Origin of the sequence: Ihuprevotella massiliensis (genome assembly GCA_900095835.1) — a bacterium.
GTDB lineage: Bacteria > Bacteroidota > Bacteroidia > Bacteroidales > Bacteroidaceae > Alloprevotella > Alloprevotella massiliensis.
The window spans coordinates 896,489-954,159 of record LT608321.1 but is presented as its reverse complement, the minus strand read 5'-3'; the positions used below and the strand labels follow the sequence as shown (position 1 = coordinate 954,159).

The 57,671-nt window shown below is 49.2% G+C and carries 35 protein-coding genes and 1 riboswitch; of the genes, 12 read left to right on the top strand and 23 right to left on the bottom strand.

Annotated elements, in window-relative coordinates; genetic code table 11:
• Positions 1 to 106: 106 nt before the first annotated feature.
• Both BQ2633_RS03970 and pepT read right to left on the bottom strand, forming a co-directional pair.
• On the bottom strand, positions 107 to 403 hold the full coding sequence (locus tag BQ2633_RS03970; protein WP_075565261.1) for a DUF6804 family protein: 297 nt from the start codon (positions 401 to 403) through the stop codon (positions 107 to 109).
• A gap of 42 nt (positions 404 to 445) precedes the next feature.
• Positions 446 to 1,672: a peptidase T gene (pepT, locus tag BQ2633_RS03965; RefSeq protein ID WP_075565260.1), complete on the bottom strand. Its 1,227-nt coding sequence runs from the start codon at positions 1,670 to 1,672 to the stop codon at positions 446 to 448.
• Between the two features lie 189 nt (positions 1,673 to 1,861).
• Here pepT and BQ2633_RS03960 point away from each other — a divergent pair, with 189 nt between their 5' ends.
• Both BQ2633_RS03960 and BQ2633_RS03955 read left to right on the top strand, forming a co-directional pair.
• Positions 1,862 to 4,102 (top strand): beta-N-acetylglucosaminidase domain-containing protein, encoded by a 2,241-nt coding sequence (locus BQ2633_RS03960; RefSeq protein WP_075565258.1) that lies wholly within the window; start codon positions 1,862 to 1,864, stop codon positions 4,100 to 4,102.
• 111 nt (positions 4,103 to 4,213) lie between these two features.
• A complete protein-coding gene (locus BQ2633_RS03955) occupies positions 4,214 to 4,657 on the top strand; it encodes a DUF5606 family protein (protein ID WP_075565256.1) in 444 nt (147 codons plus the stop codon).
• Between the two features lie 425 nt (positions 4,658 to 5,082).
• Here the strand turns inward: BQ2633_RS03955 and BQ2633_RS03950 are convergent, their stop codons facing one another.
• The 7 genes from BQ2633_RS03950 to BQ2633_RS03920 form a co-directional block, all read right to left on the bottom strand.
• Positions 5,083 to 7,050, bottom strand: a complete 1,968-nt coding sequence (locus BQ2633_RS03950; RefSeq protein WP_075565254.1) for an acyltransferase family protein — start codon at positions 7,048 to 7,050, stop codon at positions 5,083 to 5,085.
• A 103-nt stretch (positions 7,051 to 7,153) separates the two neighbouring features.
• Positions 7,154 to 9,097: an acyltransferase family protein gene (locus tag BQ2633_RS03945; RefSeq protein ID WP_075565251.1), complete on the bottom strand. Its 1,944-nt coding sequence runs from the start codon at positions 9,095 to 9,097 to the stop codon at positions 7,154 to 7,156.
• A gap of 123 nt (positions 9,098 to 9,220) precedes the next feature.
• Positions 9,221 to 9,586: a fluoride efflux transporter CrcB gene (gene crcB / locus BQ2633_RS03940; RefSeq protein WP_075565250.1), complete on the bottom strand. Its 366-nt coding sequence runs from the start codon at positions 9,584 to 9,586 to the stop codon at positions 9,221 to 9,223.
• A 183-nt stretch (positions 9,587 to 9,769) separates the two neighbouring features.
• Positions 9,770 to 10,477, bottom strand: a complete 708-nt coding sequence (locus BQ2633_RS03935; RefSeq protein ID WP_075565249.1) for an SAM-dependent methyltransferase — start codon at positions 10,475 to 10,477, stop codon at positions 9,770 to 9,772.
• A gap of 188 nt (positions 10,478 to 10,665) precedes the next feature.
• Entirely contained in the window at positions 10,666 to 11,703 is a 1,038-nt protein-coding gene (locus tag BQ2633_RS03930; RefSeq protein WP_075565248.1) for a glycosyltransferase family 2 protein, read from the bottom strand.
• A 119-nt stretch (positions 11,704 to 11,822) separates the two neighbouring features.
• Entirely contained in the window at positions 11,823 to 13,268 is a 1,446-nt protein-coding gene (gene mtaB, locus BQ2633_RS03925; protein ID WP_346048117.1) for a tRNA (N(6)-L-threonylcarbamoyladenosine(37)-C(2))-methylthiotransferase MtaB, read from the bottom strand.
• An 88-nt stretch (positions 13,269 to 13,356) separates the two neighbouring features.
• Positions 13,357 to 13,755, bottom strand: coding sequence for a (deoxy)nucleoside triphosphate pyrophosphohydrolase (locus BQ2633_RS03920; protein ID WP_075565247.1), 399 nt, complete (start codon positions 13,753 to 13,755; stop codon positions 13,357 to 13,359).
• A 304-nt stretch (positions 13,756 to 14,059) separates the two neighbouring features.
• Between BQ2633_RS03920 and BQ2633_RS03915 the strand changes: the two genes are divergently transcribed.
• The gene (locus BQ2633_RS03915) at positions 14,060 to 15,019 is read left to right on the top strand and encodes a hypothetical protein (RefSeq protein WP_075565245.1); all 960 of its coding nucleotides are present in this window, start codon (positions 14,060 to 14,062) and stop codon (positions 15,017 to 15,019) included.
• Positions 15,020 to 15,241: 222 nt separating this feature from the next.
• On the opposite strand, the gene mnmE is transcribed toward BQ2633_RS03915, so the two are convergent.
• From mnmE to htpG, 3 genes are all read right to left on the bottom strand, one after another.
• Positions 15,242 to 16,741 (bottom strand): tRNA uridine-5-carboxymethylaminomethyl(34) synthesis GTPase MnmE, encoded by a 1,500-nt coding sequence (mnmE, locus tag BQ2633_RS03910; RefSeq protein WP_075565243.1) that lies wholly within the window; start codon positions 16,739 to 16,741, stop codon positions 15,242 to 15,244.
• 102 nt (positions 16,742 to 16,843) lie between these two features.
• Positions 16,844 to 17,764, bottom strand: a complete 921-nt coding sequence (locus tag BQ2633_RS03905) for an N-acetylmuramoyl-L-alanine amidase-like domain-containing protein (protein ID WP_141700128.1) — start codon at positions 17,762 to 17,764, stop codon at positions 16,844 to 16,846.
• Between the two features lie 91 nt (positions 17,765 to 17,855).
• On the bottom strand, positions 17,856 to 19,916 hold the full coding sequence (htpG, locus tag BQ2633_RS03900) for a molecular chaperone HtpG (protein WP_075565241.1): 2,061 nt from the start codon (positions 19,914 to 19,916) through the stop codon (positions 17,856 to 17,858).
• Between the two features lie 746 nt (positions 19,917 to 20,662).
• Here htpG and BQ2633_RS03895 point away from each other — a divergent pair.
• Entirely contained in the window at positions 20,663 to 20,848 is a 186-nt protein-coding gene (locus BQ2633_RS03895) for a PG1828 family lipoprotein (RefSeq protein ID WP_075565239.1), read from the top strand.
• Between the two features lie 379 nt (positions 20,849 to 21,227).
• On the opposite strand, the gene BQ2633_RS03890 is transcribed toward BQ2633_RS03895, so the two are convergent.
• Positions 21,228 to 22,406 carry a glycosyltransferase gene (locus tag BQ2633_RS03890; RefSeq protein ID WP_075565238.1) on the bottom strand — a complete coding sequence of 393 codons (1,179 nt, stop codon included), beginning with the start codon at positions 22,404 to 22,406 and terminating at the stop codon, positions 21,228 to 21,230.
• 93 nt (positions 22,407 to 22,499) lie between these two features.
• Positions 22,500 to 23,273, bottom strand: a complete 774-nt coding sequence (locus BQ2633_RS03885; protein WP_075565237.1) for an RNA methyltransferase — start codon at positions 23,271 to 23,273, stop codon at positions 22,500 to 22,502.
• Between the two features lie 182 nt (positions 23,274 to 23,455).
• Here BQ2633_RS03885 and tamL point away from each other — a divergent pair, with 182 nt between their 5' ends.
• The 5 genes from tamL (at position 23,456) to BQ2633_RS03855 (ending at position 34,790) form a co-directional block, all read left to right on the top strand.
• Positions 23,456 to 25,705, top strand: a complete 2,250-nt coding sequence (tamL, locus tag BQ2633_RS03880; RefSeq protein ID WP_346048112.1) for a translocation and assembly module lipoprotein TamL — start codon at positions 23,456 to 23,458, stop codon at positions 25,703 to 25,705.
• A gap of 188 nt (positions 25,706 to 25,893) precedes the next feature.
• The gene (locus BQ2633_RS03875) at positions 25,894 to 26,895 is read left to right on the top strand and encodes an MBL fold metallo-hydrolase (RefSeq protein ID WP_083233935.1); all 1,002 of its coding nucleotides are present in this window, start codon (positions 25,894 to 25,896) and stop codon (positions 26,893 to 26,895) included.
• A 204-nt stretch (positions 26,896 to 27,099) separates the two neighbouring features.
• A complete protein-coding gene (locus BQ2633_RS03870; protein ID WP_075565235.1) occupies positions 27,100 to 29,268 on the top strand; it encodes a peptidylprolyl isomerase in 2,169 nt (722 codons plus the stop codon).
• A 294-nt stretch (positions 29,269 to 29,562) separates the two neighbouring features.
• Positions 29,563 to 33,108 (top strand): transcription-repair coupling factor, encoded by a 3,546-nt coding sequence (gene mfd / locus BQ2633_RS03860; protein WP_075565234.1) that lies wholly within the window; start codon positions 29,563 to 29,565, stop codon positions 33,106 to 33,108.
• A gap of 173 nt (positions 33,109 to 33,281) precedes the next feature.
• Complete coding sequence (locus BQ2633_RS03855; RefSeq protein WP_075565232.1) at positions 33,282 to 34,790, top strand: glutamine synthetase family protein; 1,509 nt, start codon at positions 33,282 to 33,284, stop codon at positions 34,788 to 34,790.
• A 196-nt stretch (positions 34,791 to 34,986) separates the two neighbouring features.
• Here the strand turns inward: BQ2633_RS03855 and BQ2633_RS03850 are convergent, their stop codons facing one another.
• The 4 genes from BQ2633_RS03850 to BQ2633_RS03835 form a co-directional block, all read right to left on the bottom strand.
• Entirely contained in the window at positions 34,987 to 38,157 is a 3,171-nt protein-coding gene (locus BQ2633_RS03850) for a M60 family metallopeptidase (protein WP_075565230.1), read from the bottom strand.
• Positions 38,158 to 38,599: 442 nt separating this feature from the next.
• Positions 38,600 to 39,307 carry a response regulator transcription factor RprY gene (rprY, locus tag BQ2633_RS03845; protein WP_075567176.1) on the bottom strand — a complete coding sequence of 236 codons (708 nt, stop codon included), beginning with the start codon at positions 39,305 to 39,307 and terminating at the stop codon, positions 38,600 to 38,602.
• Positions 39,308 to 39,477: 170 nt separating this feature from the next.
• Positions 39,478 to 40,980 carry a sensor histidine kinase gene (locus BQ2633_RS03840; protein WP_075565228.1) on the bottom strand — a complete coding sequence of 501 codons (1,503 nt, stop codon included), beginning with the start codon at positions 40,978 to 40,980 and terminating at the stop codon, positions 39,478 to 39,480.
• Positions 40,981 to 41,922: 942 nt separating this feature from the next.
• Positions 41,923 to 42,699: a ComEA family DNA-binding protein gene (locus tag BQ2633_RS03835; RefSeq protein WP_075565226.1), complete on the bottom strand. Its 777-nt coding sequence runs from the start codon at positions 42,697 to 42,699 to the stop codon at positions 41,923 to 41,925.
• A 416-nt stretch (positions 42,700 to 43,115) separates the two neighbouring features.
• Positions 43,116 to 43,214, top strand: a riboswitch (TPP riboswitch).
• Between BQ2633_RS03835 and BQ2633_RS03830 the strand changes: the two genes are divergently transcribed.
• From BQ2633_RS03830 to BQ2633_RS03820, 3 genes are all read left to right on the top strand, one after another.
• Positions 43,213 to 45,390, top strand: coding sequence for a TonB-dependent receptor (locus BQ2633_RS03830; protein WP_075565224.1), 2,178 nt, complete (start codon positions 43,213 to 43,215; stop codon positions 45,388 to 45,390). (Overlaps the previous riboswitch by 2 nt.)
• Positions 45,391 to 45,533: 143 nt before the next feature.
• Positions 45,534 to 46,196: a nicotinamide riboside transporter PnuC gene (gene pnuC / locus BQ2633_RS03825; RefSeq protein WP_075565223.1), complete on the top strand. Its 663-nt coding sequence runs from the start codon at positions 45,534 to 45,536 to the stop codon at positions 46,194 to 46,196.
• 61 nt (positions 46,197 to 46,257) lie between these two features.
• Positions 46,258 to 46,866, top strand: coding sequence for a thiamine diphosphokinase (locus tag BQ2633_RS03820; protein WP_075565222.1), 609 nt, complete (start codon positions 46,258 to 46,260; stop codon positions 46,864 to 46,866).
• A 647-nt stretch (positions 46,867 to 47,513) separates the two neighbouring features.
• On the opposite strand, the gene ppdK is transcribed toward BQ2633_RS03820, so the two are convergent.
• The 5 genes from ppdK to BQ2633_RS03790 form a co-directional block, all read right to left on the bottom strand.
• On the bottom strand, positions 47,514 to 50,240 hold the full coding sequence (ppdK, locus tag BQ2633_RS03815; RefSeq protein ID WP_075565221.1) for a pyruvate, phosphate dikinase: 2,727 nt from the start codon (positions 50,238 to 50,240) through the stop codon (positions 47,514 to 47,516).
• Between the two features lie 456 nt (positions 50,241 to 50,696).
• Complete coding sequence (locus tag BQ2633_RS03805) at positions 50,697 to 52,712, bottom strand: RelA/SpoT family protein (protein ID WP_075565219.1); 2,016 nt, start codon at positions 52,710 to 52,712, stop codon at positions 50,697 to 50,699.
• 139 nt (positions 52,713 to 52,851) lie between these two features.
• Positions 52,852 to 54,504, bottom strand: a complete 1,653-nt coding sequence (locus tag BQ2633_RS03800) for a dipeptidase (protein ID WP_075565217.1) — start codon at positions 54,502 to 54,504, stop codon at positions 52,852 to 52,854.
• Positions 54,505 to 55,717: 1,213 nt separating this feature from the next.
• Positions 55,718 to 56,599: a glycoside hydrolase family 25 protein gene (locus tag BQ2633_RS03795; RefSeq protein ID WP_075565215.1), complete on the bottom strand. Its 882-nt coding sequence runs from the start codon at positions 56,597 to 56,599 to the stop codon at positions 55,718 to 55,720.
• An 80-nt stretch (positions 56,600 to 56,679) separates the two neighbouring features.
• On the bottom strand, positions 56,680 to 57,671 hold a 992-nt coding region (locus tag BQ2633_RS03790; protein ID WP_141700216.1), incomplete at its 5' end, for a diphosphate--fructose-6-phosphate 1-phosphotransferase.

The following is a 57,671-nucleotide window of genomic DNA, read 5'->3' as shown; positions in this document are numbered from 1 at the left end:
GTGGGGCTATTTCTAAAAATGTTGAGAGCATTGCAATCTAGTGTTGCAATGCTCTCAATGTTTTATGGCATTTGGGCGAACGTTTTGTAGGATGTTTGTCGAAAAATCAGTGCTTCTCTTTATAATCTCCCTTTAACCATAGTGCTAGTAGTCCCACGGCGACAACGACATCTACAAAGTTCCACATAGCTCTGCCCAGTGCAATTTTGACAAAGGGCTGAAAGAGTAGGGAAAGTGCACCAAAAACGATTGCCAATGTGGGTTGCTCTTTTTGCCATTTTTCATAGGCAAATAGTGCAAATAGTATCATGGCTACGAAGCGAACTAAGACGTAGTAGCCATAGGGCATAGCAGCCAAACAAAGCAAAAGCAATGCAGCCAATACGGGATACCAGGATTTCATAAGAAAGGTGTAATAAATGAAGCTGTTCTCTCGATGAACGTCTTAACGCTCAGCGGTGATTTTCACGATGTTCACCACCACTTCGCTCGCCTTTTCGAGGTTGGGAATGGGGAGAAATTCGTGCGCTCCGTGGAAGTTCAAGCCACCAGCAAAGACGTTGGGGCAGGGGAGTCCCATGAAAGAAAGTTGCGCTCCGTCTGTGCCACCGCGAATGGCTTTGATCTCGGGAGTCACCTCCGCCATTTCCATGGCTTCTTTCGCAATGTCGATGATGTGCATCATGGGTTCCACCTTCTCACGCATATTATAATAGGTGTCGCTGAGGGTGAGTTGAAGAGCGTCGTAGCCATATTTGGCGTTCATGCCTTGCACCAATCCGCGCAACATAGCCTTGCGGGCTTCAAAACGCTCGCGGTCGTGGTCGCGAATGATGAAGCTCAACTGCGCGCGCTCCACCGTTCCGGAGAGGTGGGTGAGATGGAAGAAACCTTCGTAGCCCGTGGTGTGTTCGGGTGTTTCAAATTCGGGCATCTTCTGCACGAGTTCGGTGGCTAGGCGTGCGGCATTGACCATCTTGTCTTTGGCATAGCCAGGATGCACACTCACACCGGTGATGTCAATCTTGGCAGAAGCCGCGTTGAAGTTCTCAAACTCCAGTTCGCCGCGCTCACTTCCATCCATGGTGTACGCCCATTCGCAACCAAATTTTTCCACGTCAAACTTGTGCGCACCGAGTCCGATTTCTTCGTCGGGATTGAAACCCACACGCACCTTGCCGTGCTTGATTTCGGGATGCGCCAAGAGATATTCCATGGCAGAAACGATTTCGGCAATACCTGCTTTGTCGTCTGCACCAAGAAGGGTGTGTCCGTCTGTTACGATGATGTCTTCGCCCACGTGACGAAGGAGTTCGGGAAATTTTTCCACACTTGTCACGATGCCTGCTTCTGCATCCAGCACGATGTCCGTGCCGTCGTAATTCTTCACAATGCGTGGACGCACGTTCTCGCCCGAAGCATCAGGACTCGTGTCCATGTGAGCGATGAAACCAATGGTGGGAACAGCTTTGTCCGTATTGGCAGGAAGTGTGGCATAGACATAGCCCAATTCGTCCATTTCCACCTCAGCCATACCGATGGATTTCAATTCTTCCACGAGGTATTCTGCCAAGCGAAATTGCTTTTCGGTGCTAGGCGTGGTGTTGGTGCTGTCGTCGCTTTGTGTGTCGAAACTCACGTATTTGAGAAAACGGTCTACAATATTCGTCATTTGTTGTTGTTCTTTGAGGTAAGTACCATGCTAATGCGCCCTTTTATCGTAGCTTTCCCCTAGATAGCAAGCTATCACTAGTGAATAAGCCCTATAAAGTGGCGTCGTTCCTACAAAAGTAACTACTTTTTTTGGAACTTCGCTCGTTTTGTACTATATTTGCGCAGTTAAGTTCACAAAAATCACATAATGAAAGCCTTTTTACTCTCTCTCACGATATGTTCGGGTATTGCCATGGGGGCAAAAGCTCAAGTGGAATTGGTGAATCCTGTGCCACACAGTATCACTTCGACTCGTCATCTTTTCACCGCTCCCAAAGCGTGGTCTGTTACTGCCGACCGTCAGCGACAATCTTCTTATGCCGTCTCTGCACTTGCTGAGATTGGCGTAGAACAACTAGCCAAAGCGGGCAACTTCCGCGTCACCCTCGGTGTTGTGGGCGATCGTAGCGTCAGCAAGTTTAAGAAACTCGTACCTCAACAACAGGAAGGCTACTACATGGCGGTTGGTCCGAAGGGTGTTGTCATTGCCGGTCGCGATGAGCGCGGACTTTATTATGGTGTGCAAACCTTGCGCGACATGATTTCCAAAGGACAGCTCGAGACCTGCACCATCCAAGACTGGCCCGATGTGAAATTCCGCGGCGCCATCGAAGGTTTCTATGGTCGTCCTTGGAGTCACGAACACCGCTTGCGCCAGATAGACTTCTATGGTCGCAACAAGATGAATGTCTACATCTATGGTCCGAAAGATGATCCCTATCACCGTCAGCATTGGCGCGAGGCATATCCTGAGAATGAAGCAAAATTGCTCCAAGAACTCAATGTCCGTGCGCACCAACGTGGGGTAAACTTCTATTGGGCAATCCACCCTGGACTCGATATCAAATGGACGAATGAAGATCGCGACAATCTTGTGAACAAACTTGAGAAGATGTATGGTCTTGGCATCCGCTCTTTTGCTGTCTTCTTCGACGATATCTCGGGTGAAGGTTCGCGCGGTGAGAAACAAGCTGAGCTCCTCAACTATGTAGACTCTGTCTTTGTGCGCAAACATGGCGATGTGTCGCCTCTCTTGCTCTGTCCCACCATCTACAATCGTGCGTGGAGCGGAAAGGGCGATGTTTATCTCCACACCCTTGGCAAGCATCTGCGCCCTGGCATCGAGGTGATGTGGACGGGCAATAGCGTGGTGCACACCATCGAGAAGGAAGGTATGAACTGGATCAACGAGCGCATCCGTCGCAAGGGCTACATTTGGTTCAACTTCCCCGTCAATGACTTTGTACGAGACCACCTTCTCCTCGGTCCCACCTACGGAAATGGTCTTGACATTGCAGACGATCTCTCGGGTTTTGTGAGCAATCCAATGCAATATGCCGAAAGTTCTAAAATCTCTCTCTATTCTCTCGCAGACTATCTGTGGAATATGAAGCCCTACGATGCGATGACCTCGTGGAAACGTGCCATTGAAGACTTGCTTCCTGCGCAGAGTGAAGCGTTGCAAGTGTTTGCTTCTTACAACGAAGATTTGGGTCCTAATGGACATGGTTTCCGTCGCGATGAAAGCCGTGAGCTGAAATCTCTCTGCGATCAAGCCATGAAGGGCGACCTCTCTACAGCAGCACAACTCCGTGAGCACGCGCAGTCACTCGCTACTGCTTGCGATCTCCTCATGACCGATAAGACCAATCCGTGGCTCATCGAGGAATTGCAACCTTGGTTGATGCAAGGTAAGCTCTTGGCACAATATGCAGAAGCGGTGACCTATCTCGCAGAACTCGTGGCAAACGGACAGAACAATGCCACCGCTACGGAAGGCGCACCCTTGATGAGCTTCGATGCACAATACAATCGTGCTCGTGCTTTGCAAAAGCAAATGTATGATCTCGAAGCCAATCGCAATGTGCTCCACGAATATCAAACTGGTATTAAGCTCGGCACCCTTCGTTTTCTCCCTGCCCTCAACAAGCTCTTCGCGGTAGCCACTGAGAAGATGAATGCACAAGCTGGAACGCACTACGAAGTGGTGACACAATATCAGCCATTCACCATCGACACCGATGTGCCTCAGCTCAAGCTCCAGCCCATCAGCATCTATGGTGGTGAAGTGAAGGTGGCTCCTTCTCACGAAATCATCACTTGGCCCGTGGGTTCTCATTTCACCCTCACCACAGATCGCCCCGTTACACTCCGTGGCATGGACTTCAGCTTTGGCAAGGTGGGCACAGCACCTCTCTTCCAACTCGAGTGTCTCCGTCCTGATGGTACTTGGCAGAAGGTGGCTCTCCTCCACTACAACGATAAAGATCAGGTGATCCACACTGGCAATGAACTGGGTGGCATGACTGTGCGCGCTATCCGCATCACCAACATTAGTGGAGCAGAACAACAGCTCAACTTCCGTCATTTCAAGTTCATTAAAGACTAACATTTGTGCTGACAAACGCTGCGTTTTTTAGGTGGTTCTTTGTCCAAATAGAAATAAAGCCGTAAATTTGCAGCCAGCATTTTCAATCGAAACAATAAACAACAGACCAATATGCAAGAAACTATTCTCGCAATCTCCGGCAAGGCTGGACTCTTCAAGCTCGTGGGACGTGGCAACAACACGCTCATCGTAGAAACTATCGACGAAACTCACCGCCGCACCACTGCTGGTGCTCGTGATCGTGTCACTTCTCTTGCCGACGTGACGATGTACACTGAAGCTGACGATGTGCCCCTCATGCAAGTGTTCCAAAACATCTGTGATGCGCTCAAAGGTGAGCCCACTTCTTTTGGCTATAAGACTGCTTCTGAAGCTGAACTCTACAAGTTCATGGACGAAGTGGCACTTCCTGCTTGGGATCGTGATCGCGTTCGTGTGAGCGACATCCGCAAGTTGGTGCAATGGTACAACCTCCTCGTGCAAGCTGGTTACAAAGAATTCTTCGTAGAAGAGGAAGAAGCAGCTGAGGAAGTTGCTGAAGAGACTGCAGAATAATTTCTCTCCTCCTAGCGTTGGTGCTACGAATCTTGATTCTTCACACTAACGAACAAGCGCAGAAAAAGCCCGCATCCCAATTTGTTGGGGTGCGGGCTCTGTTTGTTTGAAGTACTTGAGGTGACTTCCAGTAGTACCAGTCTATCGCTGAAGCGGTGCATCAGTAGTGGCGGAGCGAAAGTGGCGAGGATAACAATATAACGTCGGAGGACTTTTGAAAAATCTCCGACAAATGCAGAAAAAAATCCGACGTTTTCTGAAAAATCTCCCACGTTTTAGAAAAAACGTGGGAGATTTTTTTGAATCCCTCGCACGATTTTGCACGACCGATGTGAATGAGGGGGCAATGAGCTGAAAGTAGCGTCTTCTGCATCTGGTAGATCCTTGTGCAATGGGGCGGAATCTGCCGAAAGATGGGGATACTATTAGCGTGAATGGCTAGAAGGGACGGGAGTAATGAGGTGTTGCCCACTCTCGATAAAGCGATCTGCCAAATAGTTTGCGCCATAGATGTTGATGTGCGTTCCATTGCAAAGCACGGTTTTGCCATCTACCATTAAGTCAGACGGAAGAAATAGGGTAAGATCAACCCAGCGCACTTGAGGATAGCGCGTACTGATGGTCTGCTTAACCTTTTGGAAGTTGTTCAAAGCCTTTGTATAGTTCTCGTTTTGCAGGATTGGAGTAGGGAGTACATAAGCTAGCCCATTGCCTTTTCCCATCACTTTGTGATAAGTTTCAGCCACCCGATACGTGTTGTAGGTGTAGCAGCTGTGCACCAAAATGACTTGCTTGCCTTCCTTCTGGAAGCGTGCAATATTTTTCTCTACACGTTGAAGGGCTTTTTCTAGAAATTCTTCATGCCACCAGTTAAGACTGATGATAACCGTGTTATATTGATTCAATTCTCCTGCAATGCGGCGCGTACGCAAGAGGTCGAGTTCTTTTTTCTCTTCCCCCTTTTGTCCAACGTGAGGAAGTTCTCGCGCATAGTCCTGGGCAGAGATGGACTGAACCTTTGTTGTGAAATTAGGGAAATGTGCCGATACGCCTGAGAAAGTGGCTTTCCACCCTTCGTGCTTCGCCACTTTGTCAAAGAAATCATGCAGTTGAATGGTATAAGAATTACCAATAATCAAGATGTTATTCTCAGCGAGTGAATCGCCTATCGTCTTATAAGCGAAATTGAGTTCCCCTACATTTAGACTTCCGCGTTGCACATAAGGGCGCATCTCGTCGGGGGTGGTGCGCCCCTGCATGTAGAGGCCAGCCACAAGGAGCGTAGGCAAGAGATAGTAGACCAAGCCTGTGCGGCCAAACGACCATTGGAGGTGGCGAAGGGGCTGTTCGATGAGATAGTAGGAAGCAAGGCTTAGCAGAACAATGAGGAGGGCAGTAGCGGCAAGTACTGTATTGCTGAGCTCTCTACCCAATGCGTAGTGTGCAAAGGCAAGGAGAGGCCAGTGCCAAAGGTAGAGAGAATAAGAGATTTTTCCCACAAAGACTACTGCACGATGCGAAAGTGCGCTGGCGAACCAGTAGGGACGAGCACCGGCATAGATGATTCCTGCCGAGGCGATGCAGGGAAGTGCCGCCGCGAAGCCAGGAAACCACGGAGTTGTGTTAGGAAAAGGAAGGACGAGGCAGGCGATGAGCACGAGTATGCTGAGGCTACCCACGAAGGTGGCTGTTTTAGCAGAAGGTTGCAGATTACCTTGTGCAACTGCTACGGCAAGGATAGCCCCAATGAGGAGTTCCCCAAAACGCAGATGGGGAAGATAGTAGGGCACTAAGGCAGTGCCATGAAGACTCATGGGAAGGAAGGCTAGGGCAAAGCTAGCGATGGCGAGTGCGGTGAGCACAACATTGACGCACCTTGTGAGTGAGGAGGAAGCAGGTGGGAGGATGCGTTTTATTATCCCCATGATAGCCCATAATATGAGCGGATAGATGAAGTAGAACTGCTCTTCCACGGCAAGTGACCACAGATGGTTGAGCGGTTGCACTTCAACAGTCGGGGCGAAATAGTCGGTGTTTAGTGCAGAAAAGAAGTTACCCCCGAAGAAGACACTCCACTTTGCTGAACTACGCGCCGTGTTCCACTCATCACTTCCCGGCACCATCAGTTGCGCACCAACGATGAGGGTGAAAACAACCACGGCAAAGAAGGCGGGCAAGATGCGTCGCATTCTTCGGAGGTAGAATCGTTTGAGAGAAAAGGTGTTAGTGGAAAGCTCACGATATAGTATGCCGCCAATGAGGTAGCCGGAGATGACGAAGAAGATGTCGACTCCGAGGAAGCCTCCAGGGAGCCAAGCGGCATTGAGGTGGAAGAGGATGACGGCTATCACGGCAACTGCTCGCAGTCCGTCAATGTCGGGACGATAGGTCACTTTATAGGATTGTTGAATGGATGAATAAGCGTAATAGGAATGTCAGAGACGAGCTTCAATACTTCTGCCGAACCTTGGTATTGTTATAACCGAAATAGCCCCACTATTGTGCCGATCCAGAGTTAGGGGAGGGCACAAGGAGTCGTCTACCAGCAGCGATATATTGATCAGCCAAATAGTTTGCGCCGTAGGTGTTGTAATGGGCATCGTTCATGACGATTGTTTTTCCATCAATCAATGGAGAGTGAGGAAGAAGATCATGCATCACCACGCATCTCACCTTGGGGAAATGCGTCTTAATATATTGCAGGGTTTTGCTCTCTTCTTCCTGATCAAGGGGACGTAAATGGCAAGTCGCGGGATTTTCTTTGGAATATAGGAAAGTCAAACCCATCATGTTGTAGTAAGTCTCCTTTATGCCAACTTTGTCATAGTTCACTCCGGAGAAAATCAGCGTTACTTGTTTCTTTTCTTTTTCAAAACGCTGAAGTGCCTTGGTCAAAGCAGGCATAAAAGTTGGGTCCGTGTTTTGAAATCCCCATGCCATCGAAAGGATAATATGGTCGAATTGGGCGAGTTCTTTATTGATCAGTGCATTTCTTTGCTGAGCCAACTCCAAGTTTTCACCCCCATCTTTCTGTACGTTTTGACGAATAAAATCATTTCCTAAATAGGGCGTGCCTGGGAGGTACGAAATTCTGGCTCGCCATCCTTCGCTCTTTGCCACTTTGTCAAAGAAATCGTAAAGATGCTGGGTGTAGGAGTCGCCAGCAATGAGGGTGGTTGCCTTTTGGGTCGAATCTCCAACATAGTCCGCCATATAGTTAATGTTGCGCAGTGTGCCACAAGTGGTGTAGGGCTTCATTTCCTTTTCAAAAGGTCTGAAGTTGAAGAGTGCCACCACGCAGAGTGTCGGCAGTACGTAGCTTATGACTCCCGTTTTGGCAAACGACCATTGTTTGTGGCGCAAGGGTTGTTCCACAAAATAATAGGATAATAGGCTGCACAGGACAATCAAGAGGGAAGAAATCAGCAAACCACTCAGCGTTAGTTGGCCGTCATTGAGATATTGTGCGAAGGTTAAAATCGGAAGATGCCACAAATAGAGCGAATAGGAGATACGTCCAATGAAGTTGATAGGCGTAGCCGCTAAGAAGCGGTAGATTAATCCGCGAGAAAATGCGCCACTATAGATGATGGTTGCTGTGGCCAAACAAGGTACTAAGGCGAGTAGTCCAGGGAACCACGGCATTTTCGTGGGGAAAGGCAGGACAAGGCAGAGTAGGAGTGCTACAGCGGCACCAATGCCCACGGCTGTGGCGCGCTTAGCAAACTGTGGATTTGGCGTGTCGTCTGGAGAGCTTTGAGAGAATTTATGAGCTTTGAAAATTGCCAAAAGAGCACCTACTAGCAATTCTCCAAAGCGTGGCAAGGGAAGATAATAAGTTTGTCCGATGGTTCCTCTAAAACGTACTTCTGCAAAGGCAGAAATGCAGCAAAGAATCATCAGGAGAAAAAGGGCCCACGTGGTTGTTTTCCATTGATTTTCAGAAAGCGGAAGCCATCTTTTGATGACTTTCATAATCCCCCATAGGACTAGAGGATAGAGAAAATAGAATTGTTCTTCAACAGATAAGGACCAGAGATGAAGAAAAGGATTGAGGTTATTGGTGTCAAAATAGTCTGTATAGAAGGTACTGAAGAGATTGTTGGCAAAGACGGTGGCAGATAGGGCACTGCGCTCGGCTTTCATGGCGTCTGGACTGCCGGCAACGATGATGAATCTGCTGAGCAATAGGGTGGGAATCACCACGGCAAAGAAGGCGGGCAAGATGCGTCGCATTCGGCGGAGATAGAACCGTTTGAGGGAGAAGGTGTTAGTGGAAAGCTCACGATATAGTATGCCTCCAATGAGGTAGCCGGAGATGACGAAGAAGATGTCGACTCCGAGGAAGCCTCCAGGGAGCCAATTAGCATTGAGGTGGAAGAGGATGACGGCTATCACGGCAACTGCGCGCAGTCCGTCAATGTCGGGACGATAGGTCATGTGAGCGTGCTTGCTATAGTAGAGAAGTTAAGATTGAAGTGCATCATTCTTATGTTGAATCTTTGGGGAAGATGGCAGGAAAAATGCTGAAGTGGGGAAGGTTTCGTGGAGTACTCTTTCGGCTTATGTGGTGAGTTTGTAGCCTACCACCAAAAGAACGATTCCACCGACGAGGTTTACCAGGATGTAAGCGAGGGCAGTGCCCCACTGCGCTCCACGTGCGAGAAGGAAAAGATCGTTGGTGAAGGTGGAGAATGTGGTGAATCCTCCACAAAGTCCGACGGTGAGAAAAAGGCGTAGGGCAGTGGAGGAGGAGTGTTGCAACATCCACCCATTGAAAAGCCCGAGGAGTAGACAGCCCAAGAGGTTGGCTACCAGGGTAGCCCATGGAAAGTGTTGGAAGTTGGGCGTTCCTAACCACAGACTGAGCAGATAGCGAAGGCAACCACCCAAGAAGCAACCTAAACCGACAGATAAGAAGTTAGACATTAGAGAATAGACGTTAGATGTTAGACGTTAGAGGGCTGCGCTGGTGTACTATAGACGTTAGACCTTAGTTGTTAGATGTTAGGCAGCGAAAAAGCCCTTCTCGCGCATCGTTGCAGCATGGTTTGCCATCGTACGTTGGTTGCCTTAGTGCTATCCGCTAATTTTCTCTAGATGTATGAGTCGTTATCCAGCGTAAATCAAGAAAATGGCAGGCGTCTTGCCTAAATCAGGAAAGCCCGTCTGTTTCCACGCTTTGAGAGAACGCGTGCAAATCCACTCTTGTTCGGTGGTGATGCCGGCAGCAACACAAAGGCGGGTCTTGGGAGAACAAGCGGAGAGAATGTCTGCAAAGAGTTTTGCATTGCGATAGGGTGTCTCGATAAACAACTGCGTCTGGTGCTCCTCGCGCGAACGACTTTCCAATTGTTTCAAACGCTTGCTGCGCGCTCCGCCGTCAATGGGGAGATAGCCGTGAAAAGCAAAACTCTGTCCATTGAAGCCTGATGCCATCACAGCTAAGAGAATGCTGGAAGGCCCCACAAGAGGTACAACTTTCAGTCCTTCTTGTTGGGCAATCGCCACAAGGTCTGCTCCTGGGTCTGCCACGGCAGGACAACCGGCTTCACTGATGATTCCCACGTCTTCGCCCTTACGAAGGGGATTGAGGTATTCGCTGAAACGAGCGCGGTCGGCGTGCTTTCCCATTTCATAGAAGGTGAGACTGTCGATGTCAATGTTGCGATCAACGGCTTTGAGAAATCTTCGCGCAGTGCGAATTTCTTCGACTATGAAATGACGAATGCCACGCACTATCTCTGCATTATACGCAGGTAGCACGCGGTCGTGGGAGGTGTCTCCCAAGGTGACGGGAATGAGATAGAGACTAGACATGAGCTAGACTTTAGACGTTAGAGATTAGACGTTAGGGGGCGCAGACCCTTTTTGCTCCGCTTCGGCTTCGCTCGCCTCGGGGAGCTATTAGACGTTAGAGGCTAGAAGCCGTAGAAACCCTCAGAAGAACCGAGCCCCACTTGTCGGGGCGAGCGAAAAAGGGTCTGTGACCCCCAAAACACTAGCCATCAGCTGCTTTGCATAAAAGCAGAGAAAGTTTTCTGTCCTTTGAGGAAGAAACCCACAATCAGGCTCCGATTGATACGCTCGGGAATAGGATTGAGCACCATTCGAGAGAGATTTTCTTGTCGATCTTTCACAAAATCGGACTGCCATTGGTGGAAATCGCGACGCGCTTTGCGCACGGCTTTGGCATTCGCCCAATCGCCTTTCACGAGAAACTGCACAAAAGCCACAAAATCCAGAAAACGACGCACACGCATCACGTGCTTCAATTCTGCGTCAGGCAAATTTTTGAAAAGCATCGTGAGGTTGTTGCGAAAGTTGAGATAAGTTTTGCGCGGATGTTCCTGCGGCAGTGTACCGCCTCCCACGTGATACACCACACTCTGGGGCACACACACGATGCCACGACCACGAGCGCGCAGACGCCAACAGAGGTCAATCTCCTCATTGTGTGCAAAGAAGCGACCATCTAGTCCGCCCACATCCCACCAGTCAGACTGACGAATGAGCAGTGCCGCACCCGTTGCCCAAAAGATAGGAGCAATGTTGTCATATTGTCCACCATCTTTTTCCACCACAGAGAGCAGACGACCACGGCAGAAAGGATAACCATAGCGGTCTATATATCCACCGGCAGCTCCGGCGTATTCTAAAGTGTCGTGCGCCCATTCGGCACGAAGTTTCGGTTGCGCAGCCGCCACTTCGGGATGTTGCTCCATATAGGTGTGCAGCGGACGAAGCCAATCGGCAGTGACGCGCACATCGCTATTGAGCAACAAATAATACTCATAGCGTTGAGGAGCAATGATTTCCAAACGGCGAAAAGCCTCGTTGTAGCCTTCGGCAAAACCATAGTTGCGGTCTAGCACGAGGGTGCGCACTTCGGGAAACTCTTGTTGCAGGATTTCCAAAGAGTTGTCGGTCGAACCATTGTCTGCCACGATGACTTCGCCCAAGGGGTGGGAATGCTCCACCACCGAAGGGAGAAAGCGGCGCAACATCTCGGCTCCGTTCCAGTTGAGTATGACGACAGCTATCATGAATGCTTGGTTATATTTAATGGCCTTTACTCTTCTTCATAAAAGAAAAGTCGTTTCAAAACGAAAACAAAGAGCTACCCTCACGCGCAAAAACGGGTGCAGCGCGGAGGGCGATGTGGTTATTCCACGGGAGTGGCAATGAGCGCATCTTCATTTTCGGTGAAATTACCTAGACGCACGCGGCCGAGTTCATCGGGATGAGGAGTAGCCCCCTCAGCCAGTTGCACGCGGATGTAATTGTCCGTCCAGCCCATCAGCGGTTTTCCTTCGCGCAGGTGTTCCCAAAGCACGGTTCTCTCCGTCCCAATGAATTGGCGATAGTGCGCCTTGCGCTTTTCTTCGGAGAGTGCAAGGAGGCGTTTGCTGCGTTCGCGCTTGGTGGGAGCATCCACTACGTGAGGAATGCGCAACGCTGCCGTGCCTGGACGTTCGGAATAACTGAACACGTGGAGTTGCGAGATGGGAAGCGAAGCAATGAATTCATAGGCTTCTTCGAAAAATTCGTCGGTTTCGCCACGCGTACCCACAATCACATCGACCCCAATAAAGGCATCGGGCATAATGCGACGAATGAGTTCCACTTTAGAGCGGAAAAGTGCCGTATCGTAATGACGTTTCATCAGTTTCAACACCCCATCGCTTCCGCTTTGTAGGGGAATGTGGAAGTGCGGCATGAAGGCGCGGCTCTTGCTACAGTATTCCACAATCTCATCCGTGAGCAAGTTGGGTTCAATGCTCGAAATGCGATAGCGCGCAATGCCCTCCACTTGGTCAAGTGCCTGCACGAGTTGGAAGAAGTTTTCACCAGTAGAGCGTCCGAAGTCGCCAATGTTCACACCGGTGAGCACAATTTCGCGTCCGCCTGCTGCCGCAGCTTCTTCAGCTTGCGCCACCACATCGGCAATAGTGGCATTGCGCGACAAACCGCGTGCGGCTGGAATGGTGCAATAGGTGCAGAAATAATTGCAGCCATCTTGCACTTTGAGAAAATAGCGTGTGCGCTCACCTCTGGAACAAGAAGGCACGAAAGTCTTGATGTCTTTGAGCGGAGTGGTATAGAAGATGCCACCGTGCGATTCCGTTTCGGCTTTCACGCCCATAGAGTGCGCTTCGTAGTGTTCCTCAATGAGTTCTATGATGCGTCCCTTTTGTTCCTGTCCCACCACGAGGTCCACCCCTTCGATTTTGGCAATGTCTTCGCCCGAAAGTTGAGCGTAACAGCCCATCACGGCAATGAAAGCATTGGGATGTTCACGATGAAGACTGCGGATGGCGTGTCGGCACTTGGCATCGGCTTCGCCAGTGACACTGCACGTATTGACGATGCAGATGTCAGCCGTTTCTTTTTCTTCGGCAGGCAAACAACCGCGTGCGGTCAAGCGATCGCGCAGCGTGGACGTTTCGGCGTAGTTGAGTTTGCAACCCAACGTCACGAAAGTAGCCTTTTTGTTGGAGATGATGGAGGGAGAATGCACTGTAGAAGCCGCGTTTTGCTCCTGCGTTGTTGGAGCTTCCGCGGCTTTTGTATTGTTCTTGTTATGAGTAGTCAAGTCGTTTGTATTCATATTCAAGTGCAAAATTACGGCTATCTGGTGGGAATGCCAAATTTTGAGCGTGTTTCGTGCGATTTCTTTGCTACTGCAAGTCAGCTTTCTAGAGCATTTCTTTCAATAAGTCCACCACTTCTACGTCAGCTGGCAACCATTGCACTTCTTCCAATTCCGAGCGGCTCAACCATCGAGCGGCTTTGTGCTCCAAAAGTGACAGATTTCCTGCCACCACTCGACACAGATAGCAGCGCATCGTGAGGTGAAAATTCGGATAATCATGCGTCACCGTGCACAGTCGTTCCCCAACTTCCACGTGAGTAGCCAGTTCTTCCTGAATTTCTCTGCGCAAAGCTGCTTCGGGACTTTCCCCTACTTCTAGTTTTCCGCCTGGAAATTCCCACCATCCTTGCCATTCTCCATATCCTCGTTGTGTTGCAAACACGCGTTGTTGCTCGATAATCACGGCTGCTACAACTTCGATGCTCTTTCGTTCTTCTGCCATTGTTGGTTGTGTGTTAAATATTTCTACTGCAAAAGTACCTATTTCAAAGTATATCGAAGTAAAAGAGGGTAGGAAAGTGCTTTTACATAGTTTAATTTGATATTATATCTCAAAAGTAGGGATAATAGATAACTTTTCCTTATATTTGTGCTTACTAGGATATTAGTATAAGTATCAATGAGAATAATTAAGCATAATGAGAGCGTTTAATGGTATTTCTTGCAAATGGCGGCTATATTTCCCAGAGTTCACTAACTATAGAGATGACCATATAAAATAAAGGCAGTTTATTACCCCTCCAACTATGAGTGTAGATTTAAGTTTAATCATTCCGAATGATTGTCATGATCTTCGTGATAATGCACAGGCACTAGAAACATTTAACAAGACTATATTGCGTATACAGGAATACTTTAGTGGGCACGAAGGCTTTGTTGAGGATATAGTAATATACAACTCTGACGCTCCTGATTGGAGCGAGTTCTATAATCAAGATGAAGATGCCGGAGAGTATAGCTTTACATTACCGATTATCAATGCAACATGCCACCTTCAGCAAGGGTATTGGGATATATGGATTAATAGTCGTTATTTTCATTATTTTTGGCCTTATGCAAAAGATCTTAATGGAAATATTATCTTATGGCCACGACAAGATGCTTTTGATTTAGCTAGAATCTTTAGTTGCTCTGAGGGTTGGATCTGTGATGAATACCATTCTTGGAATTCTAGCTTATGTGAGGAAAGAGAAGCTAGTTTCAAAAGATGGTGTACTTATGGCAAAAATAAGCAGGATGCCAAAGTCTACGAATTTGACCTTGGTATGTTTGAAGGAAGAATGGACAGAAGGTTTAACTACCATAGTAAATATCACGACAATTTTAAGGAATGCCATGATTTGCTAGCGTTGTATGAGCGTATGTATCCAGATTACAAAATACTTGCAATAGGAAGCCCATCATACAATTTTCTTTTAGCTTGTAAAGGGAAGGAACTATACGTGCTTAATGCTCAGACGGGAGAAAGTTTAACACCATTCTCGATAGATTGCTGTCATGCAAACTTTAATGGTGCAGGCTTTACCGTTTCAAAGGGAGTAGAAAAAGCCTTTTTCAACATGGAGGGAAAGCAACTCACAGAATTTCGTCAAGGTGACTTCAGTTGGCGTTGGTTGGGAGATATGCAAGTGATTATCGATCATGCGTCGGAAAGCGTCTTTTTGAGGGATGGTACAAAAGTTTCTGGAGAAATATTGAAGCAATGATGGATCATCGATGAATCGAATAGATAGTAACTAAAAGCCTTTGAATAATCACGATTGTTTATAACGTAAACCGCTATCACAGATTGGAAAATCGATGATAGCGGTTGTGTTTATGAAAAAGGATTTACAAACTATCTTTATAATCAATACTCTTTTGGGTCTGGTTTTAGTATCCCTCTTATGGATAGTGTCTAGTATCTAACAGAGCTTCGCCTCTACCAATCACTTTCCCACGCAGAAGTTTTTGAAAATCGTGCCCAGCACCTCGTCGGTGGTGACAGCACCACCTGTGATTTCGGCGAGATGGAAGAGACACTCACGGAGATCTTGTGCCACAAAGTCACCAGAGAGGTGGGTGGAAAGTCCGTGGCGCACGCGGCGAATGTCGGCAAGAGCTGCGCTGAGTGCAGCATAGTGACGGGCATTGGTCACGATGATGTCACCAGCAGAAGTGGTGTTTTCTTGTGCCAAACGGACGAGGGTGTCGGTGAGGGCATCCAATCCGATGGCATCTTTCGCACTGATTGCCAATTTTACGACCTGTTGCCCTTGTTGTGAAGGGAGCGTCACGGCTTGTGCGTTGGAGGGAATATCGGCGGAACCTCCTGTGGTTTCGGCATTTTTACAGAGAGAAGTACTGGAAATCCAATGTTTCAGCGGTTGAGCAAGCAACTCGTTCATGGCTTGCTCAACCATCAAATCAGCCTTATTGAAAAGCACCACGAGCGGACGGCCATTCATCGCTTCGAGAATCTCCGTGCCGAGTGCCTCCATCTGCGAAGCCACTTGCGTAGAATCCACTACGAAAAGCACAATTTTAGCCTCTTCCAACTTTTGACGGCTGCGTGCAATGCCCATTTGTTCCACCACATCATCGGTGGAGCGGAGGCCTGCTGTGTCGATAAATCGGAAGAGCGTGCCACCGAGCGTGAAAGTGTCTTCGATGACATCGCGTGTTGTGCCGTGTACATCGCTCACAATGGCGCGATCGTCGTGGAGCAATGCGTTGAGGAGCGTAGATTTTCCCGAGTTCGTACTGCCCACAATGGCAACGGGAAGTCCATTTTTCAGCACGTTTCCCGTGGCAAAAGAGTCGGCAAGACGTTGTGTCACGCTTTCAATCTGCGATGCAATGGCATCGAGTGCGGAGCGATCGGCAAACTCCAAATCTTCATGGTCGGAGAAGTCCAATTCAAGTTCGAGCAAAGAGGTGAGATGCACCAATTGTTCGCGCAACGCTCCGAGTTGTTTACTGAAATCACCGCGCATTTGGCTCATCGCGACTTGGTGACTAGCGGCAGTCGTGGAGGCGATGACGTCTGCCACGGCTTCCGCTTGCGACAAGTCCATCTTGCCGTTGAGAAAAGCGCGCTGCGTGAACTCACCTGGGGCGGCTGCTTCACAACCTGCGGCAAGGAGCAACTGCACCACGCGCTGGAGGATGTAAGAAGAACCGTGACACGAAATCTCCGTGGCATCTTCTCCTGTGTAGGAATGGGGAGCGCGAAAAAGACTCACCAACACTTCGTCGACGACTTTGTCGTTTTCATCGACGATATGACCAAAGGTGAGCGAACTAGATTTGCGTTCACTCAGCGGTTTGCCGTTGGCAGCCCGAAATATATGTTCTGTGATGGAAATGGCTTGTGATCCTGACACGCGAACCACTCCAATAGCACCGCCCGTAGCGGTAGAAACTGCACAGATAGTATGAGTAGACATCTTATTTAGACGTTAGACGTTAGATATTAGACGTTAGAGGGGGCATAGACCTTAGACGTTAGAAATTAGATTTTCGACCCTTCTCCGTCTTTCGCAGCCTATTTATCCCTTGTTGATGATTCTAAACACGCGGATACCTCTAGCGTGGGAAATTCTTTTTAGATAATCCTCCAAAGTGCGCTCGTCAGCAATCACGCGTTTGCGCTCACTCGAAGCGTGGAGCATGTGGAGTTTACCATCATTTCCCCAAAAAGCAATACCTTGGTGAGAATAGTCCAATCCCGCTTTTTGCGTCACCACCGTGATGATGTCGCCATCATGGATAGCCCCCAACTGTTGGCGCGAAAGCCCAGCATTTGACTTCGGAAGAAAGCGACCCACTTTGCCAGAATATTTGCGCTCTAATTGAGCAATTTCGCGCACACGTTCAGGATGATTTTTGAGAAAAGGATAAGCATCAGCGTGCGTACTCATATAGTTGAGGCGAATCTCCAGCGGCTGAGTGAGCGCTTGAGGCAGCAACACTTCTTTTGCCACTTTGCGTTTCGTCAAATCAGCCATCCAAAACGAGAGATAGTGCAAGCGTGAGGTATAACCCCGATTTTTTCCATCGAAATAACGGATTTTCTCCAGATTTCTTGTGTAGCTCGCCACATCCGTTTTGCCTTCGCGACGCGTCATCGCCAGTGCTTGACTCGTCTCCACCAAAGTGGCGCAGTCCAATCCTTGGAGATTGACCACCACCTGTTCGGGATCTGCCACTTCCAACGTCGCAGCCACGTAGGGGCGACCAAGAAACTTGCGTGCAAAATCGAGTGGAGTCTTGAGCGACTTATCTGCAAGAAGTCGTTGCACCTCCGCTGCATCTGTAGCAGCACATACCACGCCTTGCGGCACCTTGTTCGACTGTGCCGGTGCAAGAGAAGAGGAGGCAGCAGAAGTTTGCGCCACTGCTGCGGTTTGCATCCAAGGCAGACACGTCCACAGCGAAAAGAGTAGGCTAAAAAGACTCTGTAAGAGCATAATTTCAAGGAAGGATAAAAAAGCAAAGAAGGCAGTGGAGTGCAGACCAAAGCCCACTCCACTACCAGATTTACGTAGAACGAAGAACTATTTATTGGATGAGATCCACCGAACGCTTCACAAACGCATTGAGCGCTTCACCGCGGAGCAGACCATTTTGCAAGAGTGCAAGGTCAATGAGTTGTGACACCACTTGGTTTTCGCGAGCATAGCCAGCGAGCGCCTCATTGCGCTGCGTATATTGTGCTGCGATGTCCTTGTTCACTTGCTCGAGTTCAGCCTTCTCTTCGGGAGTCACATCTTCAGGTTTCAAATCCTTTTGTGCAGTTTCGAGCGCAGTGCGACGAGCTTGCAAACCGCGGAGTTCAGCATCGATAGGCGCAAGTTTTTCGCCCGTAGCCGACACCACACCCTCGCCCACTTGTTTCACGAGCGGATGGTCTGTGTTGAGCACCAAACTGTACATGTCGGGCATTTCGCCATAGAACGACATGCCAGGTTGCAAGCGTGCCGTTTCCTTCATGCGGCGCATATATTCGCTCTGAGTGATGAGCACTGGAGCAGAAGAAGCACCCATAGCCGAAGTTTCGACATGGAATTGTGCTTTCTCCACTTGTGGCAACACAGCGTTGAACACCGAAGTCAAATTTTCGTTCGCAGCCTTGTCCGCCTCGGTCACCGATTCGTCCTTCTTGGGGATGAGGCGTTCGGGAGTGTCGCCGTCCACGCGCACAAAGCGAGTCTTTTCCCACTTCTGTTCGAGCTGGCTCACCAGAGGTGCATCGAGTTGTCCATCGAGCAAGAGCACATTGTAGCCCTTCGCCTTCGCAGCTTCGATGTAAGAGAATTGCGCTTCGCGGTCGTTCGTGTAAAGACACACTAATTGCTCATCTTTGTCGGTTTGGTTCTCTTTGATTGCTTCGCGATATTCCTCATAAGTGTAAGCTTTTCCGTCAATATCCTTGAGAAGTGCGAAGTTCTTCGCCTTATCGTAGAAGTCGGGTTCAGAGAGAATGCCGTAGTCGATGAAGAGTTTGAGGTCGTCCCACTTTTCTTCAAACTGAGCGCGATCGCTCTTGAAGAGAGAAGAAAGACGGTCTGCCACCTTCTTGGTGATGTATTGCGAAATCTTCTTCACATTGCGGTCGCTCTGGAGGTAAGAACGGCTCACGTTGAGCGGAATGTCCGGACTGTCGATGACCCCGTGCAAGAGTGTCAAGAAGTCGGGCACAATGTTTTCCACAGAGTCTGTGACAAACACTTGGTTGCAATAGAGTTGAATCTTATTGCGATGGATTTCGATGTTGTTTTTAATCTTGGGGAAATACAAAACACCCGTGAGATTGAAGGGATAGTCCACATTCAGGTGAATCCAGAAGAGGGGTTCATCTTGCATGGGATAGAGATCGCGATAGAAATTGCGATAATCCTCATCAGTCAGGGTAGAAGGCGTCTTTGTCCAGAGAGGGTGAGTGTCGTTGATCACGTTGTCCTCTGCGGTGTCCACCTGTTGGCCGTCCTTCCACTCCTTCTTTTTGCCAAAGGCAACGGGGATGGGGAGGAAACGGCAGTATTTGTTGAGCAAAGTTTGGATGCGACCCTCTTCGAGGAACTCCTTGTTTTCCTCGTCGATGTGCAGCACAATGTCTGTGCCGCGTTCTGCCTTTTCCGCTGGTTCGAGCGTAAACTCGGGAGTGCCGTCGCAGCTCCATTTCACAGCTTCTGCATCTTCGCGGTAGCTCTTGGTCACGATGTCTACGCGACTAGACACCATGAACGAAGAATAGAAGCCAAGACCGAAGTGACCAATGATAGTGGCTGCATCGTCTTTGTATTTTTCGAGGAAGTCCGTGGCACCAGAGAAAGCGATTTGGTTGATGTAGCGGTCTATCTCTTCTGCCGTCATACCAATACCTTGGTCGCTGATGGTGAGTGTGCCAGCTTCTTTGTCAATGTTCACCGATACTTTCACGTCGGTGGTGTCGCCTTTGAATTCGCCCTTACTGGCTAGGGTGCGAAGTTTTTGTGTAGCGTCAACTGCGTTGGCTACGATTTCGCGGAGAAAAATTTCGTGGTCGCTATACAAGAATTTCTTGATAACGGGGAATATGTTTTCGGTCGTGATGCCGATGTGTCCTTTTTGTGTGGCCATGTTTTCAGCGTTTTAATGATGAGTTAATGACTTTTTTATTTGGCTACTTAGATTGCAACATCCGTGCCAAAGGTCGTTTTGTCTGTCATTCTTCATTATCTTATTAGCGATGTCTGCATTTCTGGCGCGATGGTGCGGAGGAGAAGCGGGATTTGCGAAGAAAGGAAATGGCATAAAAGTACAGAGTAGCTTGAACTGTTGCTAGCAAGTATACCTATTATATATAAGGTGACCCTGTATAATAAGTTGTGCATACTGATAATGTGTCGCACATTATTATTGGATAAGGAACGCATTCTTATCATCTATGGAGTCCAGACTAATAAAGGGGCGCGCGCTTGTTTGTAACGCCTGTCCATCTCAATACTATGCAGTTGTTTCTCCTTCAAAAGGAATTTCCCTATATATAATAAGGCGTACTTTGAGCATCTATAGGGGTAGAGCACTCGAATCAACTGATATTTCATGGTTTTCTCTCGTATTTCTCTAGCCAACAGGAGATAAATCGTGAATGGTTTCAAGGTAGATCTAAGCAAAGACGCAGGAAAAATGCAAGGAAGATAGAAAGATACGTGTTAAAAGTGTAATGTCTACTTATAAAAACACTGTCGTTTGGTAGAAAAATGGGGGGTAAAGTGGTTTTTTCTTCAAAAAAAGTAGGCGAACACTTGCTAGCTCCAAAATAGTATGTACCTTTGCATTGTTTTAATAGCAATTGATTGTTTCACTCTAAACTCACAAAGACAATGAAAAAGTTAGTTTTCATGTTCGTAGCTCTCGCAGCTATCTCTTTCGCTTCTTGCGGTAACAAGGCTGAAGCTCCTGTACAATCTGACAGCCTATCTGCTGATTCTGCTGACTCTGTAGTTAAAGATAGCACTGCTACTGACTCTGCTGCTGCTCCTGCTGCAACTGACAGCGTAGCTAAGTAATTAGCCGAAGCTACAAACAAGTAATCTAAGGATTACATGCCCAGATTGGGCAACTGAGAGAATTGAAACCAGTTGGAACTTTCGTTCCTGCTGGTTTTTTTATGTCCAGACCTCACTCGTTGCGAGAGGTTTAACCCAAATCAGTTCAGGAACTAATGACCGATGGGGAATTAACGAATAAGTGACTCGACAGCAACGAAAGAGAGTGCGCCCCAAATCAATGTTTGGAGCGCACTCTTTTGTTTGTTAGGGTATGACCTTCGGTAGATAGCTGGTAAACTCTGTGCCCTATCAAGTGGGCTACAGCCTTAGACGCTGTGGTCGGATGGGAAAGAAAAAGGCGGTCATTAAAAGTCAAAGCCATGCTTGAGGGAGGAAGTTATTCGAAGTCTTCCGTAAACAAGCGGCGGATGCGAAGTCGGCTGCGATAGGGTTGAATAATCACCAGCAAGAAGAAGAGCAAGGGCAAAGCATCCCAAAGTATTTGCCAATATTCGTAGGGCACGAAGGGCAAGGGAGCAATCGTTTGGTTGAACCAGATATTCGCGTCTTCCCAGCTTTGGAGCATGCGCAACGTAGTAGCAACCACAAACAGGGCGATGCTTAGATAGAAAAAAGTGGTGGCTATCTTTTTGCTTCGGAGAGGATGGATGCCGCGTTGTGCCAATCGACGGCGCAGGGTGAGCTGTTCTCGCTGCAAGCTGTCCTTTGCCATCGGTTCGTCGGGGAGAGGTTGCTGCACAAAACTGTCAGGGTGCAGTGTCAATGCCACGCGGTCTGTAGCTGCACGGCTCGTCAAAAGCGCGCATTCCCCATAAGGGAGGTCCAGACTGTCGGTGAAGAGTCCTTGTTTCACCGCCCACGTTTTGCGCAGTGCCACGTTGCAAGCTTCGCTGCTGACAGGACGATTCTTCAGCCATAGACGAAAATTAGACGCCTGCCATTCCATCGCTTTCAGTTGTGCACTGGGTTGTTCCCAATCACTGGTGGGAGCTACATATCCCACCACCACGTCACGGTCTTCAGTGCATTGTTGTTTCATGCGTTCGAGCCATTGCGGAGAAGCCGGAAGGCTGTGGGTTGTCACTACTACCACCCAAGGGGCACGTGCCGAGCGCACCCCGAGTGTCAGTGCTAGTTTGCGCGGATAGAGGTTGCGATGGGTAAGTGGCACAAAGGTGAAACGCAAATTCGGGTAGTCGTTTTGCAGTCGCTGCACGATGTTGCGCGTTTCGTCTTCACCGTCCGAAGCATCTGCCACCACCACTTCAAAGGGAAAAGTCGTTTCTTGCTGCAACCACAGTGGAAGATGGCGTTCTACCCACCAATCATCGTTTTCGGTGGCAAGGACTATCGACATCTCAGGACGCGTGGCGCGAGAGGACGGCTGTGCGTCAGCTATGCCCGCAGAGGGAGTCACGAAGGGAAGTGCCTCGTCCCTTTGTTGGCGCGCCAAACGTGCGAGTTTGCGAAAACTCCACGTGCGACACAGTCCATAGATCAGCGCACAACCGATGAAGAGTAGAGAAAAGAGGACAGAAATGATGATTTGCAACATAGAAGTCTACAGAGGAAGAGAGAAATGAGAAGGGCAGGAGAGCAAGCACGCTTGTAGAGTGAGCTAGGCAAGTTCAGCTAAAAACTGTGCAGACTAGCCTTGTTGTCTGCGAAACTCAGCCACGGCAACGGCAGTGGCGATGGCAACATTCAAACTCTCGCTAGTGGGGCGATGAGCAGGGAAACTAGGGATGAGTAAACGGCGATTCACCGTAGCTTCTACGTCAGCACTGATGCCCTTGCCCTCGTTGCCCATGACCAAAACACCAGAGTGGGGCAGGGGAGCCGCATAGATGTTGTCGCCATCTAAGAAAGTGCCGCACACAGCCACCTCGTTGGGCAGGCTTTCGAGCCATTGGGGCAAATCGACATACGACACTTTGACGCGGGCTATCGCGCCCATCGTGGCTTGCACCACTTTAGGGGCAAACACATCGGCAGTGTCGTGCGAGCACACCACGTGGTCGATGCCCCACCAGTCGGCAATGCGGACAATGGTGCCCAAGTTGCCAGGGTCTTGCACGCCATCGAGTGCCAGCACCATTTGTTGTTCGGTGGCAGCAGTCAGCGTCTTTGTTTCCACTGCTGGGGGCAGGTGGAAAAGCGCAAGCCCATGTCGTGGCGTCTTGAGCTGCGACATCTGTTCCAGTTCACGCTGGTTAATCACCACTATTTCCTCCACGCGCCTCAGAAGTTGCTCCTCACAAGTGTTGAGAAAGTCTTCTGTGGCACACAACAGCCGGCAGGAGAGCAAAGGCAGCAGTTCGCGCAGCACTTTTGCCCCTTCGGCAAGGAAAAGCCCCTCAGCGTCACGGTGTTTTTTTTGCGCTAATTGTCGAATCTGTTTGATGCGATTTTTGCCAATCATGTTGTTGCGTGGGAATTTAGATGAAAAAGATGTTGCAAAAGTACGCGCTTTTTCTGAAAAGAACTATCTTTGCAAATTAAAAATAGACTATCTTCGTGAAGTTCTTTGATATATCCTCATATATATATAGGTGCTGTGCGCAAATCAGGGCGTATCAGTGCTTTCTTTTGCTTTGCATCGCGGTGATATTGTCGTCTTGTTCTGCCACACGTTTTGTGCCCAACGACCGATATTTACTTTCTAGCGTGCAATTGCGCAGCGATCAGCCCGAGGTGGTGCCCTCCGACTATCGCACCTATGTGCGACAAGAGCCCAATTCTCGTTGGCTCAGCACTGCCAAAGTGCCGTTGGGTATCTATTGTATGTCGGGCACCAACGAGAAGTGGTTGTTCAATCGCTTCATGCACCGCATCGGAGAAGCTCCCGTGGTCTATGATCCTGCCTTGATGGAGTATTCCCAAAGTTCCCTCACCTCTGCTCTTCGTGCTAAGGGTTATTTGCAGGCGACCGTGACCGTGGATTCCACGCTGAAAAAACAACGAATGCACCTGCGCTACACCATGCACCCTCGCCAACGTGCCTATGTGGTCAATGTTTATCGCGAGTTTGACAACGAAGCAGTGCGTCAGGAGGTGGAGCGCGACTCTGCTGCCTCATTGCTCTACAAGGGTATGCCCCTCGATTTGGGAGTGCTCAACGAAGAAAGAGCCAGAATCGTGCATCGCTTGCAGAATGCTGGTTTCATGAACGTCAACAATGAGTTCATCTTCTTCACCGCCGACACCACCGCACAAAGTCATGCAGTCGATTTGACCATGCACGTCATGCTCCCTCCCAAGGCAGATGTCAGAGTGGGCTATCAGCGTTACCGCATTGGCAAAGTGACGGTGCAAGAAAATGTGTTGGATGAGGCTCCTGCCGATACCACTTATTATCGAAATATCTGCTTCGTGTCGCACGGCGGACAACAAATCAACCGCCGTGTCTATATGCGCCATCTCTTCATCGAGCCCGACAGTCTTTATCGAGATGTAGCGACACAATATTCTTACCAAAACTTGAACAGTTTAGGGGCAATCAGTTTCTCCACCATCCACTACACGTCACCCGAGGTGGGCGATAGCACCGTTGATGTCAATGTGTCGGTGCAGTTGGCAAAATCGCATGGCATCAGTTTTGACATCGAAGGCACCAACACGGCAGGCGATTTGGGAGGAGCAGCGTCTTTCACCTACACCCATCGCAATCTATTTAATGGGGGAGAAAATTTATCCCTCAAACTGCGTGGTGCCTACGAAACCATCAGCCGATTGCAGGGCTATGCCAACCAAGACTACATCGAATATGGTGCTGAGGCTGCACTGAGATTACCTTCTTTGCCCCTCTCGTTTGGAGAGCGGATGTTTCGTTCCTATCGAGGCGTTACGGAGTTCTCCTTACTCTACAACTCTCAAAACCGTCCGGAATTCTATCGTCGCTTGCTCACCGGCACCTGGTCCACCATGTGGAATGCCCATCGCAAGCCCAACCTCCAGCACCGCTACGACATTGTTTCGCTCAACTATGTCTTCATGCCCTGGATTTCTTCCACCTTCCGCCGTGAATATCTAGAAGGCGACAATCCTCGTTATGCCGTCTTGCGCAATTCTTATGAGAATTTGTTCATCATGCGCTCCGCCTACGGCATCGTCTACAATTCGTTGCGCGGACGAAATGGAGGTTCGCTCAATCAAACCAATGGTTATCAAATCAAGGCAAATGTAGAAACGGCAGGTAATGTGCTCTATGGCGTGGCAAAGCTGCTCAATATGCGTCGCAATGCCAACAACGACTATGCCATCTTGAACATCCCTTTCTCGCAATATGTGAAGTTCGACTTCGACTATTCCAAGTCGTTCCGCCTCACAGAAGCCAGTTCGCTCGCTGCCCATGCCGCTTTGGGCGTCGCCATCCCCTATGGCAATTCCTCCGTCATCCCCTACGAAAAGCGCTATTTTTCTGGTGGTGCCAACTCCGTGCGCGGCTGGAATGTCCGCACCTTGGGACCTGGTGGCTATGTGGGACGCGATGGCAACATCGACTTCATCAACCAAACGGGTAACTTGAAGTTGGATCTCTCTGTGGAATATCGTGCCGCCCTCTTCTGGAAGTTTGAAGGAGCAGCCTTTGTCGATGCTGGCAATGTGTGGAGCACAAACACGCATGCCGATTTGACCAATGGACAATTTCATTTTAATACCTTCTATCGTCAAATCGCTGTGGCGTATGGCTTGGGCTTGAGATTAAATCTCAACTATTTCATCCTCCGTTTGGATGGAGGTGTGAAAGCCATCAACCCAGCCGTGACAAGCGGTAGTGGACATTATCCCATCTTCTCTCCCAAGTTGTCGCGCGACTTAGCCCTCCACTTTGCTGTGGGCTTGCCCTTCTAAAGCGACATCCTCCCTCTTCGCCACTTCCTCGCTCTCCAGTGCTCGCTGCACATGGGAGGAGTGAGTGGTGACTTTTCTACAGACGCATTCCGATAGATGAGCGGATTCATCCGAGTAGTCGAAAATAGCAGCATGAGGGGGCTGTCCCAACGTCTTGTCATTGCAATCATCTTGTTCAATAATACACTATGAAATTTATCTGCTTCGGTAGCGGAAGCTCCGGCAACTGTTATTATTTGGAATCACGAGGCACTGCCATTCTCATTGACTTGGGCATCGGCATCCGTGCTTTCAAACGCTATATGAGCAACTATGGGCTCACCATTCCCAAGATTGCTGCTATCATCGTCACCCACGATCACACCGACCATATCAAGGCTGTAGGACCGATGGCGATTACCTATCGCACTCCCGTCTATGCTTCACAGCGTGTGCACGAGGGCATCGATCGCAACCGCTTCATGACCAAAAAGATTCCGGCAGAACTAAAGCAACTCACCAAACTCAATACTCCCTTTGAGGTGGGCAATTTCCGCATCACGCCATTTGCCGTGCCTCACGACTCCAACGATAACAATGGCTATTTCATCGAACTCATTCAGGCTGAGCCTGCTGAGGAAAAGATGTTCGGCAGTCTGTTTGACACGGTGGACGCTTCGCACATAAGAATCGGAGAACCTCAAAAAAATGTCGGAGTTTCTTCAGAAAACGTGGGAGATTTTTCCAAAAACGTTGGAGAAAATTCAGAAAACGTGGGAGTTTTTTCTACAAACGTGGGAGAAAATCCCCAAGACACTCCAGTTGCCTCGCCCACCTTCTGTCTCATCACCGATGCAGGTCAGTTCACCGACGACATGATTCCCTATGTGCAGCGTGCAAAATACCTGGTCATCGAAGCCAACTACGACACCGATATGTTGGCAAATGGTCCCTATCCCAAATATCTCCAAGATCGCATCTCGAGTGGACGTGGACACTTGGCGAATGTGCTCACTGCTGCAGCTTTGCGCACGCACCTCACCCCTGTGACGAAGCGCATTTGGTTGTGCCATCTCAGTGCGGAAAACAATCATCCCGACACGGCGGCTGCCACGGTGCGCAATGCCGTTGAAGCTCTTCCCTTTGATCCCAAACCCACTGTCGAAGTGCTCCGTCGCACAGTACCTTCCGAGTTGATGGAATTGCGCTAGTGTCATCGTTCGCAACGATTTTGGCACACTTCCAGCACAATAGAGCCCCTAGAAAGTGCACAAAACTCTAACTAGCAACATTATTTTTGCACTCGATCTGTCGCTATTTGAGGTTTTTTGTGTAACTTTGTCGCCAAATCTGTGCCCTTTTCCTTAAAGGCAACACTAACGTACTGAGAATAAAAACAATAAACACAATAGATAATGGCAGCATTACAAAAAATCAGAAGCAGTTCATGGATCATTGGTCTCATGGGTGTGGGCATGTTTCTTTTCATCCTCACCATGGTGCTCGACCAAAACACCTTGTCTGTGCTGAGAAACTCCAGCAACAACGCTGGTTCTGTGTATGGCAAGAGCCTTTCGCAGCAGGACTTCTATGAAATGGTCAATGAAGCTAGCGAGGCAGCAAAACTTCGATTCGGTGGTAACCTCACTGATGAGCAACAAGACCAAGTGCGCGACATGGTTTGGCAGCAATATGTCCAATTCCAACTCGTGAAGCACGAAACTGACAAACTCGGTCTTGAAGTGACAGAGAAGGAAGTGGAGCAAGCTATCAAAGAAGGTACAGCTCAGGCTTTCCAAAATGTTCCTATGTTCATGGGACAAAGCGGACGTTTTGACTACACTGCTTTGCAAGAGTTCTTGAAACAAGCTAAGTCTATGCAAAGCCAACAAACTTCTCCCGAAGTGGCTGAGCAAGTGGCTATGATCAATAAGCTCTGGGCGTACACTGAAAAGCAGTTGCGTCAAGAATTGTTGTTGAACAAGTACCAAACGCTCTTCATGACGTCTTTCACTTCGAACCCCGTAGCTGCAAAAATGCAATATGAAGCAACTGCTGTGGCTTCTAGCGCTGAAGTGGCTGCGTTCCCTTATCGTGCCATTTCCGACAAGGATGTTAAGGTGACTGACGATGATTTGAAGGCTGCCTATAAGGCTCGCAAAGAAATCTTCCGTCTTGAAGGCGAAACTCGCGACATCAAGTACATCGACGTTGAAGTGATGGCTAGCGAAGCTGACCGTAAGGCGCTCGAAGGCGACATGCAAGCTCTTTATGAAAAGATGCAAGCTGGGGGCGACCTCGCTGCACTCGTCAATGCTTCAAAGAGTGTGATGCACTATGTGAACATCCCCCTCTCTGAAAACCTCTTCCCTACTGACGTAAAGGCAGAGTTGGACAAGATGGCTCCTGGACAGTTGAATGCCCCTCAATACAATGCACAAGACAACACGATGAACATCGTGAAACTTGTGGCGAAGACGCAATCTCCCGACTCTATCTTGTATCGTGTGATTCCTGCACAAGCTGCTGACGCTGCTGCATCTGCCACTCGTGCAGACTCTATGCTCAAGGCGCTCAACGGAGGTGCTAGCGTGGCAGAAGTTGCCAAGAAGGTTGGTGTGCCTAGCGATTCTATGTGGGTAACTCCTCAACAATTTGAAAGCCCTCAATTATCTGGCGACAACCTCAAGTTTGTGCAAACTTTGCTCAGCTCTCCCCTCAAGCAGTTTACCATCATGGACATGCAAGGTATGAAGGTGCTTGTACAAGTGCTCGACCGCAAGGCCATGAAGACAAAGTACAACGCTGCAGTGGTGAAGGTTCCTGTAGACTTCTCTAGAGCTACCTACGATGCGGCTGTGAGCAAGATGAATCGTTTCCTCGCTGCTAACCGCACTCTCGCTGATCTCGAAAAGAATGCAGCTAAGGAAGGTTATCGCGTGGTAGAACAAGCCAACTTCCAAACTTCTGACCGCAACATCGGTGCCGATGGCATGTACAATCCTGGCGTTCGTGGTTCTAAGGTTGCCGTGAAGTGGGTGTTTGACGAAGCTAAGCCCGGGGAAATCTCAGGTCTTTATCAAGTTGGTGAAGCCAACAATCACCTCCTCGTGGTTGGTCTTTCTAAGGTGAACGACGAAGGTTACTACGCTTGGGACGACAAGCAAGTGAAAGACTATCTCACTGCTATCGTGAAGAGCGAGAAGAAGGCTGCAGTAGCAGCCCAAAAGTATGCTGGTGTGAAGACCATCGCTGAAGCAAAAGCCAAGGGTGCTATCGTGGAAAACCTCGAAAATGTCACCTTCGCTGGACTTGCCAACGTGGCTGCAGTAAGTGTACCTGACCCCGCTCTCACTGGCGCTATCACAGCTGCTAAGAAGGGTGCTACCACTCCCCTCGTAGTGGGTGCTGCTGGTGCTTACATCGCTCGCGTTACTGATCGCAAGAATATCTCTACCGAGAAGTTTGACGCTAAGACCGTGATGCAACAGCAACAACAAGCTATGATGCAACAATTGGGTCAATCTACAATGCAAGTGCTCCGTCAAAATGCTAAGGTGGAGGACAACCGCTACAAGTTCTAAACGAAGACACTGTGTATAGACACAGACTTACTATTTGATTTAACCCAAATCGGTCATTAGATCCTGAACAGATTTTGTTGGTTTGTTGAGCTGATGGCTTGTCGTTAGTTTGAAGGCGTAGCGGGCTACGTCGAGAACGAACGAGAAACGAGATGCCAACAAGAAAATAAAATATGACAGGAAGTAATCTTTTCCATTACCAGTAACGCTTTTACGGTCTAATGACCAATTTGGGTTTAACGGAGTTGAGAGTGATAACCTCTCGACTCCGTTGCGCTATATGCCTATTTCTTTATGCAACTCTCTGAATTGATTCAGCTTTTTCAGCACCATCCTGGGGTGAAAGCCCTTGAGCGCTGTTGGACGGAACAGAGTCTCCTTGTCTTTCTCGACGGACTGCAGGGCTCTGCTGCCCCTGTCATGCTTGCTGCCACTGCGCAGACGGCGCAAGGACTCTATATGGTGGTGATGAACGATGAGGAAGAAGCCGGATATTTCTATAATGATTTGCGACAACTCTTGGGTGATGGCGCCGTGCTCTTCCTTCCCTCGTCCTATCGTCGTGCCGTGAAATACGGACACCGCGATGCTGCCAACGAGATTCTCCGCACAGATGTGTTATCTAAGCTCACGCGCTTGGCTGCCAAATCGGAAAAAGGCGACAATAACGCTGCTTTATTTGTGGTCACCTTCCCTGCGGCTCTAGCGGAAAAGGTGGCTTCGCCCAAGGCCATGGACGAACAAACGCTCACCCTCTGCGTGGGGCAAGAACAAGATGTCACAGTCTTTGTCAAGGCATTGGAAGAGTTAGGATTCAAACGCCGTGATTATGTCTACGAACCTGGAGAATATGCCCTCCGTGGTTCTATTCTCGACATCTTCAGTTTTGCTTCTGAATATCCTTTCCGTGTAGACTTCTTTGGGGACGACATCGAAAGCATCCGCACCTTTGAGGTGCAAACGCAGCTTTCGCAAGAGGTGTGTAGCACCATTAGCATTGTGCCCGATGTGGAGTCGGAGACCGCTGTCGGAAGTCTTGTGCCCATCACCGACTATTTGCCACCACACACCACCATTGTGGCTAAAGACTTGCCCTTTGTGGGAGAGGTCGTTAATCGCATCTTTGAAGAAGGTTTCGCTCAACAAGCGGTGGCAGAACAAGCCGCGACTTCCGAGATGGAGCTAGCTGAAGTGCACGAACGCTTCTCCGCAGCTCATCAACTGGTGAAGGGAGATGCCCTATTGCGCGCCTTCGATAATTTACCGCAATGGATTATTGCTACCAGCACCCACAAAGCTACGGATACTACGCTCGCTAAGAAATGGGTGAAGGTAGGCTTTCACACCCGTGCCCAGCCCTTATTTCACAAGAAATTCGACCTCGTATTGGAGCAATTTGAGCGTCATGCAGCCGAGGGAATACATACGTATGTGTTGGCAGATAGCGACAAACAGAATGAGCGTTTGCAAGACATCCTCACCGAACTCCAACAGCGCACGCGTAAGTCTGCATCGGCTGCGATGGCAGCTACAGAGGGTGGCGATGATCGGGCAGCAGTTGCAGACGAAGCTGCGGAGCATTTCCCAAAACTCTTCACACCTGTGCACTTGACGCTCCATGCCGGTTTTGAAGACGAAACAGGAAAGATTGCACTCTTCACAGATCACCAGATTTTCGACCGTTTCCACAAATATGCGCTCCGTTCAGATCATGCGCGCAATGCGAAGATAGCTTTGACGCTTAAGGAAATCATGCTGTTTGAACCTGGAGACTATGTGGTGCACGTGGATCATGGTGTCGGACAATTCGCTGGTTTGGTGCGCATTCCTGGAGCCGATGGCGCAATGCAGGAGGTCATCAAAATCACCTATCAAAAGGGAGATGCCATCTTCGTGTCGATTCATGCCCTCCACAAGGTGTCGAAATACAAAGGCAAGGAGGGTGAGCCTCCTCGTCTCTCTAGTTTGGGCACGGGAGCTTGGGAAAAGCTCAAGGGACGCACGAAGGAGAAGCTCAAAGACATAGCGCGCGACTTGATTTTGCTCTACAGTCGTCGCCGACAAGAGCAAGGTTTTGCCTTCTCTCCCGATGGTTTTATGCAGCACGAACTAGAAGGTTCGTTCCCCTACGAAGATACGCCCGACCAACTCAAGGTGACTCAGCAGGTGAAAGCTGACATGGAGCGTCCGCGTCCCATGGACCGTTTGGTATGTGGTGATGTGGGCTTTGGAAAGACGGAAATTGCCGTGCGTGCTGCCTTCAAAGCCGCTGCCGACAGCAAGCAAGTGGCAGTGATGGTGCCTACCACCGTGTTGGCGCTCCAGCATTACAAGACCTTTGTCAAGCGTTTGAAGGATTTTCCCGTGAGAGTGGACTACCTCTCTCGCGCTCGCACCCCAGCCCAAACGAAGGCTTTGCTTAAGGACTTGGCAGAAGGAAAGATTGATATCGTGGTGGGTACGCACAAACTCATCGGAAAATCGGTGAAATTCAAAGACCTCGGACTGCTCATCATCGACGAAGAACAGAAGTTTGGTGTGAGTGTCAAGGAGAAGCTCCGCCAGCTCAAGGTGAATGTCGACACCCTCACCATGTCTGCCACACCGATTCCCCGAACGCTCCAATTTTCGCTCATGGGCGCACGCGATTTGAGCGTGATCAACACACCACCACCCAGCCGACATCCCATTCAGACGGAGATTCACACCTTCGGACATGAGATCATTGCCGATGCCATCAACTTTGAACTGAGTCGAAATGGACAGGTATATATCGTGACACATCGCATCTCCTCGTTGAGCAACATAGAGTCGCTCATTCGTAAGCACGTGCCCGACGCTAGAGTGGTGGTGGGACATGGGCAGATGGAGCCCTCGAAGTTGGAACAGGTGATTGTGGACTTTGTGAATCATGAATACGATGTCCTACTTTCAACAACCATCATTGAGAACGGTATAGACGTACCTAACGCCAACACCATCCTCATCGACAATGCTCACCACTTCGGTCTCTCCGATCTCCACCAGATGCGTGGTAGAGTTGGGCGCGGTAGTCGCAAGGCGTTTTGCTATCTCATGGCACCGCCTTTGAGTTTGTTGCCCGATGATAGCCGCCGCCGTTTGCAAGCCATTGAGAACTTCTCCGACTTGGGCAGCGGTATCCATATTGCGATGCAGGATCTTGACATTCGCGGAGCTGGAAATCTCCTAGGTGCCGAACAAAGTGGCTTTGTGGCTGACTTGGGGTATGAGACTTATCAGAAGATTCTTGCCGAAGCTGTGGCTGAACTAAAGAACGAGGAGTTCGGCGAACTCTTTGCAGAGGAACTGGCGCAACAGAATTCTGCTGAGCTTGGTGATAGTTTTGTGGCAGAATGCAACGTGGATTGCGACCTTCGTGCCTATTTCCCTGAAACTTATGTGCCTGGTGCTAGCGAGCGCATGCTGCTCTATCGTGAGTTGGATGGGCTGTCGAGTGATGATGAAATAGCAGCTTTCCGCCAGCGTCTGCTCGATCGCTTCGGTGTGCTTCCGGCAGAAGCCGAGGAACTCCTTCGCGTGGTGCCCTTGCGTCGCTTAGGGCGTCGTTGCGGTGCCGAACGTTTGGTGCTTAAAGCCGGTAATATGACTCTCTATTTTGTGCCCAACGCCGAGAGTGCTTTCTACAAAAGCCAAGTGTTCCAGCGTATGATCGATTTTGCGCTCCATCCTGCGCAGATGCGTCGTTGCGAACTTGGCGAAAAGAAAGGCAAGCGCTTCCTTCGCATCAAGCAGGTGCCCAGTGTAGAAGCCGCTGTGAAGGTGCTCGAACATCTCGTCAAACCTGCGGTTCAGTCCTAAATCCTATCCATTATCTTGTTTCTTTGCGAGGTACACTTCCTGTGTATCTCGCTTTTTTTTGAGAAAAAATCAAGAAACATTGTTTGTTTTCGGAATTATCCCTATATTCGTAGTCACAAACCCGTGCTATAATTCATAGCATATAGCAGAACCCTTACTCAAATACCATTACCATGTCACAAACAACACCTTTCTATCATGCCAATGCTTTGGTGGCTTATCTTCAGAAGCCGACTTATGCATTCACAAAGGCAGACATTCTTCGCTTTGTCGCGGAGAATGGCATCCGAATGGTCAACTTTCTCTATCCCGGAGGAGATGGTCGTTTGAAGACACTCAACTTTGTCATCACCGACTACGCCTATCTTGATACGGTGCTCACCTGTGGTGAGCGCGTAGATGGCTCTAGTCTTTTCCGTTTCATCGAAGCTGGCAGCAGCGACCTCTATGTGGTGCCTCGTTTCTCCACAGCTTTTGTAGATCCCTTTGCAGAAATCCCCACACTTTGCATGCTTTGCTCCTATTTCGACAAAGATGGTCAACCCCTTTCTTCGTCTCCCGAGCAAACTTTGGTCAAAGCCGCACGCGCTTTCACGGAGACTACTGGCTTGGAGTTTGAGGCTATGGGAGAACTCGAGTACTATGTCATCAAACCCAACGAAGAGCGCTATCCTGCTGTTGACCAACGTGCGTATCATGAATCGGCACCTTTCGCCAAAACCAATTATTTCCGCGTGAAATGCATGGACTATATTGCACGTGCTGGTGGACAAATTAAGTATGGACACTCTGAGGTGGGCAACTTCGTGCAGGACGATTTGGTGTACGAACAAGGAGAAATTGAATTCCTCCCTGTACCTGTGTGCCAAGCTGCCGACCAACTTGTTGTTGCCAAGTGGATCATTCGCAATTTGGCTTACCAAGAAGGTCTAGATGTCACCTTTGCGCCAAAAATTACCACGGGCAAGGCGGGCTCAGGATTGCACATTCACATGCGCATCATGCAGGAAGGTCACAACAAGATGTTGGACAGTGATGGCAAGTTGAGCAATGAAGCACGTCGCATGATCGCAGGGCTTATTGATCTCGCTCCAAGTCTTACGGCTTTCGGCAACAAGAACCCAACGTCCTACTTCCGTTTGGTGCCCCATCAAGAAGCACCTACCAACGTGTGCTGGGGCGATCGCAACCGTTCTGTACTCATTCGTGTACCGCTCGGATGGACTGCCAAAACAGATATGTGCCATCTTGCCAATCCTCTCGAACCACAACAGCGTCTGGACACTTCGCTCAAACAGACCGTGGAAATCCGAAATGGCGATGGTTCTGCCGACGTTTATCAGTTGCTTGCTGGTATTTGCGTGGCTGCTCGTCATGGATTTGAGATGCCCGATGCCCTTGAAGTGGCTGATCGCACGTATGTTGATGTCAACATCCACGCAGCTGAGCATGCCGATCGCCTGCAAAACCTTGCCACCTTGCCCGATAGCTGCGTAGCTTCTGCCGAGCGTCTGTTGGCACAACGCGAAGTCTACGAAGCGAAAGGCGTGTTCTCGCCTGCCATGATTGATGGTATTGCCAAAGAACTCCGTGACTTCGACGACCTCACTTTGCGTGCTGACCTCGAAGGTCAGCCCAGAGAAATGGCGCGCCTTGTTGAGCAATTCTTCCATTGCGGATAAGATAACTCTTCCCATAAAACGGGGTTTAGCTGAGCTACTCTCTCTACATTCTCTCCGAACATTGCATCGTCTTTGTTCGGAGATTTTGTTTTGCCACTAAATGCAATAAGCAACTCAAAAGAGCACAAAGAAAAGCGTCCTCGCGAAATGTTGATTCGCGAGGACGCTTTATGCAATAAATGGATGGTGCAGGTGATTATTTCACCACAATCTTACCATTTTGGATGAGGACACCGTGTTGTGTCTTTTCAACTTTGCGGCCAGTGAGGTCGTAAACTTCGCCAGTATTTTCAGCCTTGTCGGCAGTAATGGTGGCAACACCGGTGAGCAAGCGTTTTTCAGAAACGAAGTTCTTAGCCACGTTGTTGGGGTCGAGAGCAATAGACTCCTTACCGTTACCGTGAGCAATGGTCATATAGTAACCATTCTTTACGAGTTCTGAAGGAATGGAGAAGCTGAATGTGTTGGATACGCGCACCAAATTGCCCTTGAGATCATAGACCTTGAAGCCTACAGCACCCTTACCGCTTTTGCGGTCTACGGTGATGTTGTTGCCACTGATCTTAGTTTCGTAGACCTTAGCTTCGTTGTCGTTGGTGTAATCCAACACGAAACCAACGTCACCTACTTCCTTAGCATCGCCAGGTGTGGCGTCGGGAGAAGTCGCTACACGGAAAGCTCCCTTAGGTGCACCAGGATAGATGGCAGGAAGTTTCTCAATACGCTCGTCGATGAAGAAGATACCAGGGTGAGCCTTGGGATATTGCTTCATGTGAGCGATGGCTTTGTTGATGTCAGCTTGGGTGGTGGTGAACCAGTTGTCATGGTAGTCACCGGTGTTGTGGTTCTTCACAGGCTTGAAGAAGCCATAGAATTGGAAGAACTCGCTGAGGTCTTCTTGTGCCACATCGGAGCAAACCATAGCAAAGCGGAGGTAGTTTTCAAGACCGCTGATAGGTTGGCTTGCGTTGGTGGAGTAGCGCATAGGAGTCTTGCGCAGACGTGCAAACACTTCGGGGAAGAAGTTGGGATGGTGTCCTTGCAATTGATAGTACAGCCAGAGTTGGAAATACAAGCGTGAGCGCATCCAAATCTCATACTCATCGCGGAACTGACCTTTGTGGAAAGACTCAATGGGGTTAGAGAGCGGACGACCACGACCCACGTTGCTACCACGGAACCATGAGTACACTTGTGAGAAGAAGTTCACAGACATTTCTGTGTCACCCGCCATGTTGATGGCCTTTTGATGGATGTGACCAGTTTCGTGAGCCACAACCCAGATGGGAGCACCTTCGTCGTTTTCCCAGCCCTTGGTAAACTTTGCCTGGTTGAGGTAGTCGCCTGTGCCAGGATAGTAAGTACCGTAGGTAGAAGCGTAGGGGTTGCCGGTAGAAGAGGCAGAAGCCGAGAGCATGCAGTTGAAGCGATCGAGATATTCATTGATACCCATGAGGTCGTGTTCCACTTTCACGAGGGTATCCCAGCGTTGGAGTACACCCTGAATGCCGGCAGCTACACCGTCTGCGTAGACGAAGCTAGAGCCGCCCTTCAAACCTTGAATGCCTTCTTGGTGTTGTTGCTTCACACCGTCCAAGTGCATGTTGAACTGATAGTATTGGTTCTTCATGTGGAGGATGGGATCTTTGAAGAGCTTCTTAGCCATTTCTTCAAAATCCTTGTTGGTGTGGCCGCGCGTGATGTCGAAGTAGCCATTGACACGTCCGCCTTCGATGTGGATGGGGAGTGAAGGAATAGCTGCCAACTTCACGCTAGGATTGGTGATGCGATAGTCGATGAAAAGATGACCTTCGACGTCGGAGATGATGGTGTTGAAGCCAGCCTTCAAATCGTAGGAGGTTCCGTTCACTTCCATGTTGTTGCATATCATGGCTCTTAGGCTAGTGTTGGACTTCATGCTGGTGACACCAACGAAAATCAACAACTGTTCGCCACGCTTCACGCTGATACCAGTGGGACCTGTTTGAGGGCTGAACTGATAACCTGTGCCCACGTATTGGTCTTCATTCCACTTGGTGGGATCGGAGTAGGGCTTATAGTCGTAGAAACGGAATTCCTTTTCGCGGTAAGACCAAGAATTGTTCTTCACCTTGAGCACCATGTCGGTGAGCACTGCAGGGAATTCTTCGGGAGCACCAGACTTACCTGTGAATTCGGTGGTGCCAACCTTCTTGAGCTCCGCTTTCAACTGATCGTCGGTGAGCGATTTGTATTCGTCTTTCAGTTCGGTGAAAGCGAGATCGTTGAAGAACTTCTTGAGGACGTTGTTGTAGCTGGTACGGTATTGGTTCAAAAATTTAGCTTCCACGCCTTGAGTGCGTGCGGTTGCCAATTCCGCTTCATCCACCTTGGCAGGGATGAAATACCACTCAGAGGCGGGATCGTTTTCATACCAGCTGAGGAGGAGCTTAGAGCCACCATTGATGTTGAAACCTACACTACCTTGGTCTTTTATGTAGTATGAGGGTACATAAAGGTTGCCAGTAGATTTTGGAGTGAAGCTAGACTTCGTGCCGCCCGTCTGATAGTTTTGACTAGCCGAACTACCTACGCTGATGATGTAGCGTTGGTTGAGGGCATTTTGGATTTGGTATTTACCGTTGACATTGGTGAGATACCAGATTTGAGAGTAGTCTTTGTCGTCGTGTGGCGCACCTGTGATGCTAGGAGTTGTGACACTACCAGCGGCATTTAGGTTGAGACCGATATTGCGGAGGAAGAACCATCCTTCTTTTGGCTCACTAGCACCAATGACTTTGCTAGCATTTTCACGGATTTGAGCGTCGGTGATGCTAGGTTCTGCTTCGAGTTCCCAGTCCGAACCCTGGTCTGGCGTACCTTTGCGGTTTGCATGCCAACCTGCCATGTTGTGGCTAGGGTCTTCGTTGAGACTGGTCTTATCGCCGGCGTTGCTATAGTTGATGTCCTTATACTTTTCTGGCTCTTTCGTCCACGAGATAGTGACATAGTTGGTCGAAGCACTCTCACTGGCATTGCCTCCACTGTAGAAGATGCTCAAGGGGAACATCGCGTTCTTTGTGATATGAGGTTTTTCGGTGAGGTAGTTCAGATCGAGAGCACTACGCAGGGTGAAGCGATCGCCCATAGGAGCGATGATCCAGAGCTGGCTAAACGCACTCTTACCTGTGCGCTTTGTAGCACCGGTAACTGCATTGTTGCTGGCATTGACCGTGGCATAATAACCCGAGCGGCGGTTTTTCAAGCGAAAAACGCCCCCCTTTTTCAAGAGCGCATCGACTGTTGCCTTGTTGGCAAAGGTCGAAACGGGAACCGCTGCTCCCGAGAGAAGGAAAGCGGAGAGGAGAAGTTTAGCAGAAAATTTCATTAAATGGGGTTGTTTGTTTCGAACGAAATGTCTCAGTGTCAATAACCCATCAGCAACCATCGCGTAGCAAGCAGGAGTTCGGCACCATTATGTTGAGGAAAACCTCTATGCTGGGCGTTGCGTCGCGCCATGTCTGTGTCTTAACAACATTTGGTTTGCGGGTTTTGACGAGCTGTCAAAAGAAAAAGAGCAATGATGGTTCTGCTGTATCGCATGGTGGCGAAACTTACATCAAGCCTTTGAAAGGCAAAAGTAATGATTATCCTTGATTTGTGCAAGTAGAGTTGACATTTTTAGCAGTCGAAATGCTACATTCTGCATGACGACTCATCTTTTTGTTGATTTTGATGCAGAAAAGGCGGAAGTTCGTCGTTGAACTTCCGCCTTTTACGTGCTATTGTTTACTTTCCGTCTAGAAAGTAGACCTTTATCAGGAGAGAAATTAGTTTTCTTCTTCCACTTCGGGTGCGATGAGCTTGTAGCCCTTACCGTGGATGTTGATGATTTGCACATCGGGATCGCCAGTGAGGTGCTTACGGAGCTTAGTGATATAAACGTCCATAGAGCGAGCGTTGAAGTAGTTATCGTCGATCCAAATCTTCTTGAGAGCGTAGTCGCGCTGCAAGATTTCGTTCATGTGTGCGCAGAGCAAACCGAGAAGTTCGCTTTCCTTGGTGGTCAGCTTCTTGGTTTCACCATTTTGGGTGAGGGTTTGCTTTTGGGCATCGAAGAAGAAAGAGCCAATTTGGTATTGTGTGCGTTCGCGGTTGCGCTTTCCACGCACGCGGCGCAAGATTGCTTCAATGCGGAAGGTCAATTCTTCCATAGAGAAGGGCTTAGTGAGGTAGTCGTCTGCACCAATCTTGAAGCCTTCAAAGACATCTTCCTTGAGCGTTTTGGCAGTCAAGAACACGATGGGCACTTCTGAGTTGGTCATGCGGATTTCCTTCGCCAAGGTGAAGCCGTCTTTCTTGGGCATCATTACGTCGAAGACGCAAAGATTGTATTTGCTACGCAAGAATTCGCGATAGCCTTCTTCACCGTCGCTGCACAGCACGGTGTCGTAGCCCTTGGCTTGAAGATATTCGCGGAGGAGCATACCGAGGTTTTCGTCGTCCTCACAAAGCAGGATTCTCATTTTTCCGTCCAGTGTCATAGTCGTATGGTTTTAATTTGGTGAATAAATGCGAGTGTGTTGTGACATAGAGGTCACAGGGTGGAGTCTTTGTCCACCAGTTGAATTTAAATTGTAGTTGCGAGTGTAAGTTTTTGTATTGACAAGCACGAAGTTTGCGCTCCGTCTAGCGTGCCCCAAGAGGTTTAGGGGCTGAGCAGTGGGATGGTAATGGTGAAGGTGGTGCCTTTGCCATATTCGCTGTCCACGGTGATGGTTCCGTTGTGGGCTTTCACCACGCCTGCCACATAAGCAAGTCCGATGCCCACGCCGCGCACATTGTGCACATTACCCGTGTGTACGCGGTAGAATCGTTCGAAAATGCGTTTCAGATTCTCTTTCTTAATACCTAGTCCGTTATCAGAAATACTTATTTTCAGCGCCTTTCCTTCGTTGCGCGTGCTCACCACCAAGTGAGGGGCAACGTCGGGGCGACTGTATTTAAGGGCATTTTCGAGGAGATTGTTGATCAAGTTGGTGAAGTGCATGGAGTCCGCCAAAATGATAGGGTCTTCTGCTTCGAGTTGGGTTTCCAACTCTCCCCCTGCCGCTTCCACCTTTAGTTGGAAGGTTGATGCCACTTCTGCCACCACGACATCGGCATCAAGTTCGTCAAACTTGAAATTGGCAGCTTGCGCGTTGTCAAACATGGAGAGTTGCAGCACTTTTTCCACCAGCAAGCGCAAACGCTTGGTCTCGTCGGCAATAACCTTGTAGTTGCGTCGCAAAGAGGCTTCGCTGAATTGCACGCTCTCGTCTGACAACATTTGCGAAACCAGCGAAATCGAGGCGATGGGTGTCTTGAGCTCGTGGGTCATGTTGTTGATGAAATCCGTCTTCATCTGCGAGAGTCTCTTTTGTCGGAAGAAACTGTAGATGGTGAAGATGAAGATGCCCAGCACCAAGATGCTGAAGATGATGGAGGGTAGCGCAAACTTGATGGAACTTCTGACATAATCGTTGGCTCCAGGGAATCGCACTTTCAGAAATCCCATGTGCGCTGGTGATCCATGCTCGAAGATGGGTTCCCGATAGACCGCCTCATCGGCTGATGTGTGAAAGTCGGGGCAGCGTTCCACTTCTCTGCCATCGACTGTGAGCACTTGGAAGTGATAGCCCACCTTGCGCAGGTCAATGCCGTTGTGTTGAAGTTCTGTTTTGAGGGCATTGTCCACGTCCGTTCGACGGATGCGCTGTTCTAATGGTCGGTCTTCGGGCAAATAGAGGCTCTTATAGATCACCTCATTGAGTAGTTCTTTCTGGTGTAGCAGCTTTTGTCGCGTCTTCTCGCTCATCATCGAGGAGAGCGGAGCATTTTCCGACAAGCGAATCGGAGTGGGGTAGGTGGCACCGTTGACGGTGACGTCGCTGTCGGCATCTGCTCTCTTGAGCGCCTCTGCAGTTTCAGCTGCAGCCATCTGTTGGCGGTGCATGCTCTCGTTGGCTAGTAATTCCTTTTCGAGATTGTTTTGCACCTCTTGGAGTTCCAAATTGCGAGCCGCTTGATATAGGGCGCGTTTGACATTTTCGTCAAACTGCTTCTGGCGCGATTCCACCATCTCCCTTAGATAGTAGAACTGCGTGCCAATGAGTGCAAGAAGTGCAATACCCATGGCAATAGCAATGCTCCAAATGGTACTCTTTTTCATACCTGCAAAAATAGTGTATTTAATGCAAGAAACCTATTCTAATACTTTTGAATATTTATCTTATCGATGATTTTAACATAGATTTCTAGTTGTGGTTGTCATACTATACATTAAAGTGTCTATAAAGAAATTTGGTTTGCTGGGAAACTATTTGCATCTTTGCTCAATTTTGTGGTTGTGCAAACGTGCGAAAAATGATTTCTGGTAATCTTTGTTCATCTTCTTGTGCGCGATTTTCCGATGTTTGAAATCAGGCATTTTGGAGATTTCCAAAAGGATGATGCGTAATCTGGAAAGAGATATTCGTAAGAAAACTATTTCTATTTTAGGGAGGTGCTGTTTAAATCCTGTTGTTGATAGTTTTTTATGTTTTTATATCCTTTTCTTTTCGCATTTATTTTCGCAACTTCCTTTACCTTATAAAATAGGTTTTCGTCATTGTCACCATAATCAAGGTGGTGAGCGATTCGGATGTCAGAAATTTCTATTTCGTCTTCGCATCTTTTTATTGCTCAACATTAGTGGGATATTTCGGCGGAAATTAGCTTTTCAGAAAACTAAGGCGATGTAGGGACAAAAAAGTCGGACGTTTTCGGAAAAACGTGGGAGTTTTTTCCAAAAACGTGGGAGATTTTCTGAGAAATGTCGGAGATTTTTTCGGAAATGTCCGACATTCGTGGCTGTGCAATCGTGAAGGTGTTTTTAGATGGATTGATTGTTCGTGCTGAAGGGTGAGATTTCAATGTACTTTCTTTGTTCTGTACTTCATTGAGCGCAAGCACGAAATGTATCGTTCAGAGAAATGAAGCAAGTAATTAAGCGGAATGGGGAGTTTATAAAGAGTAATGATGTTTTTAGTAAAGAGGTATGACACAGAAAAAGTTGGTTGTGAAACGGCTCATGTCCAACCAGAAAAATATAAATGCTTAAAATCGAGTGATTTCAAAAAGAAAAATAAGGTTGTAGTCGCTCGAAATCCTTATCGGTGAAGGCGGCATTTCCGCGCAGGTCGTCCCAGTCGCGCAAGGGTCCGATGCGTTGGCGGTGGTGCACGATGGCTTTTACCTGTTCGTAGTTGAGATAAGGATGCTGCAGAAGTTCTTTGAAGGTGGCACGATTCACAGCGATGCGGTGAACTGTGGGGTGGGGAGCAAGAGTGACATAGCGGTCGATGTCGTGGGGCAATCGGTCGATGTCGTGAAGTTGTGCGGTGGAGACGAAGCCACCAAGTCGTTGTCGATAGCGCACGATGGCTTGGGCGTAGGCACGTCCCACCCCAGGCACTCGCTGCCACTGCGTAGTGTCGGCAGCATTAGCATCCAGCTGCGCTCCTTTGGCGAGCTTTTGCGGACGGCTGCGCACGAGGCTGTCGTAGCGTGCTTGTTGCGCCGCACGCTGTGCCGCGCGTGCAGCTTTCTCCGCTTCCCATTGGGCATGCTGCGCTTGGTAGGCACGTTCGCGCTCCTCGCGTGCCCATTGTCGTGCTTTGCGTTCAGCTGCCCATTTCTCCACACGCGCCAGCGAATCGCGCAACCGCTGTTGCTCAAATGCCACAATTTCCTGTTGTTCTGCTGGGGAAGTGGACACAGCCTTTGTGGGGGCGGAGGAAGAAAAAAGGGGAAGTATCCATATTTTCACCGCTGCCACGAGCACCAGTGCCATGGCGAGAGCGAGCCACCCTTGTTGGGTGCGAGTAGAAGAAGGTGTATTCTTTTTCATAGAGAAGATATCGGTTTGCAGTGTGTGAAAAACATCATTTCAGCAGGCGCAGTGCATGATTACACCTTGGAAATCGTGCTAGGACCTCTAGCTTAAACCCCAATCGGTCATTAGACCGTAAAAGCGCTACTGGTAATGGAAAAGATTACTTCCTGACCTCTTTTTTTTCTTGTTGGCATCTTGTCTTTCGTTCGTTCTCGCCGTAGCCCGCTACGCCTTCGAGCCAACGATAAACAATCTGCTCAACAAACCAATAAAATCTGTTCAGGATCTAATGATCCGATTTGGGTTAAAAGGTTGCCACAAAGTTACTATTTTTCGAGAAAGAAAAGGCATTCACGCCTTGAAAATCACAGAAAAGGGTAGAATGTGGGTGTATTCTCCCCTCATCTCGAAATAAATCGCTACCTTTGCAGCCGATTTTAAGGGGGTGCCCCGATAACTATGGAGCTGAGAATACACCCTTATAAACTGAACCGGATAATGCCGGCGTAGTAATTAAAATAGTTTCTAATGAGAAAAACCATTCTCCTGAGCTGCTTTGCGGCAGCTTTAGTGGCATCTGCCCAAAAGGCGGATACCACTCGCACGAAACATTTGGGCGAAGCTCAAGTAGTGACCAATCGTGCTACCAACAAAACCCCTCTCGCCTTTTCAAACCTCGACAAAAAAGCGATTGAAAAGGTGAATTTCGGGCAAGACATCCCCTTCCTTCTTTCCACTCTTCCCAATGTGGTGACTACATCCGATGCCGGCACTGGCATTGGCTACACCAGCTTGCGCGTGCGTGGCACCGTGGGCGAGCGCATCAATGTGACCAACAACGGCATTCCCCTCAACGACCCTGAGGCGCACACCTTCTATTGGGTGGACACGCCCGACTTGGTGTCGTCGGTCAATGACATTCAGCTCCAACGCGGTGTGGGCACCTCCACCAATGGTGCGGCTGCTTTTGGCGCGAGTGTGAACATGACCACCGACCGCTTGAGTGCATCGCCTTATGCCTTGTATGCTGGTTCGTTTGGATCGTTCAATACCACCAAAAACACAGTGAAGGCTGGTACGGGTTTGTTTGCCAATCATTGGACTTTTGATGCCCGTCTGTCTTACCTCTCTTCCGAAGGCTATCGCGACCGCAGTTCTGCTCGCCTGGGTTCCTATTTCGCTCAGTTGGCTTACATCAACGAAGGAACGACTTTGAAGCTCATCGCCTTCGGTGGTAAGGAGCGCACCTACCATGCGTGGGATGGTATCAGCCGTGAGCAGCTCAAGACCAACCGCACCTACAACCCTAACGGATACATCAATGCCACAAAGTCATTCTATGATAATCAGATTGACTACTATTTCCAACAGCACGCTCAAGCTCTGCTCACGCAGCGCATCGACGAGCATTGGAATTTCAACGCAGCTTTGCACTACACCTATGGCTTTGGTTACTACGAAGAATATAAAAACAACAAGAAACTGAAGAGTTTCGGACTGAAGCCTTTCTTGCTCAATGGCAAAGAAATCGCGAAGACTGACATCGTGCGTCGCAAGAACCTTGAAGGCAACTTCGGCGGTGCCATCACTTCTTTGGAATACAAGGATGGTGGTTTTGATTTCACTTTCGGACAAGCGCTCAACTACTTCAACAATGACCACTTTGGTGAAGTGCATTGGGTGAAGGACTATGTGGGCACGCTCGACACGAAGCGTAGATATTACGACAACACGGGTAAGAAGTTGGACTACAACATCTTTGCACGTGCCAATTATAAGCTCTTCAATCAGCTCAACCTCTTTGCCGACCTCCAATATCGCAACATCGATTACCGCATCGACGGTACGTCGGACAAGAAGGCGGTGCACGACACCAACGAGGAGTTCCACTTCTTCAACCCCAAAGTGGGTGCCACTTGGCTCATCGCTCCCAACCAGCAGGCTTATGCTTCGCTGAGTGTGGCGCATCGCGAACCAACGCGCAACAACTACGAGAAGGAGTTTGACAATGCGCACTCTCCTCTGGCGGAGCGTCTCATGGACTATGAGGTGGGCTATCGCATCGCTAACCGCACTTGGGAAGCCTCCGTGGGTGGTTATTTCATGGACTACAAGAACCAGTTTGTGCTCAATGGACGTTTGAACGACATTGGCGAAGCGGTGTCTGAAAATGTGGCGAAGAGCTACCGCATGGGTGTGGAGTTGGCTGGTGCTTGGAAGCCCAGTCAGCACTTCCGCTGGGACATCAATGTGTCGTTGAGCGAGAATAAAATCAAGGACTACACGCCTTATCTTCCCGATGCCAACTGGGAAAAGTCTGTGGCTCTGCCCACCAAGAGTAGTACCACGATTTCTTTCTCTCCAGCTGTCGTGGCGAATAGCATTCTTGCCTACAACTACAAAGGATTTGCCGCTAGTTTGACCTCACAATATGTGGGCAGTCAATATCTCGACAACCTGGAAATGAAGGAAAACTCGCTCGATGCCTACTTTGTGTCGCACCTCAATGCAAGCTACACCTTCAAACTCCGTGGTTTCAAGGAAATCACCGTGGGAGGCACCGTGTATAACCTCCTCGACACGATGTATGAAACCAACGGATACTCACAATCCTATTTGAGTGCTACCAACGAAATCATGAGCGATCCTCGCTTCTATCCCATGGCGGGGCGCAACTTCATGGTCAATCTCTCCTTGAAGTTCTAGTAGCCCTCTGTTAGTGCCGTCAGGTTCTCGCACGCCACGGCAAGGATTTCCTGATATGGCACGCGAATTGTCTGACGCACTGCCACTTGTTGCTGTCGATGATAGTGACAAGTGGCAGTCGTTTTCTTTTTCGTCTCTAAGATATGACCAGCTTTTCTGAATTTCTCCTCTTCTTTTCGCCCGACAATGTGGTGAATGGCGCACTGGTGCTCTTGGGCACGCTTTTGGGCATCCCTTATGTCTATTTACAATACAAAGCAAGTCCGAAGTTTTGGGTAGCCTCTGCGCTCAATGCCTTGCCATTTATCTATGTCAATTTTGTGCAAGGCAACTTTGCCACGGCTGGGCTTTTTGTTTATTATCTGCTCGTCGCAGTGCAAGCCATCTTCTTCAAGCACGAGGAGGTGACCGAAGAAGGTGTGTTTCTCATTTATACAACACCGCGCCGGAAATATCTTCCCTTATTGCTGATTTCTACACTATTACTGTTGTTGTTCTACGGCTTTTTAAGACATGTGCAGCAGTTGCTGGGGGATTCCTTCCTTGGCATTTCAGTGGCAGTGCCGCAAACTCCGTTGCTCGATGCCTTTGCCACCGCCTTAAGTTGCACTGGGATGTGGCTCATTTCTCGCAAATATATGGAGCATTGGCTCATTTGGATCGTCGTGAATCTGGGCTATGTGGGGATGTATGTGCTGCAACTCAATTATTTCTGGGCTGGTCTCTTTTTCCTCTATCTCGTGATGTCTGTGGTGGGTTGGCTGGAGTGGAGAAAGCTCCACCAGCAACAACAGGTGGCAGCATAGCACATGGACTAGTGGCTATTTTCTTTGTACTCTTTTTCTTACCTTCTAGCGTTGACTAGTTATGACCGTAATTCTTGCTTCTGGGCTCTTTCCTACGACAGAGCGTGCCTTGCAATACCTGCGTGAGGCAGATTTCATCGCTTGTTGCGATGGCGCTGCCAATGCTTGTGTGGCTGCGGGCTTCCATCCTGATGTCATTGTGGGCGATGGCGATTCGATAGCTCCCGAAGTGGCAACTTCTTTTGCTGATCGCATCGTGCGCATTGCCGAACAGGAGACCAATGATCTCTCCAAGACTTTTCACCACTGTCTCAAGTTGGGGCGTCGTGATGAGTATGTGATTCTCGGGGCTACGGGCAAGCGTGAAGACCATGCCTTGGCAAATCTGGCTTTGCTCATGGACTATGCTGAGGAACACCGTGAGGTGATCATGGTGAGCGACTTTGGCACCTTCTATCCTTGCTGCGACACCAAGCGTCTGACGGTGGATGTGGGGCAGGAAATCTCCATTTGGAATTTTGGCGCAAGCTATTTCTCTGCCGAGGGCTTGCAATATCCCCTCTATGATTTCACTAAACTCTGGCAGGGCACCCTCAACGTTGCCACTCGTCCCGAGATTGCCGTGCATGCTAAGGGCACTTTCTTACTCTATGTTGCCCAGCCAGATTAAGACTTCTGCGTAGGTCTGCACTTTCTCCTCACTGTTCTGTCAGACTTAGTGCAGGCGATGGGCGTCATCCAAATACTTTCTATACTATGTTTCACAGTAAGCCCCATTGTTCTTGTTTGTGTGTGATTAACCACAACAAGAACCTTGGGGCTTGCTTTCTTTTTGGGTGGCTGAGTCTTTATCTATGGTCTTTTTCTTTGCCTAAATTCATCTAGTTTCTTGATGATGGCGATAAACTACTTTCTAATCGCTCGAACATATAGTTGTTGCACTCCCCACAGAACGACAAATAATAGGTTGTTAGTCCTACTATTCTGCGATTCCATAGGTCATATTTGTCTTTTGCATCCTGTCAATTCTTTCCAATCTTGCAAACATTGGAAAGAATTTGTGGCTTTTCGTAGTAAGATTCGACGTATAGGTCAAATTGCAGGCTGGTACCCTTACGCTCTAATGACCAATTTGGGTTTAACAAGTCAGAAAATACTGCTAGTGATTCTTGAACAGCTACAAAAAAACTTCATCCACCTCTTTCGAGGCGGATGAAGTGATGTTATGGTCTTCATCAAAGACATTCGATGGAATGCTTCGATAGAGTATGGTATTCTAGACTTTCTGATCTAGACTTCTTTGCCTAGATTTTTCGACTAGAGTTCTTCGACAGCAGCTTGGGCAGCAGCGAGACGAGCGATGGGCACACGGAAAGGTGAGCAGCTCACATAGTTGAGACCTACGCGGTGGCAGAACTTCACAGAGCTAGGTTCACCACCATGTTCACCGCAGATACCGCACTTGAGTTCGGGACGTACAGCACGGCCCTTTTCTACCGCCATTTGCACGAGCTGACCTACGCCGTTTTGGTCGAGCACTTGGAAGGGGTCTACCTTCAAAATCTTCTTCTCGAGATAAACGGGGAGGAAGCTAGCGATATCGTCACGAGAATAACCGAAGGTCATCTGCGTGAGGTCGTTGGTACCGAATGAGAAGTATTCAGCGCGAGTAGCGATGCGGTTAGCTGTCAAAGCAGCACGGGGGATTTCAATCATCGTACCCACTTTGTAGTCTACGCTCATACCCTCTTCTGCGAAGAGAGCAGCTGCAGTGTCGCGAATCACCTTCTCTTGGTTTTCAAACTCATAGAGGATACCCGTGAGAGGCACCATGATTTCGGGATGAGGATCGAGACCTTCCTTCTTCAGCTCTACAGCAGCACCGAGGATGGCGCGAGTCTGCATAGCAGTGATTTCGGGGTAGGTGTTACCGAGACGGCAACCACGATGACCGAGCATGGGGTTAGCTTCTACGAGGCTGTTGACACGTTGGCGGATGTATTCTACAGTCACGCCCATAGCCTTTGCCATTTCCTCTTGACCAGCTTGATCATGGGGTACGAATTCGTGGAGAGGGGGATCGAGGAGACGAACATTCACGGGGCAACCATCCATAGCGCGGAAGATGCCGAGGAAGTCAGCTTTTTGGTAAGGAAGGATCTTTGCCAATGCCTTTTCGCGACCTTCAGCGGTTTCGCTCAAGATCATTTCGCGCATAGCAACAATCTTCTCAGCTTCGAAGAACATGTGCTCAGTGCGGCAAAGACCGATACCTACAGCACCGAAATCGCGAGCCACTTTTGCATCTTGAGGAGTGTCAGCGTTAGTGCGCACTTGGAGCTTAGCATACTTGCTGCAGAGGTCCATCAATTCTGAGAAGTCACCGCTGAGTTCAGCAGCTTCAGTTTGGATTTCACCAGCATATACGCAACCGGTAGTACCATTCAAGGAGATGAAATCACCTTCCTTCAAAGTCACGCCGTCTACAGTGAGGGTGCGAGCCTTGTAGTCTACCACGATGCCACCAGCACCAGACACACAGCACTTACCCATACCACGAGCCACAACAGCAGCGTGAGAGGTCATACCACCACGAGCGGTGAGGATACCTTCTGCGGCTGCCATACCAGCGAGGTCTTCGGGAGAAGTTTCGATGCGCACCATGATGACCTTCTTACCTGCTTCGTGCCATGCTTCAGCATCGTCAGCGTGGAAGACGATTTGACCGCAAGCTGCACCAGGAGAAGCAGGAAGACCGCGGGTGATTTCGTGTGCACCAGCCAATGCCTTCTTGTTGAAGACAGGGTGGAGGAGCTCATCGAGTTTGTTGGGTTCGCAACGCTTGATGACGGTCTTTTCGTCGATCATACCTTCGTGAAGGAGGTCGATGGCGATCTTCACCATAGCGGTACCAGTGCGCTTACCATTACGAGTTTGCAAGAACCAGAGTTTGCCTTCTTGTACGGTGAACTCCATGTCTTGCATGTCGCGGTAGTGCTGTTCGAGCTTGTTTTGGAGCGCATCGAGTTCAGCATAGATTTCGGGCATAGCCTCTTCCATAGAAGGATATTTAGCTACGCGTTCTTCCTCGCTGATACCAGCGCGTTCAGCCCAGCGTTGAGCGCCGATTTTGGTGATTTGTTGTGGAGTGCGGATACCAGCCACCACGTCTTCACCTTGTGCGTTAACGAGATACTCACCGTTGAAGAGGTTTTCACCGTTACCAGCATCACGGCTGAAGCATACACCAGTAGCAGAAGTTTCGCCCATGTTACCGAACACCATGGCTTGTACGTTCACAGCCGTACCCCATTCGTCGGGAATGCTTTCCATCTTACGATAGAGAATAGCGCGTTCGTTCATCCAGCTGCGGAACACAGCGCACACAGCGCCCCAGAGTTGTTCTTTAGGATCAGTGGGGAAGTCGTGACCCGTGTTGTCTTTGATAGCCTTCTTGAAAAGCTCTACGAGGTCCTTGAGTTCTTCTACAGTGAGATCCTTATCGAGGTGGATGCCACGGATGGCCTTCACCTCTTCGATGATGGCTTCAAATGGATCGATGTCCTCCTTGTTTTCGGGCTTCATGCCGAGCACGACATCACCATACATTTGCACGAAACGGCGATAAGAGTCGTAAACGAAGTGAGGGTTACCCGTCTTAGCTACAAGACCTTCAGCTACGGTGTCGTTCAAACCGAGGTTGAGGATGGTGTCCATCATACCAGGCATTGAAGCACGAGCACCAGAACGTACAGAAAGCAAGAGAGGATTGGTGGGATCGCCAAACTTGCTGTTCATGCTTGCTTCAGTAGTAGCGATAGCCGCATTCACTTGGTCGGTGAGCTGACGAATAATCTCTTCTTGACCTACTTTATAATAGTCGTTACAGGTGTCGGTGGTGATGGTGAATCCTGGAGGAACGGGCACACCAATCTTGTTCATTTCTGCAAGGTTGGCACCTTTACCGCCGAGGAGGTCGCGCATAGTAGCATCACCTTCAGCCTGTCCGTTACCAAAAGTGTACACTCTTTTTACTTGTTCCATATTGCTTATGATATTTGATTATTTTTCGTTGCTGCAAATATAACTCAACTTCAGCAATTCTCCAAACTTTTTTGGTCGTTTTTGCTATGTTGAGTTGATGAATTTGTGAGTATCTCGTTTGGGCTTAAAAAAACGTGGTTGCGAAGATACGAAATTTCGAGGAAGAATCCATCATTCTACCCCGAAAATATCGCATAAGACAAAGCACGTGCCTTATTTTTCTTTCGGTTAACTGCCTTTTTATCCCAAAAGGTCCTTAGAACCTGAATAGTTTTTGGGGTTTGTTGCGCAGAAGGTTTGTTGTGGCTCGAAGGCATAGCGCGCTGCCTCGAGCACGAAGGAGCGACAAGATGCCAACAAAAAATAGAAAGATGATAGGAAACTATCTTTTCTATAACGAGTACCACTTTTACGTTCTAATGACCTTCGGGCTTTCTCTTGACACAAAGCCCCCAACTAGCGGCTCACCGCTTTGACACCGCGCACGGTGCGGAGTTTTTTGATGAGCACGTTGAGTTGTGTGGTATCGTCCACCAGCACCGTGAGTTCGCCGTAGAACAACCCATCGTTGCTCTCGATGGAGATGTTGCGCAGCATGATGTGTTCTTCTTTGGAGATGATGGAGGTGATGTTGTTCACGATGCCCAGATCATCTTGTCCCACCACATGCAGCGTGATGGGGTAGGTGCTGCCGCCTTTGCCTGCCCATCGTGCTTTGACGATGCGATAGGGGAAACGCGAGCGCATGTCGTGCGCATTGGGGCATGTTTCGCGGTGAATTTTGATTCCACCCGACACCGACACAAAACCAAAGACGTCGTCGCCATAGACGGGGTGGCAGCAGCGTGCCATTTGAAATTCCACGCCTTTGAGATTGCGATCAATCACAAGCACATCGTCAGAAGCACCTGTGATGGGCTCTACCACCTCGCGGAAGTTGAACTCTTCGGCACTCTTCGCCTCGGCACGCTCAGCCACACCAGCCTCGCGCTTCTGCAACTCCACATACGTGTCGAGCGTAGCGTTGAGGTCTATCTTATTTTCGAGGATGTCGGCAAAGAAATCGCCTGCTTCCTTGTAGTACAACTTCTTGATGAGCTGATTGAGGATGCTTTCGTCCCACTCCAACTTGCGGTTTTTGAGTTTGCGCTCCAGCACCTCCTTGCCCATCGCACTGTCGCGACTCTTAATTTCACGGAGCGATTGGCGAATCTTTGACTTCGCATGTCCCGACACCACGATGTTGAGCCATTCCATGCGAGGTTGTTGGTTGTTCGACAGGAGCACCTCCACGCGTTGTCCGCTGGTGAGCACTTGGCGCAATGGCACGTTTTTGCCATCCACGATGCCTCCCACGCAGCGGTTGCCCACTTTGGAGTGGATGAGGTAGGCAAAGTCGAGCACCGTGCTGCCCACGGGCAGTTTGAACAAGTCGCCTTTGGGGGTAAACACGTAGATGGAATTTTCCTTCAATCCCTCATTGTCGTCCACATGTGGGTCGCGTCCTTCCTCGAGTGCCGTACGGATGCCAGCCAACCACGAGTCCACGCCGCCTTCGCTGCTCTTCACGCCCTTGTATCTCCAGTGAGCGGCAAGACCATGCTCAGCCACTTCGTCCATGCGCTCCGTGCGAATTTGCACCTCCACCCACTTGTTTTCGGGACCTAGCACAGTGACGTGTAGACTCTCATAACCATTGCTCTTGGGCACGGTCACCCAGTCGCGAAGGCGTTTGAGGTTCGACTCATACTTGTTGGTGATGAGCGAAAACACCTTCCAGCACTCCGCCACTTCCTTTGCGGGGGCAGAGTCTAAGATGATGCGAATGGCAAAGAGGTCATACACCTTTTCAAATCCGCACTTTTGCTTCTTCATCTTTTGCCAGATGGAGTGGATGCTCTTCGTGCGCCCTTTCATGTGGTAGCGCAGTCCAGCTTCTTGCAGCATCTGGTGGATAGGCGCAAGGAAGTTTTCGATGTAGGCCTCGCGCGATTTCTTGGTAGCATTGAGCGCCTCCTTGATCATGTAGTACGCCTCCGTCTCCAGATATTTGAGAGACAGATCTTCCAACTCCGACTTCAGTTTGTAGAGTCCGAGTTTGTGCGCCAAAGGTGCGTAGATGTGTGCCGCTTCTATGGCGAGTCTGCGCTGTGCTGCTTTCGCTTCCGTGTCTTTCACGCGACGCATCATCACCACACAACCTGCTATGAGCAAGAGCACCACGCGCATGTCCGCAGCTTGCGAAACGAGCAAATTGCGGAAGTTGTCCGTCTTCAACATCTCTTCGTTGAGCGATTCGAGTTCGTGCACACGTTCAAACGCCGTGATGTCTTCGGCAGTAGGAGTCCAGTCTTTCAGACCAATCTCTTCGGCTGCCAAATCGAGCGTAGCTTGTGCGATTTCTTGGGCATCAAATCCAAACTCTGCGATGAGGCGCTTGTCAGTGAAATCGTGTGGAGCAAAAGCGTTCATAAGTTCTTGCGGATGATGAGGTGAAATGGCAGGAGTTGTGTCAAAACTTTGTCAAGCATCACGCTCTGAGTTTTGACACAACCCCACCCATTGTTGTGATTCGGCAAGTGATAGGCTAAACTTCTTGCCTGTTTTTCGATTATTTCGTTTCGGGAACGAGATACTTATCTCCGGTCTCGCGAATGAGGATACCGCGATATTGTTCGGGATAACCAGGACGTTCGGGCGCCACGCAGATGCCATCAGGAGTGAGCTCCCATTTGCCATCACGTGTTTCCTTTTTCACCACTTGGTCGTTGAATTTCATCACGAGATATTCGCCCAATGCCTTCCAGTCGGTCATCAAAGTGTTCGCCCAGTCTTGTGCATAGCCGTTGACTTCGTTTGCCAATTCGCTAGGATTAGTCTGCAAGGTGTGAAGGAGAGAAGCATCTGCAGCCTTTTGAGCGGTGAGCATATAGTCTTCCAGGTTGTCGCGACGCTTTGCCACGGTGGGGTAGAGTTGGTCGTAGCGAGGATACACCATGTTAGACACCCAGTTGCAGAGCCAGAAAGCGCTCTTCCACGAGAAAGTGTGGTCGTTGGCAGTGGCGTCTGCGAAGCATTCGGGCACCTTGGTCAAGGAGCAGTAGATGGGCACAAACGGAGTGGTGTTGGCTTCGTCGTTGGCAAACCACAGCACGCCACCCACGGGGTTGGGGAGGTTGCCACGCAACTGTGCCACAACCACGAAACTAGCTTGGTGGGTAGACACAGGACGTTCGTTGAAATACTTTTTGCCCTTGTATTCCCACGTGAGGGGAGAGGGACGATAAGGTGCGCCATTGGTGCCAGCACCAGCGTTGGTGGTGATGTCGAAAGGCGTGCCTTCGTAGTGGTCGCGCATTGCGCGCATCACGTCAGAGAGTTCCAGGGGAGCCTTGGGTTTGAAATAGAGAGGCATCACTTCGCTGGTGCCGATGTGCTTGCCGTCTACGAAGTCCACATATTTGTCCATGCCGTCCACGAAGTGGTTGAAGAGCGACCAAGCACGTGCATCGCAGAAACGCTGGCTACCGAAGTCGGCAGGAGAGTAGGCTGCAGAGAAGGAGAAGTCGGCATCTTTGCCTGAGAAGTAGCCCTTTTCGCGAGCAAACTTGATCACGTCTTTGGCGTACATCACGTTTTTCTTGTCCTTCAGGTCAAACTTGTGGATGCGGCTTTGGTTGGCGTGAGCACTGATGCAGTCGTCAGGGATGCGTACTGCCACCCACACTGCACCTTTCTTTTCATCGCCCTTACCAATCATCTCCATGATCCACACCTCGTTGGGGTCGGCAATGGAGAACGATTCGCCTTCTGACGAATAGCCATGACGTGCCACGAGGTCGGTCATCACCTTGATGGCTTCGCGAGCGGTCTTAGCACGCTGCAAACCGAGTGCCATGAGCGACACGTAGTCGATGCCTCCCATTGGGTTCTTTGGCGCAAGTTCATGACGTCCGCCAAAGGTGGTTTCGGTGATAGCCACTTGATGTTCGTTGATGTTGCCCACCACGTTGTAGGTCACGGGAGCTTCGGGGATTTCGCCCAGATATTTCTGCGTGTCGCCATCGACAATGCGTCGCATTGTGCCAGGAGCGTGAGTGCCAGCAGGATAGTGCAACAGACGTCCGTACATGCCGTAGGAGTCGGCACTATAGGTGAGGTAGGCTTCACCGTTTTTGGAAGCCTTCTTGCCCACGAGCAGGTTGGTGCAAGCCGATGCCCCCAATGCGAAGAGGGCGACAAAGAGTAGCAGTATTCGTTTCATTAGTGATGATTTTGATGATTCAGAAGGAATGAAAAGCGACAAACGATAGCAAAAGGTTGTTTTTCTAGGCAATCTTCTGCCTTTTCGGGTGCTCCCGTTGTGCTATGTCGCTGCGACAAAGTTACAAAATATTCGTCAAGTACGCTACATTTTCCAGACTTATCTCACCCTATAACGGCATTTTTTGCATCAAATCTCATTTTTGACGACGATTGTCAACTTGTTCTGCCTTTTGCTGTGCTTGTCCCATCCTAGGGAATAGCCTTCGTACTAAAGACGAAATCTTCGTCTTCGAAGAATTTACAATTATCAACATTCACAGCTCTGCGATAGTTGAGGAGGGAGGAGGGGCAGATGAACGGGCTTGCCACGTTCTCTGTCTTTTCTCTATTTCTCTTTTTGTTCGTTTGTTTGTTCGTTTGTTTGTTTGTTTGTTTGTTTGTTTAGCGCGCGCGTACGTACGCGAGGAAAAGTGTTGCAAGTTCCTGCAAATGAAGATATTCCAAGTGTTTTTCTTGGTCTTTTGACTAAAAAGTGATGGAATATCGTGCATTTCAATAAGTTACGTGGCTTTTGGCTTGTTTTTCGTGTGTTTTACTAGTGTTTAGATTGAAAAGTGATGGAATATCGTGCATGTCAATAAGTTACGTGGGTTTTGGCGTGTTTTTCGTGTGTTTTGCTAGTGTTTAGACTAAAAAGCGATGGAATATCGTGCATGTCAATAAGTTACGTGCTTTATTGCAAAACTGGCTCAACATGGAGAATAGCTTCCATTTTTTGGAAAAGCCCCCTATTATATATGGAAGGAAATGAGGCGAAAGTGATAAAATCCGCGTTAAAAAATGCTGGTAAATACAATCTTTATTATTTCAGAAAGAGAAGGGCAGGGTTACCACGCGTTTTTGACCATTGCCTTTGTGAACAACTCTGGTGCCTTTTGGAACAATTCTTGTGCTTTTGAGAAAAACCCTGGTGCCTTTTGGAGCAACTCTTGTGCCTTTTGGAGCAACTCTGGATGTAATTTTTAGATGGCACTAGATAATCTCCGACGTTTTTCGGAAAAAGTCCCACGTTTTTGGGAAAATCTCCCATGTTTTTCAGAAAATATCCCACGTTTTGGGGAGTTTCTCGGAGCTTATACAGCATAAGCAGCCCCCTTAGAAGCTGCCTAAATAAAAAGCATGAGATGCCATGAAAGAGCAAGGCGAAAGCGTTATTGTTTCTCCGTATCCTCTGGTTCTTGCTCACCGATGGTGAGTTGTTGCAGATCGTAGGAAGAGCCGTTGTAGACATTCAAATCCACATCGCCAGAGATGCCATCAATCTTACCACGATCGGTGAATTGCCAAAACTTCCATTTGCCCTTGTAGGACAATTGTTTCACGTAGTAGTGCGCTATCCAAAAATGATAGCGATCGAAGGTAGGTGTGTTGAGATATTTCTCCTTAAACTTTAGTCCCGTGTAGATGATAGGCGTGGTGTTGTAGTGCTTTTCCACGATGTTGAGCCACTCAGCCACTTCACTGCGCAGTTGTTCTGCAGAGAGTGTGCCGATGCTTTCCACGTCGAGCACAGGAGCTAAATCACCTGGTTCGAGATGTACTTGCTTGAGATAATGCTTCGCCTGCACATCGCCCGAAACGAGGGGAGAAAAAAAGTGGTAGGCACCGCGAATGAAGTCGTATTGCCCGATTTGGTAGAAGTTGTCGTTGAAATTCTTGTCCACATGCTCCTTCCCTTCGGTGGCTTTGGCAATGACGAAGCGAATGGGTTGTTGGTCAATCTTGGCAGCTGCCACCTTTTCCCAGTCTATCTCACTTTGATAGCGACTGATGTCGATGCCTCTCACGGCATATTCTTCGGGATATTTGGTGGTGCCAAAGAGCCCCTGCCACAAGTTGGACGTAGGGGCAACGATGTATTTGTAGGTAACGAAAAGATACACCCCTGCCGCAATGATAAGACCAATCCAGAACACGCGTTTGTAGCCGTGTCCAAAGGAGCGTTCAGCCCAAGTGATGGTGCTCTGCTTGCTGTTGCGCGAGGAGCGACGTCTCTTTTTGGGAGGAGTGGAGGAGCGTTTCTTTTGAGTCATGAATAGAGCAGAAAACGAGGGGTGCAAACTTGCGCTTGCACCCCTGGTTGAGTCAATGTCTTATGCGATGCAGACGCTGATTATTTCGCTTGTTCGAGCGCGAGCGTCTTGGTGCATTGGTCGCAAACTTCCGTGGGACCCCAGTATTGGATAGGACCAGGATAAACGAAGGCAGTTTGTTCAGCCCATGCTTCGCGTTGTGCAGCGAAGGTCTTGAAGGGTGCACCGTCGAGTTCAACAAGAGCCTTGCGGATAACGGGCTTCATTTCGCCGTGACGACGCTCCATGTTCATCATCATAGTGATGGGCACACCGCCAGCCACCCATTCAGCAGCAGGAGCAGTGGTGTTCTTCACGATCGCCATGTAGCCAGTCTTGCCGTTAGCTACGAGCTGAGCAGCAGAAGCACCGAGAGCGTAGCAGTAGTCAGCATCGAAGTTGGAAGGAGCTGCGCAACGACCTTCGTAACCGAAGAAGTGGTGGAGAGCAGCAAACTTGCCAGTGTATTTGCCTTCCTTCTTCCATGCAGCGAGCTTTTCAGCCACCATTTCAGAGAGGAGCTTTTCAGTTTCGATGAGAGAAACTTGTACGTTGCCGTGGGGGTCACGTTCAGCAGTGAGTTGCTTAGCCACACCTTCGGGGAGAGAAGCGTAGATAGCTGCGTTTTCAGCAGAAAGACGGCTGAGCACCCATGCACGTTGGTCGGCAGCTTCCACTTGAGCAGCTTCGGGAGTAGAGAGGAGGTCGTTGAGTTCAGCGATGAGCTTCTTCAAAGAAGGAATGAACTCGATGAGACCTTCGGGGATGAGCACCGTACCGAAGTTGTTGCCAGCAGCAGCGCGCTTAGCCACTACTTCAGCGATGTAGGTCACTACGTCGTCGAGGCTTTGTTCCTTAGCTTCCACTTCTTCAGAAATCAAGCACACGTTGGGTTGCACTTGGAGTGCGCACTCGAGAGCGATGTGAGAGGCAGAGCGACCCATGAGCTTGATGAAGTGCCAGTATTTACGAGCAGAGTTAGCATCGCGTTGGATGTTACCAATCACTTCAGCATACGTCTTACAAGCAGTGT

What these genes read in the sequence shown, in the direction of transcription:
- BQ2633_RS03970 (WP_075565261.1), bottom strand. Translation starts at nt 403, where the DNA reads ATGAAATCCTGGTATCCCGTATTGGCTGCATTGCTTTTGCTTTGTTTG.
- pepT (WP_075565260.1), bottom strand. Translation starts at nt 1,672, where the DNA reads ATGACGAATATTGTAGACCGTTTTCTCAAATACGTGAGTTTCGACACA.
- BQ2633_RS03960 (WP_075565258.1), top strand. Translation starts at nt 1,862, where the DNA reads ATGAAAGCCTTTTTACTCTCTCTCACGATATGTTCGGGTATTGCCATG.
- BQ2633_RS03955 (WP_075565256.1), top strand. Translation starts at nt 4,214, where the DNA reads ATGCAAGAAACTATTCTCGCAATCTCCGGCAAGGCTGGACTCTTCAAG.
- BQ2633_RS03945 (WP_075565251.1), bottom strand. Translation starts at nt 9,097, where the DNA reads ATGACCTATCGTCCCGACATTGACGGACTGCGCGCAGTTGCCGTGATA.
- crcB (WP_075565250.1), bottom strand. Translation starts at nt 9,586, where the DNA reads ATGTCTAACTTCTTATCTGTCGGTTTAGGTTGCTTCTTGGGTGGTTGC.
- BQ2633_RS03935 (WP_075565249.1), bottom strand. Translation starts at nt 10,477, where the DNA reads ATGTCTAGTCTCTATCTCATTCCCGTCACCTTGGGAGACACCTCCCAC.
- BQ2633_RS03930 (WP_075565248.1), bottom strand. Translation starts at nt 11,703, where the DNA reads ATGATAGCTGTCGTCATACTCAACTGGAACGGAGCCGAGATGTTGCGC.
- mtaB (WP_346048117.1), bottom strand. Translation starts at nt 13,268, where the DNA reads ATGAATACAAACGACTTGACTACTCATAACAAGAACAATACAAAAGCC.
- BQ2633_RS03920 (WP_075565247.1), bottom strand. Translation starts at nt 13,755, where the DNA reads ATGGCAGAAGAACGAAAGAGCATCGAAGTTGTAGCAGCCGTGATTATC.
- BQ2633_RS03915 (WP_075565245.1), top strand. Translation starts at nt 14,060, where the DNA reads ATGAGTGTAGATTTAAGTTTAATCATTCCGAATGATTGTCATGATCTT.
- mnmE (WP_075565243.1), bottom strand. Translation starts at nt 16,741, where the DNA reads ATGTCTACTCATACTATCTGTGCAGTTTCTACCGCTACGGGCGGTGCT.
- BQ2633_RS03905 (WP_141700128.1), bottom strand. Translation starts at nt 17,764, where the DNA reads ATGCTCTTACAGAGTCTTTTTAGCCTACTCTTTTCGCTGTGGACGTGT.
- htpG (WP_075565241.1), bottom strand. Translation starts at nt 19,916, where the DNA reads ATGGCCACACAAAAAGGACACATCGGCATCACGACCGAAAACATATTC.
- BQ2633_RS03895 (WP_075565239.1), top strand. Translation starts at nt 20,663, where the DNA reads ATGAAAAAGTTAGTTTTCATGTTCGTAGCTCTCGCAGCTATCTCTTTC.
- BQ2633_RS03890 (WP_075565238.1), bottom strand. Translation starts at nt 22,406, where the DNA reads ATGTTGCAAATCATCATTTCTGTCCTCTTTTCTCTACTCTTCATCGGT.
- BQ2633_RS03885 (WP_075565237.1), bottom strand. Translation starts at nt 23,273, where the DNA reads ATGATTGGCAAAAATCGCATCAAACAGATTCGACAATTAGCGCAAAAA.
- BQ2633_RS03875 (WP_083233935.1), top strand. Translation starts at nt 25,894, where the DNA reads ATGAAATTTATCTGCTTCGGTAGCGGAAGCTCCGGCAACTGTTATTAT.
- BQ2633_RS03870 (WP_075565235.1), top strand. Translation starts at nt 27,100, where the DNA reads ATGGCAGCATTACAAAAAATCAGAAGCAGTTCATGGATCATTGGTCTC.
- mfd (WP_075565234.1), top strand. Translation starts at nt 29,563, where the DNA reads ATGCAACTCTCTGAATTGATTCAGCTTTTTCAGCACCATCCTGGGGTG.
- BQ2633_RS03855 (WP_075565232.1), top strand. Translation starts at nt 33,282, where the DNA reads ATGTCACAAACAACACCTTTCTATCATGCCAATGCTTTGGTGGCTTAT.
- BQ2633_RS03850 (WP_075565230.1), bottom strand. Translation starts at nt 38,157, where the DNA reads ATGAAATTTTCTGCTAAACTTCTCCTCTCCGCTTTCCTTCTCTCGGGA.
- BQ2633_RS03840 (WP_075565228.1), bottom strand. Translation starts at nt 40,980, where the DNA reads ATGAAAAAGAGTACCATTTGGAGCATTGCTATTGCCATGGGTATTGCA.
- BQ2633_RS03835 (WP_075565226.1), bottom strand. Translation starts at nt 42,699, where the DNA reads ATGAAAAAGAATACACCTTCTTCTACTCGCACCCAACAAGGGTGGCTC.
- BQ2633_RS03830 (WP_075565224.1), top strand. Translation starts at nt 43,213, where the DNA reads ATGAGAAAAACCATTCTCCTGAGCTGCTTTGCGGCAGCTTTAGTGGCA.
- pnuC (WP_075565223.1), top strand. Translation starts at nt 45,534, where the DNA reads ATGACCAGCTTTTCTGAATTTCTCCTCTTCTTTTCGCCCGACAATGTG.
- BQ2633_RS03820 (WP_075565222.1), top strand. Translation starts at nt 46,258, where the DNA reads ATGACCGTAATTCTTGCTTCTGGGCTCTTTCCTACGACAGAGCGTGCC.
- ppdK (WP_075565221.1), bottom strand. Translation starts at nt 50,240, where the DNA reads ATGGAACAAGTAAAAAGAGTGTACACTTTTGGTAACGGACAGGCTGAA.
- BQ2633_RS03805 (WP_075565219.1), bottom strand. Translation starts at nt 52,712, where the DNA reads ATGAACGCTTTTGCTCCACACGATTTCACTGACAAGCGCCTCATCGCA.
- BQ2633_RS03800 (WP_075565217.1), bottom strand. Translation starts at nt 54,504, where the DNA reads ATGAAACGAATACTGCTACTCTTTGTCGCCCTCTTCGCATTGGGGGCA.
- BQ2633_RS03795 (WP_075565215.1), bottom strand. Translation starts at nt 56,599, where the DNA reads ATGACTCAAAAGAAACGCTCCTCCACTCCTCCCAAAAAGAGACGTCGC.